Genomic DNA, 47,125 nt, shown 5'->3' on the forward strand with positions numbered 1-47,125 from the left:
TTTTGCGACAACAACATTCCTCAACGCCCCGCCCGACGGCGCCGTTGCTGGGGAGGCTCGGTCATGCTTCAGGGCTGGCAACACCCTCGCAGCCGCCCATCCGCCGTGCGGTACCGCGCCCTCAGCCACGGGGATGGTGGCGCGCGTGCAGTTGCTTGAGCCGCTCCCGGGCCACGTGGGTGTAGATCTGGGTGGTGGACAGGTCGCTGTGCCCGAGCAGCATCTGCACCACCCGCAGGTCCGCGCCATGGTTCAGCAGATGCGTCGCGAAGGCGTGGCGCAGTGTATGCGGCGACAGCGGCTTGACGATGCCGGCGGCGACGGCGTAGCGCTTGATCAACTGCCAGAAGGCCTGCCGGGTCATGCAGTCGCTGCGGGCGGTGGGGAACAGGTACTCACTGCGTCGCCCGCCCAGGATGGCGGCCCGACTGCCGCGCGCATACTCGGCGAGCCAGGCAGTGGCCTCCTCCCCCAGCGGCACCAGCCGCTCCTTGTCGCCCTTGCCGCTGATGCGCACCACGCCCTGGCTCAGATTCACCGCCTGCGGGCGCAGCTGAACCAGCTCGGTCACGCGCAGGCCCCCGGCGTAGAGCACCTCCAGCATGGTGCGGTCACGGTGGCCGCGGGGGTCCTCGGTGTCCGGCGCCGCGAGCAGGCGCTCCACCTCTGCCTCCGTCAGGGTCTTGGGCAGCGGCCGGCCGAGCCTGGGGGCGTCCACACGGGCGGACGGGTCCGCCTCGATGCGGCCCACCCGCAGCAGGTGGCCGTAGAACTGGCGCAGACAGGACAACAGCCGCGCCGTGGACCTGGGCTTGCGGCCCTGCTGGGAGAGGCATGCCAGATAATCGAGCAGGTCCACGCGCTCGGCCTCGCAGGGGCTGCGCCCGCGCTCGGCGGCGAGCCAGCGCAGGAAGGCGGTGAGGTCGGAGCGGTAGGCCGCCAGCGTGTTGTCGCTCAGGCCCCGCTCCAGCCACAGGGCGTCGGTGAAGCCCTCCACCAGCTCAAGCTCGATGGCGTCGCCCGCATTGTCGTGGCGCCTTGCGCTCATGGCGTGAGCCGCGGCCCCTGCCCTTCATGTGCCAGGAGCAGGCGCTTGATGGCGAGCAGGCGGCCGTCGAGATCGCCGGCGAAGCCGCCCAGCCCGTGCCGGGCCACCACCCGGTGGCAGGGCACCACCAACGGGCAGGGATTGGCGCGGCAGGCACCGCCCACGGCCCGGGCCGATGAGCCGAGCGCCGCGGCGAGCTCGCCGTAGGTGCGGGTGGCAGCGGGCGGGATGGCGGCGATGGCCTGCCACACCCGCTGCTGAAACGGCGTGCCCGCGAGCCGCACGGGCAGGTCGATGGCCTGGCCCGGATCCCGGAAATAGACAGCGAAGGCCGCCGCGAGCCACGGCGGCGCCATGGGGGCCTCCAGGTCGTCTGCGGCGAGCACGACGCGGGTCAGCGCGCCGGCGTCCCGGGCGCCGCGCCAGTGCAGCGCAAGGCGCCCGATGGGCGTATCCAGTGCAGTGACGGACAGGGCGGCCGCAGCGTCCGGCAGGGCCTGCGCGGGGTCGGCATCCAGGGGCATGGTGACCTCCATCGGCGGTGAGCGCAGCGCCCCGTTATACTGGCCCCGAGCCCGATGCGCCATACGCCGCCGCTGCGACACGCGAGACCCGCCGATGACTCGACCAACAGCAGACGCGACGCCCGCCCCAGCGGCCGCCGACACCCCGGACAGGGCGCCTTTCTGGAAGACCACGGCGCTTGCCGACATGTCCGCGGCGCAATGGGAGTCCCTGTGTGACGGCTGCGGCAAGTGTTGCCTGGAGAAGTACGAGGACGCGGACACGGGCGCCATCCACTACACCAATGTCGCCTGCCGGCTGCTGGACTGCCACGCCTGCCGTTGCACCGACTATGCGCACCGCGCCGCCCGGGTGTCGGACTGCATCACGCTGACGCCCGCGCACCTGCAAGACCCCGGCTGGCTGCCGGAGACCTGTGCCTACCGCCGCCTGGCCGAGGGCCGCCCGCTGCCCGCCTGGCACCACCTGCGCTCGGGCGACCCCGAGGCCGTGCACCGCGCCGGCGCCAGCGCCCGGGGCTGGATCGTCCCCGAGCACGAGGTCACGGACCCGCTGCTGCACCTCATCGACGGCGTGCGCTGAGCGCCGCCGCCCGAGCCCCCACCTGCACACCTGACCATGATCACGCCACAGCTCGTCCTTGCCTCCACCTCCCCCTTCCGCCGTGAGCTCCTGGCGCGGCTCGGGCTGCCGTTCGAGGCCGCCGCACCGGACGTGGACGAAACCCCGTTGCCCGGCGAGGACGCGGAGCGCCTCGTGGTGCGCCTGGCCGAGGCCAAGGCACGGGCCGTCGCCGCGCAGTATCCGCACGCGCTCATCATCGGCTCCGATCAGGTGGCGGGGCTCGACGGCGCGCCGGCGGATGAGATTCTGGGCAAGCCCGGCAGCCGTGCCCGGGCCATCGAGCAGCTCACCCGCGCCAGCGGGCGCAGGGTGGTGTTCCGCACCGGGCTCTGTCTGCTGCGGGCCGAAGACGGCATGACGCAGACCGCCTGTGAGCTGTTCCAGGTGCACTTCCGCCGCCTCACCGCCGCGCAGATCGCCGCCTATGTGGACCGCGAGCAGCCCTTCGGCTGCGCCGGCAGCTTCAAGTCCGAGGGGCTCGGCATCACGCTCTTCGAGCGTCTGACGGGCGCCGATCCCAACGCGCTCGTCGGCCTGCCGCTCATCCGGCTGGTGGACATGCTGGCGGCGGCGGGCGTGGACGTGCTGACCGCACCGCGTCACCTAGGCTGATTCAGAGCGCCCAGCTGCACTCCGCCCCGGAGCCCCAAGCTTCGCTCGGCCCCCTGGGGACGCCGAGTTCCACTCGGCGAGCGACGAACGCAGCCCCAGCCTGACTCACTCCCGGCCGTACGCCCAGCGCAGCGGTCCGACCAGCAAACCGCCCCGCATCGCCGCCCCGTCAGCGCAGCATCGGCAGCTGCTGCCATGCGCCGATCTCCACCAGGCCCCGCGCCAGCGACGCGCCGAAGCGCTCGGTGAGGCGCTCCAGCAGGGTGCGCTCGGTGCTGTACTTGACGATCTCCTCGACGCCGACCAGCTCCCGGGCGACATAGCTGCTGGAGCCGATGCCGTCGCTGAGGCCCAGCGCCACGCTCTCCTGCCCGGTCCAGAAGAGCCCGCTGAAGAGCTCGTCGCCACCCGTGAGGCGATCGCCGCGGCCCGTCTTCACGGCGTCGATGAACTGGACATGGATGTTGTCGAGCAGCCCCTGCAGGAAGGCCCGGTCCCGCTCCGGGAGCGGCGAGAAGGGATCGAGCATGGCCTTGCGGTCGCCGGCGGTGAGGAGCCGCCGCTGGATGCCCAGCTCCTCCATGGCCTGCTGGAAGCCGAAGCCGTCCAGGCGCACGCCAATGGAGCCCACCAGGGTCGCCTCGTCCACATAGATCTCGTCGGCGGCGGCGGCGATGTAGTAGGCGCCCGAGGCGCAGGCGTCCACGCCCACGGCGTAGACCTTCTTGTCCGGGTATTCCTCGCGCAGCCGGCGGATCTCGTCGAAGACATAGCCCGCCTGCACCGGGCTGCCGCCCGGGCTGTTGATGCGCAGGATCACCGCCTTGGCGTGGTCCGCCTCGAAGGCCTTGCGCAGCGCGGTGATGATGCGATCCGCGCTGGCGTCGGTCTCGGGCGCGATGAGGCCGTTCACCTCGATCAGCGCCGTGTGCTCCAAGCCGGCGCTCAGGGACTCGCCGAGGCCGTCGGCATAATAGGTGGCCACCAGCAGCAGCAGATAGGCCAGGATGCCCATGCGGAAGATCACGCCCCAGCGCCGGGTGCGGCGCTGCTCGCGCAGGAACTCCGCGGCCATGCGGTTGATGAGTGCCCGCTCCCACTCGGGATCATCCGGTGACGGCATATGCTCGTCCCGGCTCGGGTCGCGCGGTTTCCAGAACTTGAGAAAGTCGAGCTTCATGGGGTGTCGTCGTCTTGTGTGGCGGCGGCCGCGGCGAGCCAGCCGGGCAGTGCGTCGATGGCGGAGAGGCAGGCGAGCGGTGCGAGCGCCAGCAGCCGCTCCGGGGCATGGGCGCCGTAACAGACGGCGAGCGCCTCCACGCCCGCGTTCTTCGCGGTGAGCAGATCGTACTCGGTGTCGCCGATCATCAGCGCCCGGGAGGCATGGACGCCAAGCTCGTCCAGCAGTTCCAGCAGCATTTGCGGATGCGGCTTGGAGAAGGTCTCATCCGCCGAGCGGGTGGCGTGGAAGTGCGGCTCGAGGCCGCTCTCTGCCAGGGCCCGGTTGAGCCCGATGCGGCTCTTACCCGTGGCCACGGCCAGCAGATAGCCCGCCGACCGCAGCTCCGCCACCACCTCGGCGGCACCGGCGAAGAGCGGCGTGGGCGTATCGTCCAGCTCCAGGTAGTGCGCCCGGTAGTGCTCGATGAGCCGGGCGCGCAGGGCCTCGTCGGCATCCGGCGCCAGCTCCGCCACCGCGTGCGAGAGACCAAGGCCGATGACATTGCGCGCGGCGGCCGCGGGCGGCGGCACCAGGCCGAGCTCGCGAAAGGCTGCCTGCATGCTGGCGACGATGCGCGCCGCCGAGTCCATCAGGGTCCCGTCCCAGTCGAACACCAAGAGCTCATAACGCACGGCTCTGCTCCTCTGCACGTTGCATCACCGCGGCCAGGGCCTCCGGCAGCGGTGCGGTGACGGTGATGGGGGCCGCGTCCTCCCGCGCGCGGAAGCCGAGCTCCGCGGCGTGCAGGAACAGGCGCTCCAGGCCCAGCGCCCGCGCTTGTGCCCGATGCTCCGGGCGACCGTACTTGTCGTCGCCCGCCACGGGTGCACCGATGGCGGCGGCATGCACGCGGATCTGGTGCGTGCGCCCGGTGTGCAGGTCCACGTCCACCAGCGTCATGCCGCCGTAGGCTGCCACCCGGCGGAACACCGTGAGCGCCGGCTTGCCCGTGGCCGCGTCCACCCGGACCATGCGCTCTCCGCCCTGGAGCTGGTTCTTGGCGAGCGGCAGGTCCACCCGCTGCAGCGGACCCGCAAGCGGCCCCAGCAGCAGGGCCCGATAGCGCTTGGCGACGGCCCCCGCGCGCAGCTGTGCATGCAGGAAGCGCAGCGCGCTGCGCCGCTTGGCGACCATGAGACAACCGGAGGTCTCCCGGTCGAGCCGATGCACCAGCTCCAGCGTCAGCTCCGGGCGCCCCGCCCGCAGCGCCTCGATGACGCCGTGCGCCACACCGCTGCCGCCGTGCACGGCGACGCCGGCGGGCTTGTCCAGCACCAGCAGCCGCGAATCCTCGTACAGGATGCGCTCCGCCAGGGCTGCGGTGAGCCCGGCCGGCACTGGACGCTCGGCGTCTCGGGTGGGCGTGCGCACCGGCGGGATGCGCACGTCGTCACCCGCCTGAAGTCGCTGCTGCGGCTTCACGCGCCCCTTGTTGACGCGCACTTCGCCGCGGCGCAGCAGGCGGTAGACCAGCGCCCGCGGCACGCCCCTGAGCTCCGCCAGCAGGAAGTTGTCGACGCGCTGGCCCGCCGCCTCCGCCGAGACGCGCACATGACGGACGCCCTGTGCGCGCTCCTGTGGCTGTCGCTGCGCACGCCGGGCGCTCGGATCGGTCAATTGCTGACCCTCTGAAACCTTGCTAACCTTAGGAACTTATGCCAGCCCGTCCGGGGTGGGCAGTGTGGCCGCTTGTCGGCGCGCCTGAGCGATATTTCGATCCGATGCTGAGGCCTGCTACGTCGGCTCGATGCTTCGACCCGGCAGCCAGGGCCATGCGGCGGGTCCGTATGTGTGGCCCATGCCGGCACCGGACCCCGAGTACGAGGGCTCTCCTGAGGCTGCACCGGGCCTGAACCGGGCCTGAACCGGGCCTGAACCGGGCCTGAACCGGGACTGAACCGGGGACAGCATAGGGGAAGGCGGCCAACAGACGGCGCCCTTTCGGACCATCGGGCCGCCCATGGTACATCGGCGGCCCATTGCGGCCCACCTTGTGTTGCCTTGTGGGGCGCAGCTGTGGACGCCGGGCGCCGCCCGCGCTGCCGGCGAGCGGGCTGTAACGAACAACGATTTGCCGGGCACCGACGCCGTCGGTGCCCGAACCTGCGACCCGGCCCCTCCCAGCCGGGCGCACATTGAACACAGGCGCGTGCCCGACGCTTGCCTGCCGCCGACCACCGACGCACTGCGCGCTGCGGCGGCTGCATACTTCGGGCCCGTCGGCATGGGGAGCCGACTGCGAGCGGGTCACCGGCAGCCGGCCGTCGAGGCCGGCCCGGCCTACGGCATCACGCCGCGCGCCACGGCCAGAGTGCGCAGACAACATGAAGAGAATGCTGATCAACGCAACGCAGCCGGAAGAGCTGCGCGTTGCGATCGTGGACGGGCAGAAGCTATTCAACCTCGACATCGAAAGCCCCGGACGGGAACAGAAAAAAGCCAACATCTACAAGGGCACCATCACCCGCGTCGAGCCGAGTCTGGAGGCGGCCTTCGTCGACTACGGCTCGGAGCGCCACGGCTTCCTGCCGCTGAAGGAAATCTCCCGGGCCTACTTCGAGCAGGAGCTGAAGCCCGGCAGCAAGGCCAGCATCAAGGAGCTCATCAAAGAGGGCCGTGAGGTCGTCGTCCAGATCGACAAGGAGGAGCGCGGCAACAAGGGCGCCGCACTCACCACCTTCGTCTCGCTCGCCGGGCGCTACCTGGTGCTGATGCCGAACAACCCCCGCGCCGGCGGCGTCTCCCGGCGCATCGACGGCGCCGACCGCTCGGAGCTGCGCGAGGCCCTGAGCCAGCTCGAAATCCCCGAGGACATGGGGCTCATCGTGCGCACCGCGGGGGTCGGCAAGAACGCCGAAGAGCTGCAGTGGGATCTCGACTATCTGCTGCAGCTCTGGGACGCCATCAAGACCTCCAGCGAGAGTCGCAAGGCGCCCTTCCTGATCTATCAGGAAAGCGACATCATCATCCGCAGCATCCGCGACCACCTGCGCGCGGATATCGGCGAGATCGTCATCGACAGCCAGGCGATGTACCGCCGCGCGGAAGAGTTCATCCAGCAGGTGATGCCGCACAACGAAAAGAAGCTGCGCCTGTACCAGGACGAGGTGCCGCTGTTCACCCGCTACCAGATCGAGAGCCAGATCGAGTCCGCCTTCCAGCGCGAGGTGCGCCTGCCCTCCGGCGGTGCCCTGGTGATCGACCACACGGAGGCGCTGACCTCCATCGATATCAACTCGGCCCGCGCCACCAAGGGCGCCGACATCGAAGAGACGGCGCTCAACACCAACCTGGAGGCCGCCGACGAGATCGCCCGGCAGCTGCGCCTGCGCGACCTGGGCGGGCTCTTCGTCATCGACTTCATCGACATGACGCCCGCCAAGCACCAGCGCGAGGTGGAGAATCGCCTGCGCGAGGCGCTGAAGCAGGACCGCGCCCGGGTGCAGGTGGCGCGCATCTCCCGCTTCGGGCTGCTGGAGATGTCGCGCCAGCGCCTGCGGCCGTCGCTGGGCGAGTCGAGCCAGCACGTCTGCCCGCGCTGTAAGGGCCAAGGCACCATCCGCGGCGTCGAGTCCCTGGCCCTGTCGGTGCTGCGCATCATCGAAGAAGAGGCGATGAAGGACAGCACGGCGCGCATCCTCGCCCAGCTGCCGGTGGACGTCGCCGCCTTCCTGCTGAACGAGAAGCGGCGCAAGATCCTTGAGATCGAGCAACGCCATGACGTCGGCGTGGTCCTGATCCCGAACAAGCACCTGGACACGCCGGATTATTCCATCGAGCGCGTCCGCGTCCAGGACGCCGAGCGCCGCAGCGAGGACGAGCCCAGCTACACCCTGGCCAACGTCCCCGAGCAGGCGCTGCCGGCGTTCGCCGCCGTCCGTGGGGACGTGAAGCCGGAGGAGCCTGCGGTGAAGGGCGTCAAGCCGACGGCGCCGGTGCCGCAGCGCCCGCGCGCCGCGCAGCCGCCCGTACCTGAGCGCGCGGACGACCTGGAGGCGCAGCACCAGGAGAGCATGCTGAAGAAGATCTGGGGCATGCTCTTCGCGCCCCCCGGTGACGACGATGCGCGGGAGCCTCAAGCGGCGGCCGACACGGCGGCAGCGCCGGCGCCGCATGCAGCCCAAGCAGACGACAGGCGCGCGGAGCGCACGCAACGCCCGGGCGACGACGCCAGCGACGGCAAGCCGCCGCAGCGCAAGCCCCGCGGCCAGCGCCGCGACGACACCGGCCAGCAGCGCCGCAGCAAGCCGAAGGCGGATGCAAAGCCGGACGCCAGAGCCGATGTGGGGGCCACGGACCAGGGGGCGGAGGAGCCCGATCAGCAGCGCCAAAACCGCACCCGCCGCAGCCAGGGCGGAGCCCGCAGCGACGACGGCGAGCGTCAGCGCAGCTCGCGGCGCAGCAGCCGCGGCGGTCGCTCGCGCCGCGGTGGCGGCCAGCGCGAGCAAGGCGACGGCGCCAAGGCCGAGGCGCGGGACGACCAGTCGGCGGCGACTCCGGACGCCACCACAGATGCGGCGCCGGACACGGCTCAGGCCAAGCCACCAAGGCACGAGCAAGCGCAGCCGGACAAGCCACAGGCGCCCGGGCGACAGCTCATGACCCGCACCGATACCCTGCCCATGGCCATGCCGCAGCAGTCGGGGACCACCTCCGATGCCGACGGCGACGCCGATGCCGGGGGCCGAACGGACGCCGACGCTGTCAGCAGCCCGGACACCGGCACCACGGAGGCCGGCAAGAACGGGGAGGATGAGCAGACCGGCAGCCGCAGCCGCTCCAGCAGGCGGCGGCGCGGCGGGCGGCGCCGGCGCAGCAGCAGCGCCCGCGAGGGCGAGGCGGCAGCGGACGGCAGCGGCCAGCAGAGCGGCGCCGAGGCCGCCGACCAGGTGCCACCCGCCCAGGCGCCCGCCACGCCGCCAGCCCCGGCGGGCGACGCCGCGACCACGGGCAACGGCGGGGTGAGCGCCCACGGCGCAGTCGACCAGCCCCGGCACGACACCACCTCGCGTGCCGCTGAGCCCACAGCATCCGGGAGCGCGCAGGCTGCGAACAACGCCGCGGACGCGCCGCCACCCCGGGCGCAGGCGACAGCCCCCTTGGCAGCACCGAAACCCGAGCCGGCGGCGGAAGCTCCGGTCGCCGCAGGCCCCGCGGTTGACGGCGGCAAGAGCACGCCGGCAGCCCACGCATCGAGCGACTTGCCACCCGCCGCGGATGCCGCCCCACCGCAGCGCCCGCGCAAGGGCAACGGCGCGACGGCACCGGATGCTGCCCAAGCGCCGCCGGGTGGCTCGGCGCCGCCCCCTGCCGCCGGGGCGCCGGCGGCGGCAGCAGGCGGCGACGCGGTGGCTGACGGCAGCAGCCGCCCGAAGCCCAATGGCAGCACCCAGCCCACACCGCCATCGGCCGGGGCCCCCACCGGGTCTGCGGAGGCGGCCACGCAGGACAGCGGACCCACCACCCCGCCGCCGGCCGAGTCGCCAGCCCGCGAGGAGCCCGCGCCAGCCACCGGCGCGGCAGCCGAGGGTAAGCAGCCCGGGCCCGGCTGACCCCTCCACGTGCGGCGCCGATGGCGTGCCCGGCGCCGCACGGGCCATAACGACCAGCCGACGGCGGGACGACCCCGAGCAATTTCGGTTTGGACTGCGGCTGCGGTACCATGGCGGGCCGACGTGGGGGCGCCCGGCGCGCCGGCTGCTGTCAGCATCGCAAAGCCATCCCACAGGCCGGTTCCACCAGCCTACCGAAGCCCACCAGACAGGCCCGCCAAACGCGTAACCAGCAGATGCTCCGTCTGTTCCTCATCAGCACCCTGCGCTTCGCCGGCATCGCCGGCGGCGCGCTGTTGCGCTCGCCGGACGGCCTGAGCCCCGTGCGTCCGCGGCGGGTACTGGTGATGCTCGGCTTCCTGCCCGTCTTCGCCGTGGCGCAGGCCATTCACTGGCTCGGCTTTCTACTGGACGAGATCTTTTTCCGCGGCTATCGCCGGGTGGCCATCCGCGAGCCCCTGTTCGTGCTGGGCGTCCCGCGCAGCGGCACCACCAACCTGCACGCGGTGCTTGCGCAGGACCCGCAGCTCACCACCTTTTCCACTTGGGAGTGCCTGTTCGCCCCGTCGGTAACACAGCGCGTTTTCTGGCGGGCCCTCGGGCGGCTGGATGCCCGGCTCGGCGGCCCCCTGCGCCGCCTGCTGAGCCTGGTGGAGCGGCGCTTCTTCGCCGCCCTGGACGATGTCCACGCCATGAGCCTGGACACGCCGGAGGAGGACTACTTCGCGCTGCTGCCGGTGCTGAGCTGTTTCATCCTCGCCCTGCCGTTCCCGCACGCGGCGCACCTCTGGCGCATGGGCACCTTCGATCGCGACATGCCGGCGGCGGAGCGCGAGCGACTCCTCGCCTTCTACGCCGATGCACTGCGCCGCCACCTCTATGTGCACGGGCCGGACAAGCGCCTGCTCTCCAAGAACGCCGCCTTCGCGTCCCTGGCCGGCAGCCTGGCGGCGCAGTTCCCGGATGCCCGGTTCCTGGTCTGTCTGCGCGACCCGGTGCAGACGGTGCCCTCACAGCTGAGCTCCATCCGCGCCGGCCTCGCCTTCTTCGGCGTGCCCGAGGACAGTGCGCCCATCCGCGAGCGCTTCGTCGACCAGCTGGCCTTCTACTACGAAAACCTGAACGCGCTGGCCAGAACCGGCGCACCGACACGCACCGTCGTCAAAACGCTGCCGCAGCTGAAGCACGACCTGGCCGGCGCCGTACGCGACGCCTACAGCCGCCTCGGTCTGCCGCTGACGCCGGACTTCGCCACCGCCCTGGAGGCGGCCGCCGCACCCGCACGCGCCTACCGCAGCGGTCATCGCTATGCGCTTGCCGACTTCGGCCTGGACGCTGACAGCATCGTCCAGCGCTTCGCCGGCGCCTACACCGAGGCGGGTTCCGGCGACACCACGGCCGTCGCAGCACGGAACAGCCCCGGGCCCGGCGATGCGCAGACGGCATCGCCAGAGCCGGCCGGGGCGCCAGCCGGGGCCGCGGCATCCACGACCATGCACCTGCGCGGGCAGGCAGCCGGAGCCTCGCGATGCTGAACCCCTCGCCGGACAGCGACGCCGTCAAGTCCGCGGCCGATGCGAGCGCCGCCGGGCTGGACGGCAGCGGGCTGCGCATCGCCATCGTCTCGGACGCGGCCCCTGAGCGCAACGGCGTCGGCGCCTATTACCGGGACCTCGCCGAGCACCTGAAGGCGGTCGGCGCGCGGGTGGACCTGATCTCTCCGCGCTTCCGCGCCGGCCACTGGTACGGCGGCCTGCCGCTGCCCCTGCCGGGCGATCCCACCCAGCGCTTCGTGCTGCCGTCCGTGCCGCTGGTGATGCGGCGCATGGGCCGGCTGCGCCCGGATGTGGTGATCGTGCCCACGCCCGGGCCCTTCGGCATGCTCGGTCTGGTGCTGGCCAAACGCTGGCACGCGCGGCTGGTGGTGGGCTTCCACACCCATTTCGAGCGCCTGGCGGAGCTGAACGATGACTGGGTACTGCGCGGCAAGGTGGCACAGGCCTATCTGAACACCTGCAACCGTGCCCTGTTCCACGAGGGCTCGCTGGTGCTCGCCAACTCCGACGAGATGCTGGACATCGCCCGCGGCATCGGCGCCAAGCGTGTCGGACTCATGGGCACCCCTATTCCCAAGGCCTTCCTGGACACGCCGCCGCAGCCGCTGGGCGCCGGCGTACGCCGCGTGCTCTTCGCCGGCCGTCTCGCACCAGAGAAGAATCTCGGCGCCGTGGTGGACGCCGCCGCCGCGCTGCCGGACATGCAGTTCCAGGTCGCCGGCGACGGCCCGCTGCGGCAATGGCTGCTGGAGCAGGCGGAAGACCTGCCGAACCTGCACTACGTGGGCTGGGTGAAGCGCCAGCAGATCATGCCCCTCATCGACGGTGCCGATGCCCTGGTGCTGCCGTCCACGGTGGAGTCCTTCGGCACCATCGCCCTGGAGGCCATGGCGCGGGCGCGGCTGGTGGTGGTGTCCTCGCAGTGCGGCATCCTGAGCTGGGAGACGCTGAAGCGCGGACTCTTTCAGATCCACGCCAACGAGACCCTGGGCGACACCCTGGCACGGGTGCGGGCCCTGGACCACGCCATCCTGGAGCGCAAGGCGGACATCGCCCGCGAGGCCGCCCGCGAGCTGAACGACCGCAACCTGCGCCACTGGCTGCACGTCCTGCGCGACCCAGACCCCGCCGGCACGGACGATGTCTCCGTCTGAGCCCCTGCACAGGCACGCGGCGACCATGGCGCTGGTGTCGCTGCACGATCTGATGCCCGCCACCATGCCGGCGGTGCGCCGCACCCTGGACCTGCTGGAGCGCCACCAGGTGCACCCCGTGACCCTGCTGGTGGTCCCTGGCACTGGATGGGACGCCTCCGGGATCGAGGAGCTGCGGGCATTTCAGCGCGCGGGCCATGTGCTGGCGGGCCACGGCTGGCGGCACCAGGCAGAGCACATCCGCGGTCTCCGTCACCGCCTGCACAGCCTGTTCCTGTCGCGCAACGTGGCGGAGCATCTGGCGCTGGACGCGGATGGCATCCTGGCGCTCATGCATCGCTGCCGGGACTGGTTCGAGGCGCATGACCTGGCACCACCCAACCTCTATGTGCCGCCGGCCTGGGCGCTCGGCCCCATCAGCACGGCGGCCCTGCAGCACGCCCGGCTGTTCCGACAGGTGGAGGTCTTCTCGGGCGTGCTCGACACGGCAAGCGGACGGCTCGCCAAGGCACCGGTGCTGGGCTACGAGGCGGACGCGGCCCTGCGGGTCCCCGTGCTGCGCCTCTGGAATGCCCTGGGGCGACGGCGGGCGACGGCCGCGGGTGCCCTGCGCATCGGCATTCATCCCGGCGACATCGACCACCCACTGGGCGCGGACTTGGTTGCCGATCTCAAGCGCTATCGCCGCTTTGCGGACTACAGCGCGCTGCGGGACAGCAGCGCGGGCGGGTCGGAGGCAGCGCGCATCACCCCCTCAGCCGAGCACACACCCGAGCACACACCCTGAAGCCCGCCAGTGCACAGCCACACCGGCGCTGCATGCCACCCCCGCGGGCGCCCCAGTCAGAGATGGCGGTCAGAGATGGCGGCGGCGGATCGCGTCCAGCAGACCGGCGGCCGCCTCCTCCACCATATCGAACACCGCCTCGAAGCCGCCGGTGGCGCCGTAGTACGGGTCCGGCACCTCGCGCATGCGCGCCTGCGGGGCATAGTCCATCAACAAGGCCAGGCGCTTCTCCAGGCCCCGGCCAGGCGGACAGATGGCGGACAGCGCATGGTAGTTGTCCTGATCCATGGCGAGCACGTAGTCGTACAGCTCGAAGTCCTCAGCGGTGGCGCGCCGTGCACGCAGATCCGCAAGGTCGATGCCGCGGCGCAGGGCCGTCTCCCGCGCCCGCGCATCCGGCGGCTCGCCGACGTGGTAGGCGTGGGTGCCCGCGGAGTCGATCTCGATGTACTCCACCAGACCCGCCTCCTCCACCAACTTGCGGAATACCCCCTGGGCCGTCGGCGATCGGCAGATATTGCCCATGCAAACAAATAGCACTTTCACACGTTTCTGATCGTTCATAACTGTCTGTTCTGTATCGGTTTGCTGTGCATCCCTGTTCGCCTGTGTTTGTGTGTGTATACTCTAGTGAGGCACACAAAGACACACACAAACAGGGGCACACATGAACGAATCGGATGCTAGGGCGTTGCGGTGGGACGGTAAAGACCGGATGGTGTCTGCCGGCGACGGGCTGTTCCTCAACGTGCGCCGCCGGTCCAAGACTTGGATCACCCGGCGCCGCATCGGCGGCAAGATGCGGGTTCGGACCTTGGGCACCTACCCCGCCATGAAGGCCAAGGAAGCGCGCGCGCTGGCGTTGCAGGAAGCGGTACAGGCCGCCCCGAGCAACCGCACGGTGCGAGACCTCGCCGAAGATTGGTTCTCGCAGGTTGTCGCGGTGGAGCATAAGCGCCCCGAGCTTGCCCGCGGGTATCTCGACCGGGCCATTCTCCCGGACCTTGGCGCCCGTCGGGTTGCAGAGCTGACGCCCGCCGACATCGCCGCGAGCATCGGCGGATACCGGGCCAGAGGCCCGCGCTCGGCTGATTCCCTGCGATCCGTTTATGTCGGGCTCCTGACATATGCCGTCGAGACCGGCGTTCGCGCCGACAACCCCGCCAAGGCCCTGACGCGTCGTGTTGCAGGCTACCGCCCCGCCGCCCGCGAGCGCGTGTTGACCGATGACGAGCTGCGCCGCGCCTGGCACTGCGGCCACCACAACGCGCGCATGCTGCGGTTCCTGCTGTTGACCGGGTTGCGCATCAGCGAGGCGCAGAAAGGCCACCAGGACGGGCGCCGCTGGCACGTGCCCGCGCAGTTCTCCAAGAACGGCAAGCCGCATTGGGTCCACCTGTCCGACAGCGCCCTTGCACAACTGCCGCTGCCCGTCTCGACACCGACCAACATTCAAGCCTGGCTTCGGCGCTGGTGCGCTCGCGAGGGGATCGCGCCGCCCTTCACGCCCCACGACTGCCGCCGCACGGCCGCAACCAGGATGGCCGGCGCTGGCGTTGACCCGTTCATTGTCGAGCGCACCCTGAACCACACCCTGCAAGGCGTGATGGCCGTTTACAACCGCAACGAGTATGAAGCCGAGCGGATCGCGGCGGCTGATGCCTTGGAGCGGGCTTTGCTTTCGGTAAAGGAGGACTGACGAATGACTGGCCTTCCTGAACTTCCTCCCGGAATGCGTTGGGACGTGGTTTTGCATGATGACGACGGTAACTTTCCCGATCCTGATCTGAAACAGTACATGACGAGTCTCATTGATCGGTATCGCAACGGTGATAACTTTGCCCTCTTACAGGCTATCAGCCTGGCCTTGTCAAGGAACGCGGGATGCCTGCTCCCCGATGACATGCTCGGACAGTTTCGCTCGGGACTCGCCATGTACGACTGCGGGAACGCGCGAACGCTGGATGAAGCTTTCAACGTGGCTCGCCCGAAAGGATGGCATCAACAGACACACAAAGATTGGCAGCGGAGCCAACAGGTTTTCATTTGGGTACAACAAGCACGATTGGGCTCTAAGAGCATCAATGAAGCAATCTTGAAGGTTGCAAAGAGAATAGGGTTCTGCAAAACCAAGACAGAGGAGATGTACTACTCCTGGAAGAAGGTCGTCGATGCTGCTCGCCGTTCCCGGAAAAAAACAAAAATTACGGGAATACAGGATTAAGCGACCAAGCTAATCTGTAACCGTCGTTCACAACTGTCGGTTACAGCAGATGCCATCCAAACCCGCGACCCCCGAAACCGCCAACGCCCCCGACACGAGCGCGCCCGGCGGGATCGACCATCCCCCGGCTGAATTCCCCGCCCGCAAGGCATACCCCGTCGAGGAAGCCCGCGGGCTTCTCGGCGGCATCTCCCGGAAATCCATCTATGACCTGATCAATGCTGGTGAGCTGCGCTCGGTACTGATCGCAGGCCGCCGGTTGATCCCGGCAGACGCCATCGATGAGCTTATCCGTTCCGCTGGGCAACAGCCCCCGCGTGCGGCATAGGGAGGCGCACCGATGAACGACCTAGACCGCATCGACACCCTGCGCACCGTCGCCGACGAGGTGCGAGCCCTGGCTATGCTGCTGAGCAACAGCGGCACCCAAACACCATTGCCCCGGGGGCTCAGCAGCCTGTTGGACCGCATCGCCGACACCTGCGACGCCGCCGCCGAATCCGGGCCGCAGATCGAGCTTCGAGACGACACCGACCAGGCCGTCACCAGGACCGGCCCGTGACGGAACCGACACCGCTGCCGCCCGGCCCGAGCCGCATCGCGAAGCAGGCCGCCGCCCGCGATGCAGCCGAGCCGCCACCGGGGACCATCGTATGCACCCCGGGATACCTGGACGATGCAGTGCAGGCCGTCGGCCGTGCGCTCGCCGCGTCAGCGTCCGCGCTGGGTCTGTATCAGCATGGCGATACCCTGACCCGCGTTGCCGAAGCCGACGACACCGAGCGCCCCGGCATCAGTCGTGCGCCCGGTTCGCCCGTGCTGCGCCCCGTGGACAACGCATGCCTCGCCGTCTACATCAGCCGAGTGTGCGAGCTGGTGCGATGGGACGGGCGCAAGAACGATTACAGCGCGATCGACCCGCCCCGGCGCGTGGTGGATGGAGTCGCGTCCATCGCAGACCGCTTCGGGTTCCCCGACCTCCGGGGATTCATTTCCGCGCCCATCGTCACGCCTGACGGCCGCGTCATCGCCGCGCCTGGATACGATGAGGCGACCGGGCTCTATCTCGCCGCCGCGCTGCCGCTGCCGCCGACCCCCGACAGCCCCACGAAGTTGGACGCTTCGGCCGCGCTGGACTATCTCGCCGCCGACATACTCGGCACCTTCGCGCAGACATGGGCCACGCCCGCCGACGAGTCGGCCGCCGTCGCCGCCATCCTGACGGTGCTGTTGCGGCGCATCCTGCCGACCGCGCCCATCGTCGCTATCGACGCGACCACGCCCGGGAGCGGAAAGACGTTGCTGGCAGAAGTGTTCGCCACCATCGCCACGAACCGCCCGCCCGCGCTGGTGAGCTTGACCCGCGACGCCGCAGAAACCGAGAAGCGCATTGGCGCGGTGCTGATGGCCGGCGATGCCGTCATCAATCACGACAACCTGTCGTTTCCGCTGCGCTCAGACATCCATTGCCAGATGGCGACCGCCCCCGAGGTTGCGCTTCGCGTGCTGGGCGCATCGCGCGTGACGCGGGTCCCGACCAATGTCGCCACCCTGATCACCGGCAACAACCTGACGCTGCTCGGCGACCTCCCCCGGCGCGTGCTGCGCATCGGGCTTGATCCGCGGTGCGAGCATCCGGAGCGCCGCAGGTTCGACCGTGACGCGGTTGCGCACGCCCGGGCGCATCGCGCCGCAGCCGTCGCCGCCGCCCTGACCTTGGTCCGTGCATACCTGATCGCAGGCGCCCCCGACGTTGGCGTGACGCCCTACGGCAGTTTCGAGCTGTGGGACCGCATGGTCCGCCGCCCCGTTGTCTGGGCTGGATTCCCCGACCCCCTGGACGCGGCGGCTGACCTGTCGTCACAGGATCACGAGTTGACCGCCGTCGCTGACCTGTTGGCGGCATGGCATGACCAGTATGGGGACCGGCCGATGACTGCGCCGGAAGTCATCCGCGATGCCGAGGCGCAGTTGATGACGGGGCAGACGCGACACCAGGCCCTCGCAGATGCCATCCAAGAGGCCACCGGGCACCGACAGACCGACGCCCGCGCGCTCGGCAACCTGCTCCGAGGCTATGCCGGTCGCTGGCTGGACGGCCGCCGCGTCGTCAAGGGCAAGAAGTCAAGAGCCGGCATGAGCTGGGCCGTCGAAGTGAACCGAGTGTGACTGTGTGACTCTAGCGAACGTATTTCTCCCTACGCATAGAAAGTGTCAATGCAAAAAAATATAGGTAGTGGGGAACCGACTCGCGAGAGTCTACACAGTCACACGCCGCCGTGACTGCGGGTCCTTCCGACCCACCGACCATGCGATGCACCGAGTCGCGATTGTTTCCTAGCGTGAAACTGAATCTGAAACGTTAAGGCGAAAGAAAACGGGTCGCAGTCGTGACAGATACCGAGAACTATTCGCAACAAGAGCTGTTGCCCGATCCGGCCCGGAAGATCGGCACCAAGGCCGAGTACGCCCGGCACCGCGGCTGCGCCCCGTCGGCAGTGACCCGCGCGCTGAAGGAAGGACGTATCTCCACCGTCATCATCAACGGCCGCGAGATGGTGGACTTCGAGGCCAGCGACCGCCGATGGGCCACCCTGACCAGGCCCAAGGCCGACGCGCCGACCGGGCCGCAGCAGCGCCCCGACCGCAGCGAAGAAGAACCCGAAGGGGACAAGTACAAGGCCGCCAAGACGCGCGAGGCCGAAGCGTCGGCTGCGCTGCGGGAGCTGGAGCTTCAGCGCCGCCGTGGTGAGCTGGTGCCCCTGGCAGACGTGGTGCAGGACCTGACGACCGCCGTCGGCATCATCCTCAACGCCTGGCACGGACTGCCGGCTCGCATGGCCCCGGTTCTGGCGGATCAACCGCAGGACCGCATACATGCACTGCTCGCCGAAGCCGTCACCGACATTCAGGCCGCGACGCATGCCGCGCTGGAGAAGGCCGTTCGCGAGTCTCAGGCAGAGCCCCAAGCCGAATGACCGCGCGGCAGTGCACGCCCGATACCGAGCGCACCGCCCGGGAGCTTACCCAGGCAGTGCGGCAGGCGTTGGGGCTGCACCGCGAGCTCGCCGTGCTGGTGTCCATCGAGCTGTGGCGGACGATGGCAGGCCGGACAGTGCCACCGTTCGACCAGGCCGCCGCGATCCGGGCTGCGCTCGCCGCAGATGTGACGCCCGAGCGCGCCGCCGAACACTTCGGGCTGCCGGTCCCGGTATTGATGGCCATCGCGAAGCGCGCGCGCCAATGAGCCTCGAGCGCATCCACCAAGCCGCAGAGGCCCTCGCAGGCTCCGAGCTTGGCGAGTATCTCGCCGACGTTGCCGCGCGCCTGGACGCGGGCTTGGACCCCGCCATCGCCTTGGAGCTGAAAGGCCCTGCCGCCATGCGCCGCCGGGACCGGCTGTTGTCTCAAGCCGCGCACCTGGCAGCGCCGGATGAATCCCTGTGGCAGCGAGCCGCCGCCTTGGCCGCGTTGATCCGCCGCCGCGAGCGCCGCACAAGCCGGCCGCTGTCGGGCGCCGAGCGATTGATCGAGGCCGCCGCGCGATCCGGCACGCTGCCGCGGTCCCGCCGCCGCCTGTATGACCTGCTGTGTGCGCAGCACCAGGAAGCGCCCGCTGAAATCGAGCCTGCTGCGGTTGCAGCGCACGCCGCCTAGAGTACTCGCCACGATCAACCCACACAGCGCAGGACCCATGTCCACCATCGTTCCCGCCCCCGCCGACGCGTTGTCAGGCTGGATTCTCACGCCCGGCCGCGCCCCGGTCCCGACCGTTGCGGTTGCCTTCGAGATCGACGGCGGCAACGCGACCCCGATCTATTACCCGCCGCTGCCACGCGGCGCCAAGTTCGCGCGCGCCCTCCCCAATGGTGGCGTGGAGCTGGACGGGCAGACCTTCGTCAACATCGAAAGCTGCGCTGCTGCACAGCGGGAGGCCGCGTGATGTACCAAATCAACCGCCCTGCCCCCGGCGACGCGCCGCGCGCCCGCGATGTGCGAGACAGCATGGACGCCATGCGCCTTCCCGAGCCCGACCGACGCGAGATCGCGCGCGATGCCATCGTTGCAGGCGCAACGGGCCGCACCGCCGGGGCGCATCCCTTCGCGCAAGCGTTCAGCGACGCGGGCGCCGCGCGCCTGCTGGCCCTGCTGGAAGGCGTAGACCTGTCCCTCGCCGACGAGCCGACGCGCCGCGTCGAGGACCTGCCCGCACACGTTCGCAGCGACGCTGCCCCGCTGGTGGCAGAACTGAACCGCGCGCGCGATTCGGCGGTGAGCGTGAAGCGCCGCGCCTTCGGTTCCGCGCAGTTGATCGACGTGGTACAGGCCGCCGCACAGGCCATCGCGCAGGCCGACAACGCCCCGACCGGCGAACATGACGCATTCATGCGGACCTTCGAGCTTGCGGACTTCCGAGCCTCACGCGCGCCGCGGATCGAGCCCGGCGACCTCGCCGACGTGACCGGCTCCATGCGCGCAGTCCCGCAGTGGGAATTCGAGCTGGCCGGGGAAATGGTGTCGTTGCAGACCAGCGGCGCCACTGCCGCGTTCACCCGACAGGCCATCGTCAACGGCCAGTGGTTTGAGCTGGCCGCCATCGTCCGCGAGCTGGCCGCCGCTGCGCAACGCGCCGAGCGGGAGGGATTCATCCGGTTGCTGAACGACAACCCGCAACTGTTCGATGGGGCGCCGATGTTCGACGCGAGCCGCAACAACGTCGTCACCGCTGGTGCGAGCTTCGCCGCAACCCTGCAGGCTGCCGCACAGGCCCTGCGGGACCTCAAGAGCGCAGTCGGCGCCGCGCTGCAACCGGCACCGCGCGCCCTCGCACTGCCCGCGACCCATGAGCTTGACGGCAGCGTCCGCGAGATCGCAGACCGCGCCAAGCTGGCCTTGCTGTTCGACTCACGGTTGACCGCCGGGTATCTGTTCCCCGACCCCGAGCGCCGGCCCGTTGTCGGGCTCGGACTGCTTGACGGCGAGCGCCGGTATGAAGTGCGCATCAAGCCCGACTTTCACGCCGACGCCTGGCAGACGCGCATCCTCCACCACCACAAGGTTTGCCCGCTGTCGCCGCACGCGGTGCGCTTCGAGCTGCCGTGATGCTTCCCGCGGTCATGTCGGCATGGACCGCCGGCATGCGTGATGCCGGCGCCCCACGGTCCGCAACGGGGCTTGCCCGCGCTGGCTTCGGCTGCCGCGGGCTTTCTGATTGATGGAGCCCCCCATGCTAGCCGCCCGGCAATCTCTGAACCTGCTTGCCCGCGCCAACCTTCGCGCCAAGCGCGCCGCCGCCATCGGCGCCCACCAGGCGAGACGCTACCGCCGCCGACTGCCGCCGCCGGAAGGCCCGCGACCCGCAGACGAAGCAGGCCCGCCCGCCCGGCACAACTGAGCGCCGCGCGCGCCGCCGTCCGGCGCTGCCCTCCCGATGGAGTTTCCCCGCTGGCCAGCGCCCCAGGGAGCGCCCCGAGCGCCGACACCGGCCCGGAGCTGGTGCACCGGCTCGGCACCGCCCCGAGCGGCACCCCGTCGGCACCGTCGAGGCCCTCGCCATGCGCCCCCGCGCCCGGGAGCCGGTACCAGGCCCGGGCACCGTGCCCCAGGGCACCCGGCACCACCTGAGCGAGCCGCACGCGCCGCCGCCCGGCGCTGCCCTCGCGATGGACCTTCCCCGCTGGCCAGCGCCCCAGGGAGCGCCCCGAGCGCCGACACCGGCCCGGGGCTGGTGCGCCGGCTCGGCACCGGCGAGCCGGCGACCTCGCACCCGGTCGGGAAGGTCCCGAGGGGCACCCGGTCGGCACCGTCGAGGCCCTCGCCATGCGCCGCGGCGCCCGGGAGCCGGCACCAGGCCCGGGCACCGTGCCCCAGGGCACCCGGCGCCGCCTGAGCGAGCCGCACGCGCCGCCGCCCGGCGCTGCCCTCCCGATGGACCTTCCCCGCTGGCCAGCGCCCCAGGGAGCGCCCCGAGCGCCGACACCGGCCCGGAGCTGGCGCACCGGCTCCGCACCGGCTCGGCATCAGCGAGCGGGCGCCCTCGCACCCGGTCGGCACCGCCCCGAGCGGCACCCCGTCGGCAAGGTGGCGACCGGCACCCCGTCGGCACCGTCGAGGCCCTCGCCACGCGCCGCAGCGCCCGGGAGTCGGCACTAGGCCCGGGCACTGTGCCCAGGGCATCCGGTACCGTCTGAGCGGGCCGCACGCGCCGCCGATGGTGCTGTGTGCCTGTCTGTGTGCCTGCGGTTATGCCGAATCTATGCGGCACACAGAACGGCACACAAGGCAAATAAAACGCTTTACAATCAGTGCCTTATGACGATTCGGCAATATTGCCCATGCAGACGAACAGGACTTTGACCTTGGCGGTTTGCGTCATGCCTACTCTCTTCGTCGATACCGGATGGCAGCCTTCCGCGAATTTTAGCACCGGGCCGGACCTGCCACCCTCAATGGCGGCGTGGCCGGGCCCTCAGGGCTCGCGCAGCCGCCCGAAGGGCTGGCGCTCCTGGCGCATGCGCCGTTGCAGGCGCTGGCGCTCCAGCGCCCGGTGACTCGGCATACCGGCCTCGCGCCGCGGCATGGTCGGCGGCCGTGTGACGCCCGGGTGGTCCGCTGCCGGGTCGAGGCCCCGCTCCCGGTGCTCGTCCAGGCGCCGGTCCAGGCGCTGGGCACGATCCAGGCGCTGATCCAGCACACGCAGGTCGTTGCGCTGGCGCCGCTCCACGGCAGAGAGCTCACGGGATTCGCGCAGGTCGAGGGGGCCGGCCCGCTCGCGGTAGGTCCGCTGGTCCCGCTCCAGCTGGAGCCAGCCCGCGGCGCCGGTGCGCTCGTCGGCCACCGCCGCCCTGGGCAGAGCCGCTGCCAGGCAAAGCGCCAGGCCACAGCTGAGCCCGAGCACCAGGCGCAAATCGCCTCCCTGCGCGGACCATCGGCGCCGGGGCGCACCCATTCGGTGCAAAACCGAGCCCGCAGGGTAAGTATTCGACCATCCGGGCCCGGCCCGGGCCGCCGTCAACCGCGCCATCAGCGCATCATCGAGTGCTGATACGTGCAGCGGCGCGGTTTTGCAAAAGTTGGCATCACACATGCTTGTTAAGGGCCAGAGGCGGAAATTCCCTCTCTGCCGTTTCCGTCCTCTGACCTCCTCAGTGGTGAATTGGCCCCGCGACCCCGCGGGGCTTTTTTTTGGCAAGTCGTCCACTGCGCACGCGGCCGACCCACCCAGGCTCAGTTCCTGCCGGTGGCAGCCACCTCTAAGCCCGGCGCCGCCCCAAGTTGGCGCTTGACCGCGCAGAGCGCCATGGCCCGGACGATGCCGTCGCGATATTGCTCGGGGAAACCGTCCGGCAGGCGCAGCTGCAGCCTTGCCATCGAGCGCTCCGGGGGCTTGCCGTCGCCGTCCCACTCCATGGACAGCCCGAGCCCGGTGGTATCGATGTTCCGGAACTGGCAAAAGTTCAACGCAAACGCAGGAGACAGGGCATCCGGCCGGCGTGCTGCGACAGGGTGCCAAAGGCGGCGAGCCGCCCTCATCTTGTGGTCACTGCAACAGACTTGGCCCAACCATGCAAACCAGCCATGCAAACCAGCCATGAGCTCCTGACCCAACTGCGCACCCATCTGGGGCGTCGCTGCCTGCACGCGGGCCGTCACTGGCGGCTCGTGGAGGTCTTGGCGGCGGACGGCCGCCTGGTGCTGGAAAGCCAAGAGGCGGAGCCGCCCATTCAGCCGGATCAGTACGGCAACGCCGCCTTTCGAGCCCCGGAGCACATCGAGCTGCCGCTGTTCACGGCAGAGGGCGAGCCGACCACGGAGCTCACAGGTCTGCTCCGGAGCCTGGACGGCGGCGGCTGAAGCCGATCTCATCCGCAGCTCACTCGACGCGGCAACGGGCAGGTCCGCGCACAAACGCTCAGCCGGCCGCAGCCCCGAGCCAACGCAGCGCAGCCTGCACGTCATCGGCCGTGTCCACGCCCGGGCCCGGCACGGTGCGCGCCTCCACCACCTGCACGCGCTCGCCGTGCCAGAGCACGCGCAACTGCTCCAGGGACTCGGCGATCTCCAGCGGCGACGGCGCCCAGCCCACGATGCGCCCGAGGAAGGCGGCGCGGTAGGCATAGAGGCCGATGTGACGCAGGAAGGTCGTATGCCTGGGCAGATGCGCCCGAGTGCCCAGGAACTCGTCCCGATGCCAGGGCACCGGCGCCCGGGAGAAGTAGAGCGCAGCCCCATCGGCGGCGGTGACCACCTTCACCACGTGCGGGTCGAACAGCTCCGCCGCCTCGGTGATGGGGGTCGCCAGGGTTGCCATCGGCACGTCTCCAGCCGCGGCCAAGGCCGCCGCCACCTGGTCGATGTCCTCGGGCGGCATGCAGGGCTCGTCGCCCTGGAGGTTGACGACGATGCTGTCCGCCGCCCAGCCGCGGGTGGCGACGACCTCTGCGATGCGCTCCGTGCCGCTCTGGTGGGCGCCCGCCGTGAGCTCGGCGTCGGCGCCGATCTCGCGACAGTGTGCGAGCACCCGCTCGTCGTCGGTGGCGACGACGACCTCGGTGGCGGCGCTGGCCCGGGCCTGCTCCCAGACGCGGGCCAGCAGGGTCTTGCCACCGATGTCCAGGAGCGGCTTGCCCGGCAGGCGACGGGCGCCGTAGCGGGCGGGAATAACGACGCGAAAGCTGTTCTGCATGGCATTGGCTCCGTGGCAGATGTCTGCCCTGGGTTGTGTTCGCACGCCCGCCGGGCGCTGGTGCGGCCCGCTTGCGGGCAGGTTTCAGGCTGGTGCGGCCAGGATGCCGCGCGCCGCGAGCAGGCGGTCCAGGTCGGCGACGAAGACCGGCGCCGGGATGGCCGACACCGGCACCGCCCAGAGCTCGGGCCGACGGGCGCCGCCCGAGACGGACAGCCGGCGGCACTTCACCGCATCCTTCTCGGTCATCAGCACCGGACCCAAGCCCCAGTCCGCGACGTCGGCCGGCGTGAACCGATGGTGGTCCGGATAGGGCCGGGCGTCCACCGAGAGTCCCACGGCTTCGAGCATCCGGAAGAACCGCCCGGGGTTACCGATGCCGGCCACGGCCACCAGCCGCGCCCCGGCGAAGGCGGCCAGGGGACGCGTGCGGGCCGGCTGCGTCAGGCTCACGGCAGCGGCGGGTGCGAGCGTCAGGGCCGCAACCCCGGGCCGTCCGCCGCCGGTGGCGATGGCGAGGTCCGTGCGCGCGGCACGGCGTACCGGCTCGCGCAGGGGCCCGGCCGGCAGGCAGCGGCGGTTGCCGTGACCGCGCTCGCCGTCCACCACCAGGATCTCGCAGCACCGGCGCAGGCGATAGTGCTGCAGCCCGTCGTCGGTGATCACCAGGTCGCAGCCGTGCTGCACCAGCGCGCGGCATGCAGCCACCCGGTCGCGGCCTACGACCACCGGGACCCGGGCGTCCGCGGCGAGCAGCACCGGCTCATCGCCGTAGACGGCCGGATCCGCATCCGGGGGAACGAGATGTGCCGGCCCGGACCGCGCAGATACATCGGCGCCGTAGCCGCGGGCGGCGATGCCGGGGCGCAGCCCGCGCTCGAGCAGATGACCCGCCAGCCAGCGCACCAGCGGCGTCTTGCCGGTGCCACCAACGCTCAGATTGCCGACGACGATCACCGGCACGCCGGCGTCGAAGCTCGCGAGCCAGCCGCGCGCATAGGCCGCCGCGCGCAGCTCGGACACGGCGCAGTAGAGCCAGCCGAGCGGCGCCAGGAGCGCCGACAGGCCGCGGGCGGCAGGCCCGCGGCCGTACCAGATGGCGGTGGGGCTCAGACTTTGACTCAAGGGCTGCGGGGGCGCCGGCCCGCTCAGGCGCCGGGCCCTTCAGCGGCGGGCGCGTCAGCGACGGACGCATCGGTTGGCGCTGCGTGCAGCTGAGCCCGCTGGAGGCGCGCGTAATGCCCACCGGCCGCGAGCAGCTGCCGATGACTGCCCTGCTCCAGGATGCGCCCCTGCTCCAGCACCACCACCCGGTCCACGTGCTCGATGGTGGACAGGCGATGGGCGATCACCAGCGTGGTGCGGTTCGCCATCAGCGCCGCCAGGGCCTGCTGAATGTGGCGCTCCGCCTCGGTGTCCAGGGCCGAGGTGGCCTCGTCGAGGATCAGGATGGGCGCGTCCTTGAGCATGGCCCGGGCGATGGCCAGGCGCTGGCGCTGGCCGCCCGAGAGCAGCACGCCGCGGTCCCCCACCAGGGTGTCGAAGCCCTCGGGCAGCGCCCGAATGAACTCGAGCGCATGGGCGGCCTCGGCGGCGCGCTCGATGTGCGCCCGGCCGGCACCGGCGGTGGTGCCGTAGGCGATGTTGTCGGCGATGCTTGCGTTGAAGAGCACGATGTCCTGGGTCACCAGTGAGATCTGCGCCCGCAGGCTCGCCAGAGTCACGGCGCGGTGGTCGATGCCATCCACCAGGATCTGCCCTTCGCTGGGGTCGTAGAAGCGCGGCAGCAGGCTCACCAGCGTGGACTTGCCGCTGCCGGAGCGGCCCACCAGGGCCACGCTCTCGCCGGCGGCGATGTGCAGATCGAGGCCGTGCAGCACCGGGCCCTTGGTGGCGTCATACACATGGGTCACGCCGCGGAACGCGATCTCGCCCCGCACCCGGTCCAGCACCTGCTTGCCGGTGTCGTGCTCGGTCTCGCTGTCGAGCAGCTCGAACAGGCTGTCGGCGGCGACGATGCCGCGCTGGAGCTGGGAGTTCACCGCGGTGAGGCGCTTCACGGGCGGCAGCATCAGCCCCATGGCCACCACGAAGGACATGAAGGTGCCCACGGTGATGTCCTCGCGCAGGCCCTGCAGCGTGGACAGGTAGACGATGACGCCGATGGCCACCGCGGAGAGCAGCTGCACCACGGGCACGCTGACGGACTCCACGGCGATGATCTTCATCTGCAGGGAGCGGGTCTTCTCGTTGATGGCGGAGAAGGTCTCGGACTCCCGCCGCTCGCCGCCGAAGGCCTTCACCACCCGGTGCCCGTCGATGGCCTCCTGCGCCACGTGCGTGAGCGAGCCCACCCGGTCCTGGATGCGCGAGCCGTACTGACGAAAGCGCCGGGTGGCGTACTTCATGGAGAAGGCCATCACCGGCCCGATGAGCAGGAAGATGGCGGACAGCGCCGCATCCAGGTAGAGCATGTAGGCCAGGAGCGCCAGCGCCGTGAAGCCGTCCCGCACCAGCGTGGTGATGGCGGAGGTCGCCGCGGTGGCGACGTTTTCCACGTTGTAGGTAAGCTTGGCCAGCAGCTGGCCCGTGCCGTGGGCGTCGTAATAGCGCGTCGGTGCCCGCAGCAGGTGGTCAAACATCTCCTGGCGCAGGTCCGCCACCACCCGCCGGCCCACCCACTTGAGGCAATAATTGTTGACGAAGCCCGCGATGCCGCGCACCAGGAACACGGCCACCAGCAGGATGGGCATGAGCCGCACCACGTTCGGGTCCCGCTCCACGAAGCTGCCGTCCAGCAGCGGCTTGATCATGGCCGCGAACACGGGCTCCGTCGCCGCGAACACCAGCATGCCGGCGATGGAGAGCACGAACATGCGCCAATAGGGCTTCACATAGCCCAGCAGACGCTGGTAGACGGCCCGCCCCGAGCCCGTGCCCTCGGCGAGGCTGCCGGCGTCGCTCACGGCCCCGTGTCCGGGCGGCTCGCTGCAAAGGCCACCCGGTGCATCCCGAGCTGCCCCAGGGCGTCCAGCGCCGTCATGACGGCCTGGTGGGGCGTGTTGGCATCGGCCCGAATGAGCACGGGCCTGAGCCCTGGCTGGGCCTCGGATCCGGCCCCATCACCCGCCTCGCCGTCCTCCTCCGCACGCTCCGCCGTGGCCTCCGCCGTCGCCTCCACAAGCGCCCGGCGCAGCGTCTCGGCATCGGTGCCGAGCACCTCCCGCCCGTCCACGTAGAAGCGCCCGGACACATCCACCACCAACTCCAGCAGGTCGATCTCCGCCGCCTGCACCGGCTCACCGTCGGCCTGCGGCAATGTCAGGCGCAGCCGGGCGTCGTCGTTGAAGGTGGTGGACACCATGAAGAAGATGAGCAGCAGAAAGACGACGTCGATGAGCGGCGTCAGGTTGATGTCCGGGGGCTCCCGGCGCCTGGGCCTCAGGTTCACGGCTCACCCCCGTCGCCGGCGGCCTCGCGGGCGCCCTGCATGACCTCGATGAGCCGCAGCGCCTGCTCTTCCATGGCGACGATGAGCTTGTCGACCCGGTTGTCGAAATAGCGGTAGAACATGAGCGTGGGAATCGCCACGGACAGGCCCGAAGCCGTGGTGATGAGCGCCTGGGAGATGCCACCGGCGAGCACGCCCGGATTGCCGACACCCGCCTCCATGATGACGCCGAAGACCTCGATCATGCCGAGCACGGTGCCGAGCAGGCCCAACAACGGCGTCACCGCGGCGATGGTGCCCAGGGTATTGAGATAGCGCTCCAGATCGGCCACCACCTGGCGGCCCGTGTCCTGGATGGCCTCCTTCATGACCTCCCGGGAGTGGAAGCGGTTGACCAGCCCGGCGGCGAGCATCCGCCCCAGCGCCGAGCCCTCGCGGATCTCGGCGATGCGGTCGTCGTTCAGCAGCTGCCGGCGGTGCAGCTGCCAGATGCGGCTCACCAGATCGTCCGGCATGATGGCCGTGCGGCGCAGAGCCCAGAAGCGCTCCAGGACGATGGCCATCGCGACAATGGAGCAGAGCAGGATCGGCCACATCAGCCAACCGCCCGCCTCCAGCAGCTCGAAGACCTGCACACTCAGTTCCACGTTCTCGCACCGCCCCTGCGCCGGCCCCAAAACCCCGGAATCATAGCAGTTCCTCCCAACGCCGGCTCAGGGCGGCAGCGACGTTGGGCGGTGTCGCCAGAGCCGAGGCTCCACCTGGCGGGCACGGCTCGGAGACAGAGGGCCCGGCGTCACCGGCAGCCGCAGCGTGACGGCGCCGTCCACGGCGGTGTCGGCGGTAGCGGCGCCGAGGGTGCGCACGCGCGCCACGACCGCCTCTTTCGGAAAGCCCCAGCGGTTGCCCCAGCCCGCGGAGAACCAGACCCAGCGCGGGGCCACCGCCCGCAGAAACGGCATGGTGCTGGAGCTGTCGCTGCCGTGATGAGCGGCCACCAGCACGTCCGCCCGCAGGCGCTCACCGAGGGTCGCCACCAGCCCGGCCTCGACGCCGGCCTCGATGTCGCCCGTGAGCAGCACGCCGGCACCGCCGGTGGCCACATACAGCACGCAGGACGCATCATTGCCCGACTCGCCCGGACCCGGCGGGTGCAGGATGCGGAAGGTCACCCCGTCCCAGTGCCACTCATCACCGGCGCGGCACGGCTCGGCGCTGACGCCGTTGGGAAGACTGAGCTCCGAAGGCTCACCGCTCAGCACACGGGTCACGTCCAGGTCTGCCAACAGCCCGGCGAGCCCGCCGGCGTGGTCCTGATCGGCATGGCTTACCACCAGCGTGTCGACGCCGCTGATGCCCCGGTGGCGCAGATAGGGCGCCACCACCGCGGACCCGGTGTTGAACCCGCTCGGCCAGCCGGCCCCCAGATCGTAGACCAGCGTCCGCCCAGCGGTGCGCACCACCACGGCGAGCCCCTGCCCCACGTCCAGCATGGTCAGCTCGGCCTCACCCGGCGCCGGTGCCGGCGGCCGTGCCGCCACCAGCGGCACACAGAACACCATACCGAGCCAGCGGGCCGGAATGCCGCGTGGGGCCAGCAGCAGCAGCACGCCGGCAGCGGCGGCGAGCCAGACCCAGGCCGCGCGCCCGCCGAGGGTCATGCCGGCGAGGTCCCAGCCGGCGATCAGGGCCAGCAGCGCATAGCCCGCATCCAGCATTGCGGCAATGGGCCACAGCGCCCAAGCCCAGCCCCCCACAAGGGCCACCACGACAGACACCAGCACCGCCGGCAGCACCAGCCCGAACAGGGGCACCAGCACCAGGTTCACCGGCGGCGCCACCAGCGACGCACGACCGAAGAAGAACAGCAGCAGCGGCAGGAGACCCAGGGCCACCGCCCATTGCGCCCGCCCCCAGCGCACCACCACAAAGGGCGGCGCCAGGCGCTGGCCCAATGCGTACAGCAGCATGGCCACGGCGCCGAAGGACAGCCAGAAGCCGTAGGACAGCACGCTGGAGGGGTCCAGCAGCACAACCGCCAGCAGCGCCACCGCAAGCCCGGAGAGCGGTCGCAGGGTACGCCCCGCCATGGTGGCCACCAGCACCACGGCGAGCATCGCCAGCGCGCGCTGGGTCGATATGGAGAAGCCGGCCAGCGCCGCATAGCCCGCGGCGGCCGCCAGCGCAGCACCGGCCGCCGCCCGCGGCGCCGCGAGCCGCCGGGCGAGGCCCGGCGTCCACGCCCACACCCAGCGTACGCCGAGAAAAACGACGCCGGCCACCAGCCCCACGTGCAGGCCGGAGATGGCGATGAGATGGCTGGTGCCGGTGCGCGAGAAGACCTCCCACTGCGCCGGCGTGAGCCCGCCGCGGTCCCCGAGCACCAGCGCCGGCACCAGGGCCGCCGCGGGGCCGTCCGGCAGCAGGGCCGCCAGCCGGTCGCGCAGCCATTGACGACCGCGCGCGAGTCGGTAGCCGCCCGCGCCGGCGTCAAGCCGGACGGCGGCCGCCGGATCGCGCACATGCCCCGTGGCGCTGATGCCGCGCTGGAAAAGCCAGCGCTCGTAGTCGAACCCACCGGCGTTCACGAAGCCGTGGGGCGGCTTCAGGCGCACCACCAAGCGCCAGCGCTCGCCCGCCGGAAGCGCCGGGCGCTCGTCGTACCAGGAGAGCCGCACCAAGCCGCGGAAGCCTGCCGGCTCGCCGTCGTGGCGCAGGTGCTCGATGCGAAACAGAAAGCGGTGGGCGTAGCCGCGGTCCTCCGGCAGGGAGGCGATGCGGCCCTCGGCCACCAGGGTCTGGCCGGCCAGCCGCTCCGGGAAGGGTGCACAGAGCAGACGGCAGGCATCCGCATAGGCCCAGAGTGCCCCGGCTGCGGTGACTGCCAGCAGCACCAGGGCAGCGCGCAGCCGCGGGCCGCTCGGCACCGCCGCCACCAGGGAGACCAGAGCAGCCGCCGCCAGCAGCCAGGGAAGCCACGCTTCCGGCATACGCGGCAGGAGAAAGAAGCCGCCGCAACCGGCGGCGAATGCGACGGCCATGCGGCTCGGCGTGAGCCTGCGATCAAGGGCCGGCGCAGCGCCTCGTACCTGCTCCAGCATGCCGCCCGCGCCGCGCATGGTGCTGTCTCAGCCCTTGCGGGCGGGCGCGGGCGGGACCAAGTTCAACAGAGCGGTCGGGGCGACGGCGGGGTCTGATCCCGACAGCCGGCAGACGCCGGCCGCCTGCTTCCGGCGCGCCGGCGCTGGCGTATACTCCCCGCGGCGCCGCCCATACACAGGCCCCCGACCCGACACCGTGAGACGCTGGCTCAAGGGTATCCTGCCAGACCCGCACGTGATCCTGGAAAGCCGCTGGATCCGTGTGTTCGGCAGCCTGCTGCAGGACCCGAATCTGTGGCACCTGAATCGCCGCTCGGCCTCCGGGGCGGTGGCCGTCGGCCTGTTCATGATGTACATGCCGCCCTTCGGGCAGGTGTTCATGGCCGCGGCGGCCGCCATCAAGCTGCGCGTCAACCTGCCCATTGCGGCATCCCTGGTGTGGCTCAGCAATCCGCTGACCATCCCCCCCATGTTCTATCTGGCCTATGTCATCGGCGCCCTGCTCACGGGCCAGCCGGTGCGCACCTTCGAGCCGGAATTCTGGCTCGACTGGCACAACTGGCTCGGCGTGCTCGGGCCGCTGATGCTCGGCTGCATCATCTGCGCCTGCTGCGTGGCCGCCATCGGCTATTTCACGGTGCAGTGGCTCTGGCGGCGGAGCCTGCTGCGCGAGATCCGGCGCCGCCGGGAGCGCTACGCCGCGGCCCGGGACAGCACACCGTCGTCCAGCCGCCGGATCTGATCCGCCCGCGCGGCGAGGTCCAGGTCGTGCGTGACGATGACGAAGCTGGTGCCCACCTCTGCGTTCAGCTCCAGCATCAGCTCATAGACGTCGGCCGCCGTGTGCCGGTCCAGGTTGCCGGTGGGCTCGTCCGCCAGCACGCAGTCCGGGCGCGTCACCAGCGCCCGGGCCAGTGCGGCGCGCTGGCGCTCACCGCCGGAGAGCTCCGCCGGCTTGTGTGTGAGCCGGTGATCGAGCCCGACCCGCGCCAGCAGGGCCGCCGCCCGCTCCTGCGCCTCGGCCGGTGGCAGGTGACGGATAAGCAGCGGCATGGCCACGTTCTCGAGCGCCGTGAACTCGGGCAGCAGGTGATGGAACTGGTAGACGAAGCCGAGCCGGCGGTTGCGCAGCAGGCCGCGGTGGCGCTCGGACAGCCGCATGGGGTCCTGCCCGGACCAGAGCACCCGGCCGGTGGAGGGCCGCTCCAGCCCGCCCAGACAATGCAGCAGCGTGCTCTTGCCGGAGCCGGAGGCGCCGACGATGGCGATACGCTCGCCGCGGTGGACGACCAGGTCCACCGCGCGCAGCACCACCACCTCCTGCGGGCCCTGGCGGAAGGTCTTGCCGACACCGCGGGCCTCCAGCACAGGATCGGCGGGCGCAGCCGCCGCCTCCGGGCCGGGTACCGCGCCGGGGGCGAGGTCATTCATACCGCAGCGCCTCCGCCGGGTCCGTGCGTGCGGCGCGCCAGGCCGGATACAGGGTGGCGAGCACCGACATCAGGAAGGCACCGCCGCCGACGCGCAGCACGTCGCCGGCCCGCACGTCCGAGGGCAGCGCGCTGATGTAGTAGATGCTCGGGTCGAGAAAGTGCACGCCGAAGGCGCGCTCGATGCTCGCGACGATGGGCTCCACGTTCCAACCGAGCAGCACGCCGCCGACGACGCCCAACAGGGTGCCGGCGACGCCGATGGTGGTGCCCTGCACCATGAAGATGGCCATCACCCGCCCCGGCGAGGCGCCCAGGGTGCGCAGCACGGCGATGTCCGCGCGCTTGTCCGTCACCACCATCACCAGGGTGGAGACGATGTTGAAGGCCGCCACGGCGACGATGAGGAACAGGATGATGGTCATCATGCGCTTCTCGGTGCGCAGCGCCGCGAAGAAGTTGCGGTGCACCTGGGTCCAGTCCGTGACGCGATAGGCGACGGCGGCGCCCGGCTCGCCGGACTCGGTCTGCCCGGCGGTTGCCTGGGCATTCAGCGCGTAGGCGACCTCGCGGGACACCAGCGGCGCATCGAACATGTCCGCGAGCTTGAGCCGCACGCCCTCGGCGGCCTCCCCGAGCCGCATCAGGAGCGCGGCATCGGCCATATGCATGAAGCCGGCACCGCGGTCGTAATCGGACATGCCCACCTCGAACAGCCCCACCACGCTGAACGCCTTGAGCCTGGGCATGACGCCGACGGGGGTCGCGTTCAGCTGCGGTGTCACCACCGTCACCTTGTCGCCGACGCCGACCCCCAGGACCGCCGCCAGCTCGACACCGAGCACGATGTTGAAGCCGCCGGGCACCAGGTCGTCCACGCTGCCGATGACCATGTCGCGGCGCAGATCGGAGACCGCGTCCTCGCGGTCCGGCACGATGCCCCGCAGCAGCGCCGCATTGGTCCGGCCGGCGTGCATGAGCATGGATTCCAGCTCCACATAGGGCGCCGCGCCCACCACGTCCGGATACGCCTGCACCCGCGCCACCAGCGCCTCCCAGTCTGTGATACCACCGTCCGGGACGCTCAGCGTCGCATGGGAGGCCATGCCGAGGATGCGCTCCTGGATCTCTTTGTGGAAGCCGTTCATCACCGACAACACCACGATGAGCGCCACGATACCGAGCGTGATGCCCAGCATGGAGATGAGGGAGATGAAAGAAATAAAGTGGTTGCGCCGCTTTGCCCGCGTGTAGCGCAGGCCGACGAACAGGGGCAGGGGTCGGAACATGGGCGGGGATTACAGCATGTTCCGCGCACACGGAACAGAGACGGCGACACCGCGCCGGGAAGGTGTGTAGGCGGATGCCGGTTGCGGACGGCGCCCGAGCCCGGTCTCGATGGACCAACAGCCCGCGGCGGCTCACGCCGCCGCCGCGGGCGGATCATCGGCGAATCACCGGCGCCGCTGCGCCGGTTCCGCCTTCAGACTCAGGATCTACTGAGCCTCAGGCCTACTGGCCCGCAGCGGGCGGCGCCGGCACCCGGCCCGGCGCATAACCCGGGTACATGGGCATGGGCGGCGCCCCCCTGGGCATGGGCGGGCGATTGTTGTAGTACTGCTGCCAGCGCTTCTGCGCCTCCTCCATGGCCTGCTTGCGCATGGCATCGTACTGCTCCAGCAGCTCCGCCCGCCGCGCCTGGGCGGCCTGAGCGGCTGCCGCCGCCGACTGGCGAGCCGGCGGCGTCGGCCGCTGCGGCATGGCCATCGCCGGCGGGGTCGTGCCGCGGGACGGGGCGGACCCCGCCGGTGCTGGCGCAGGCGCCTGGGGTGCGGCAGGCTGGGCCTGGGGCTGGGGCTGTGCTGGGCTCGCAATCGTTGGGCTGCTGGGCGCCGGGCTGGTGGGCGCCGGGCTGGTGGGCGCCGGGCTGATGGGCGCCGGGCTGATTGGCTGGGGGGTCGGCGCTGCAGCCTGCTGCTTCTGGGCCGGCTGCTTCGGGGCGGATTGGGCCGGTGCCGCGGCGGGCTCGGTCGCGGCTGTGGACTCGGCCTCGCCCTCCGGGCTTCTCGACTCCTCGCGCATGACCGCCTGGGCGAAGGCCTCGGCCTCGGCCTTGCTCACCTTCTCCGCCTCTGCGTCGCCCTCGGGGGCCGACGCCGTGGCTTCAGCGGGCTCTGGTGCCGCCGCCGTCTCAGGCGCGGCCGGCTCGGGTGCCGGGGGCTGGGCAGGCGTCGGCTCGGGTTGGGGTCTGCTGGGTTGGGAGGGCTGGTGGGAGGGCTGGGCTGCAACCGCCTGCGGCTCCTCCGGCGCGGCCTTCGGCTCGGCGGGCGCCGCCGGTGCAGGCTTGGGCGTCGACGCGGCCGCTGGCGCGCTGTCGGCGGGCGCCTGCGCGGCACTGGCCGCCGTTGCGGTCTCGGTGCCGGCGGCGTCGGATGCCGCGGCCGGCTCCGCCGCCTCTTCCGCCGGCGCCGCAGCCATCGGCGCCTGCGTCATCTGCTCGCTGCGCTCGACGGCGCCGAGGTAGAGGTAGCCGAACAGCAGCACCAAGCCCCAGAGCAGGAGCTTGGGCAGGAAACTGAGCCGGCTGTTGGAAGCTTGTTCGCCTGATTCGGCCATGTCGATCACCTCGTGCTTCGAAATTCAGACGCCCATAATAACCCTTGGCGGACCATGGCGCCCGCCCGGCTCAGAAGGGCGTGCCGCCCGCGGCCGGTCGCGTAGGTGCCCGCGGCGGGGCGCAGCGTCACGGCACCCCGGCGCCCGGGAGCGCTGCCGGGGTCAGGCGACGGTCATCAGCCATCCGTCGCAACCGCCAGCAGGAGCCGCCGGACGGCGTCGCCGCAACGGGCCAGGTTCGACTCGATCTCGGCCATGCCCACCTCGCCGGCCGCCTTGCCCGCGGCCCAGTTGACCACGAAGGCCAGCAGCGCATAATCGAGCCCGCGCTCGCGCGCCAGGGCGGCCTCGGGCATGGCCGTCATGCCCACCAGATCGCAGCCGTCGCGCTCCAGACGGCGAATCTCCGCCGCGGTCTCCAGCCGGGGCCCCTGGGTGACGCCGTAGGTACCACCCGCGCGCAGGTCCAGCGCGAGGTGAGCGCCCGCTGACAACAGGGTCTCCCGCAGCGCTGGCGTAAAGGGCGCCGTGAAGTCCACGTGCACCACGTCGCCGTCGGTGCCGTCGTGGAAGGTACCGAGCCGGCCCCAGGTGTAGTCGATGAGCTGATCCGGCACACAGAGCCGCAGCGGACCGCAATCCGGCGCAATGCCGCCGACGGCGCCCAGGGCGATGAGCCGGGTGACGCCGCGGTCGGCGAGGGCCTGGATGTTGGCCCGGTAGTTGATGGCATGCGGCGGGATGCTGTGGCCGGCACCATGGCGCGGCAGGAAGCAGAACTGCCGGCCCTGGTGTGACAGCGTGAGCAGCTCCGCCGACGGGGCACCGTAGGCCGTCTGCACCCATTCGCGGTGGATGACCTCCACCTCCGGCAGGGTGCTGAAGCCGGATCCGCCGATGATGCCGAGCAGGCCCATGCAGGTGCTCCGTGGGCGTTTGGACGCTCGCCTGCGGTGCGTTGCAGCCGGCGCCCGGGTCGTGGGCGACAAAACGCGCGCAGTCTACGCGCCGGCGGCGACTGCGGCAAACCGGCGGGGATTTTCGCCTACGCAGAACATGACAAGGCCGGTGCCCGAGGGCACCGGCCGTGGCGGTGGCAGTCTGCGCCGGCGTGTCGGCGCGGCTTTGGGATTGGAGACCAGAGCGCGGCCGCCGTGCCCTGCGCGGCGCCCCGTCCGAGGCGCTGAGGACGACCTCAGGCGCGCTGCTCGGCGTAGGACGCGAACATGCCGATCTCCACCAGCTTGGGGAACAGCACCTGCTCCTCGCGATCGATGCGGTAAGTCAGCATGTCGAAGATTTCATGGGACTCTTCGAGGAATTCCTCCGTGAAATTGAAATCGCAGTCCTTGAGCCATTTCTTGTAGTACTCGTCGAAGGTGCGCCGCAGCGGCTTCTCACCGCTGATGAAGCCCCAGGCGATGGACTTGACCTTCGGATCTTCGTGGATCAGCAGATTGGGGTACAACTGCCGGTCTTCTTCGGCGAGGTGCGCCTTGACCTTTTTGGCCAGGTCGCACATGAGCTCGTAAGCGGTCTTGGCGTTTGGCCGGATCTTGAGCTGGTCGACGCTCATGATGGAGCGCAGATCGTCGATCATCTGGCGCAGCTCGGCGTGGCTATTGCGATAGCCATCGAGTGATTGCATGACCCATCCTCCTCGTTCGCTGCGGTGAGCCGTCGATGTTGTCACCGCCCGGGGCACCTGGACTTGCGGCACCCGGCGGGCCGGTGTTGCGGTGAAGGCACCGGCAAGACGGCTGCATCGGCCCCGGCGGGTGCCCCGGTGTCGGCCCAGTGTGTCGCGCACCGGAATACCCCCGCATGCGAGCCGTATGTCTGCCATGGTTTAACCCATGGCGTCTGCAATGTCAAAAAGCCCTTCATTATATTAGCGTTTTGCCGAGTGATGGGCCTCTGCTCGGGGCGTCAGATATCTTCATCCGCCGCGGCGTAAATACCCGGCAGATTGCGGAAATAGCGCTTGTAGTCGAGCCCATAGCCCATGACGTAGCGGTTCGGCAGTCGCAGCCCGATGACATCGGGCCGATAAGTGGTCTCTGCCGCGCCTTCCTTCAGCGCGAGCACGGCCGTGGTGACGCTCCGCGCCCCATCCTCGCGGCAGGCAGCGGCAATGGCCTCCATGGTGTGGCCCTGGTCGAATATGTCATCCACCACCAGCACGTGCTCATCGCGCACCGCTTCCACCGGCCGGTGCTGCCAGTGCAGGTCAGCGCCACTGAGTGCCCCGCGGTAACGCGTGGCGTGCGCATAGTCGAGCCGCAGCGGGAACTGCAGGCGCGGCAGCAGCAGACCTGCGACGACGATGCCGCCGGTGACCACTGACAGCACCAGCGGGTCCTTGTCGCCGAGGCGTGCGGCAATGTCCGCGGCCATGGCATCCAGCGCGGCATCGACGCCGGATTGGTCCACCAGGCATTCGGCGCGCGAGAGCACGGCGGCGTAATGATCCGCGGACATCTTCGGCATGGGACGACTCCTAGGGTGTTAGGACGAGCGGGGAGAATGAGCGGGCAGGACGGGCGGCAGGCCCGGGCGCAACTGACAGGGCGGGCTGCGCCGGTAAGTCGGCTCCGGCAGCGGGCTCCGGCAGCGGGCTCCGGCAACGCGCGCAATGCCGGCAGTGCTCAGCGCGAGCGGACATCCAGGCGATCGCGCAGTCGGTCGCCGAGCAGATTGACCGCCAGCACCACGAGCATCAGCGCGGCACCGGGCGCCGCCACCAGGTGCGGCGCCGTCAGCATGTGCGAGACTCCATCGCGAATCATGCTGCCCCAGGACGCGGCCGGCGGCTGCACACCGAGCCCCAGGAAGGATAACCCAGCCTCGGCGACCACGGCACCGGCGATGCCGAAAGTCGCCTCGACGATCAGCGGGGCCGCGGCGAGCGGCAGCAGGTGCCGCAGCAGGATTCGCCCCGGGCCGGCACCCAGGGCACGCGCGGCGAGCACATGGTCGCGACTGCGCAGCGAAAGCACCTGCGCACGCGCCAGGCGCGCGTACCCCACCCAGCTCACCACGGCGAGGGCCATCACCACGTTGCCGAGCCCGGGGCCGAGGATACCCGCCAGCGCAATGGCCAGCAGGATGCCCGGGAAGGCCAGAAAGATGTCGATGATGCGCACCACCACCAAGTCCAGCCAGCCGCCGACGAACCCCGCAACGCCACCCACCAGGGCGCCGACGCCGGCGGAGAGCAGGACGACGCCGAAGCCCACCGCCATGGACGTCCCCGCCCCCGCCGCGAGCCGCGCCAGCACCGGCCGGCCCAGGTCGTCCGCGCCAAGCGCGAGCCCCGGTGCCGGCGGCGCCAGAATCCGCGGCAGATCCACGGTGTTCGCCGCCGTGCCCAGGAACGGACCCGCCAGCGCGGCGATCAGCCACGCCAGCAGCACCAGCCACGGGAACATCCACAGGAGCCGGCGCAGCGGTGCCCGGGCCACGGGCAATCCGGCCCTGGGCTGAGCGGGCGGCTCAGGCGGTGCCGATGCGCGGATCGATCCAGGCATAGGCCAGGTCCGTCAAGGTGTTGACCAGCACGTAGGCGAGGCTGATCAGCAGCACGCAGCCCTGCACCACCGGAAAGTCGCGGGCCTTGATGGCGTCCACCAACAGGCTGCCGATGCCGGGCCAGGCGAACACGGTCTCGGTGATCACGGCGCCGGCGAGCAGTCCGCCGAGCTGCAGGCCGATGACGGTCAGCACGGGCAGCCAGGCATTGCGCAGGGCGTGCCGCCAGAGCACCGCCGTCTCACCGAGGCCCTTGGCCCGGGCGGTGCGCACATAGTCCTCGCCGAGCACCTCCAGCATACTCGCCCGCACCATGCGCGCGAGGATGGCAGCGAGTGCGGTGCCCAGGGTGATCGCCGGCAGCACGATGGACGTCGGGGCCTCGTCACCGCTCACCGGTGTCCAGCCGAGCCACAGCGAGAACACCAGGATCAGCAGCGGGCCGAGCCAGAAGTTCGGCACCGAGATGCCCACCAGCGACAGCGACATGGCCGCCGAGTCCACCGCCGTGCCGCGCCAGCGCGCCGCCAGCACCCCGAGCGGCAACGCGATGACGACGGCGATACCCAGCGCCGCCAGCGCAAGGCGCAGAGTCGCCGGCAGGCGCTCGCCGAGGATGGTCACTACCGGCCGCTGATCCAGGAACGACACACCGAGGTCCAGATGCAGGAGCCCCACGAGATAGCGTTGGTACTGCTCCCACAGGGGCAGATCCAGGCCCAGCGCGGCGCGCAGCGCAGCCCGGTCCGCCGCCTGGGCGCGCTCCCCGAGCATGGCCTCCACCGGGTCCCCGGGCACCAGATGGATCAGCAGGAACACCAAGGTGCAGACGCCCAGCACCACCACGAGGGCGCTCGCGAGACGGGTCAGGATCGCCGCAGGCACGCTGTCCGCAACCGGGCCCCGCGCACCCGTATCAGCCGATGTCCACCGCCGTCCCCACCGGGACGGCGTCGAACAGCTCGGTGAGGTCGACGTCGCGCATGCGGATACAGCCGTGGGAGCGCGGCACGCCCATGGGCTCGGTGGGCGGACAGCCGTGGATGTAGATGAAGCGCCGCAGGCTGTCGACGCTGCCGCCTCGGTTGCGCCCGGATTCGGTGCCCGTGAGCCAGAGGATGCGGGTCAGGATCCAATCCCGACCGGGCTGTCGGGCGGCCAGCGCGGGGCTGAACACCTCGCCGGTCCAGCGCCGGCCGCGGAACACGGCGCCCACCGGGCAACCGGCCCCGATCTTGAGCCGTACCCGATGCCGTCCCCGCGGCGTGCAGCCGCTTCCCTGCGCCTCACCCGGGCCGTTGGCGCCCGTGGAGATGGGGTAGACGCGCACACCGTCAGGGCCGAGCAGGGTCAGCCGTTGTCGCCCGAGGTCGATGCGGATCTCCGGCTGCATTTGCTGGGGCATAGGCTGTGGGGCGCGCGCCATGCACCTGTGCAGTACGCCCGCGGCAGCAGCCCGACCCAGGGCAACACGCGGTCGAGCGCCGGTGGGATGCCTGGGTGCGGCTGCGCGGCGGGTCGTGTCAGGCAGACTCCCGGCACGCTTTGCAGACACCGTAGATAATGAGTGAGTGATCCTCGATCTCGAAGCCGTGCTCGGCGGCGATGGCACGCTGGCGCTCTTCGATGATCTCCGAGACGAACTCCACCACCTTGCCGCACTTGACGCAGACCAGGTGGTCGTGGTGGCCGCCGCGATTGAGCTCGAACACCGACTGGCCGCCCTCGAAGTGGTGGCGGCAGACCAGGCCCGCCCCCTCGAACTGGGTCAGCACACGGTAGATGGTGGCTAGGCCGATCTCCTCGCCGGCGGCGAGGAGCTCCTTGTAGACATCCTCAGCGCTCAGGTGGCGCAGCTCGCTCGTCTCGAGAACATTCAGGATCTTGACCCTGGGCAGGGTCACCTTGAGCCCCGCCTGCTTGATCTGTTGGTTCTCCATCATCGCCTCATCCCCCGAGCCGCAAGCACCTCGAACCGCAAGCATGGGCGCCGCCCCGCACCGGCGAATGATGCATCGCGCCGGCTGGGTTAGACTTGGCCCCCATCCGCACGCCGGCTGCGCACCGGCAGCGCCCTGAGGCGCCCGAGGGGCCTGATGGGCCTGATGGGCTGGCGCGGCGATTCCGCGACGCGCCTGCGCGCCACCATGACCCGGTAGCCGCGGCCGCCGCAACAGATGCAGTGGACCCGATGCGAAAGATTGTCATTCTCCTGATCATCCTGACTATTGCCGCACAATTCGGATGTGCGCGCAACAAGAAGCCCGATGAGTATCACGAGGACGCCATGCTCTCCAGGCTGCCCTTCGTGTACAAGATGCCGGTGCAGCAGGGCAACATTGTCAGCAAGGACATGCTCGATCAGCTGCAGCTCGGCATGAACCGGGCGCAGGTGCGCTATCTGCTCGGCACCCCGCTGCTGACGGACATGTTCCACAGCAACCGCTGGGACTATACGTACACCATGCAGCGCGGCCACCAGCCCATGGAGAAGAAGCCCCTGACGCTATTCTTCGAGGACGATGCGCTGGTGCGCATTGAGGGGTTCGTCCCGCCGGACCCGGACCAGGGCATTCCGGGTGAGGACAACCCGGAGATCATCGTCAAGGTGCCGGACTACGAGGACCGCCCCGGCATCATCGGCCGTACCCTGGACGCGGTTGGGCTGGACCGCGACTAGCGACCCCGCCATCCCTCCTGCCCGCGCGGCGCCGGGCGGTCGGGCGGCTTGCCTGCGAGTCTGAGCCGAGGCCGCCCGCTGCACAACGGTCAGGTCTGCGCCCGCAGCGCAAGGCGATGCCGCGTGAGCAGCCCGCCTGGCCCGTGAGCTCCTGCCGGCATCGGGACCAAGCTCTTGGGCTCAGTCCGCCTTCGCGCCCGCCGGCGTGCTCGCCGTCTCCGCAGCCCGCGCCTTGCGCGCCTGCTTGGGATCGGCGATGAGCGGCGGGTAGATCTCCACCCGGTCGCCGTCGGCAAGGGCCGTGTCGAGCTTGGCCACCTTGCCGAAGACGCCCACCTTGTTGGCGGCCAGATCGATCTCCGGGAAGCGCTGCAGGATGCCCGAGCGCTCGATGGCCTCGGCGATGGTCAGTCCCCGGGGCCCCTGCACCGGCAGCAGGGCCTGCGCCTGCTCGCGGGCATAGGCCACCTCCACGCGAATGGTCTCGTCAGTCACCGTATACCTCGTCGGCGCGTTTGCAGAAGGCATCCACCAGGGAGTTGGCGATGGTGCCGAAGACCCCGCCGAAGGCCTTGTCGATGAGGCGGCCGGAGAACTCGAAGTCCAGCTCCAGCTCCACCTTGCAGGCATCCTCCCGCAGGCGCCTGAAGGTCCAAAGCCCCGTCAGCTTGCGGAAGGGACCGTCGATGAGATCGATGTACATGCGCTCCGGCGGCTCGATGCGGTTACAGGTGGAAAAGGTCTGCCGCACGCCCATGCGCGCCACCTCGATGCGCCCGCAGATCTCCTCGTCCGTGGCCGACAGCAGCTTGGCGGAATTGCACCAGGGCAGGAACTGAGGGTAGCCCTCCACGTCGGCGACGAGCTTGAACATCTGCTCCGCCGAATGCCGCACCAGTGCGCTCTTCTTGATGACAGGCACGTCAGAACAGCCCGATGGCATGCAGGAAGACCAGCACCACGCAGACCGGCGCCACGAAGCGCACCAGCAGCCACCAGGCGCGGTAGGCGAAGCCGTCGCCGTGCAGGCCGAGCTCGTCCTCAGTGGACGCCCGGCGCATAATCCAGCCGGCGAAGATTGCAATGAAGACGCCGCCCAAGGGCAACAGGACGTTGGCGGTGATGTAGTCGAAGAGATCCAGGAAGCCCTTGCCGAACAGCGTGACCTCGGACCAGATGTTCAGCGACAGCAGGCAGGCGATGCCGAGCAGCCAGACGACGGTGCCGCCGAGCGCCGCCGCACGCGCCCGGCTGAAGCCCCGATTCTCCACCAGCCAGGCGGTCATGGGCTCGAGCAGCGAGATGGCGGAGGTCCAGGCCGCGAACACCAGCAGCACGAAGAATACGGTGCCGAACAGCACACCGCCCGGCATCTGGCCAAAGGCGATGGGCAGCGTCTGGAAGATCAGCCCGGGTCCGCTGCCCGGCTCCAGGCCGTTGGACAGCACAATGGGGAAGATGGCCATGCCCGCCAGCAGCGCCACCAAGGTGTCCATCGCGGCAATGATGATGGCGTTCTGGCCGATGGAGGCGCGGCTGTTGAGGTAGGAACCGTAGATCATGATCGCACCCATGCCGAGGCTCAGCGAAAAAAAGGCCTGCCCCATGGCGCTCAGTATGGCTTCGCCCGGGTGGGCGCCCAGCTCCGCGAAGTCCGGATAGAACATGTACTCGAGCCCGGCGGCGAAGTCTCCGGCCTGTGCCGCATAGAACACCATCACCACCAGGAGCAGGAAGAGCGCGGGCATGAGCCAGCGCACGGCCCGCTCCAGGCCGCTCGCGACACCGCGTGCCACCACCAGCACGGTCATGACCATGAAGATGGTATGCCAGGCGAGGAGCCGCTCCGGGTCCGCCACCAGGGCGGCGAACATGGCCTCGGCGGCGGCCGCATCCGCCCCGCCGAAACTGCCGCTGCCGGCGCGGAACACATAGGCCAGCGTCCAGCCGGCGATGACGCTGTAGAAGGACAGGATCAGAAAGCCCGCGAGAATCCCCATCCAGCCCAGCAGCTGCCAGAGCGGACTCACGCCCTCCTCCCGGGCCAGCGCCCGCATGGTGTTGATGGGGCTTTGCCGGCCGCGGCGGCCGAGCATGATCTCCGCCATCATGATGGGGAGGCCGATGGCGGCGACGCACAACAGGTAGACGAGCACGAAGGCGCCGCCACCGTACTCGCCGGCGGTGTAGGGGAAGCGCCAGATGTTGCCGAGCCCCACGGCCGAGCCCGTGGCGGCCAGGATGAACGCCAGCCGCGAGGACCACATGCCATGGATGGAGGTCGTCGATGACATGGAATGCTCCTGTTCGGAAAGACTCCGCGCCCTCGCCGCAGCGCTCGCACCGGCACGGACGCACTGCACCGGCGCTGCATTGTGCTCAAGATGCCCGCGGCGGGGCGACTCCGCGGCAACGCTCAGGCGCCGATCTCTGCACGCACCGTCTCTGCCAGCTGCTCCGCGATGCCCTGCACCTGCTGCGGGTCCATGCCCTCCACCATCACGCGCACGACGGGCTCGGTGCCGGACGGGCGCAGCAGTACCCGCCCCTGCCCCGCCAGCTCCGCCTCCGCCCCCTGCACCGCCGCCTGTACGGCGGGCAGCGTCGTCGGGTCCATGCGGCGCTCAAGGCGCACGTTCACCAGCACCTGCGGGTAGTGCTCCACCTCTGCGGCGGCCTCGGCGAGCGTACAGCCCTGCTCGGTGAGTGCTGCCAGGACCTGCAGCGCGGCGACGATGCCGTCGCCGGTGGAGGTACGGTCGCGGCAGATGATGTGTCCGGACGGCTCGCCGCCGAGCACGCCGTCGCTGACCTTGAGGTGCTCCATGATGTAGCGGTCGCCGACGTTGGTCCGGTCGAAGGCCACGTCAAGGCGGCGCAGCGCCAGCTCCAGGCCCAGGTTGCTCATCAGGGTACCGACCACGGGGCCGTGCAGGCAGCCGGCGGCCAGCCGCGACTTGGCGATGATGTAGATCAGCGCATCGCCGTCGATGACGGCGCCGCCGGCATCCACCATCATCAGCCGGTCGCCGTCGCCGTCGAAGGCGATGCCCAGCGCCGCCTGCTCCTCCAGGACCCGGGCCGCCAGCGTCTCCGGCTTGGTGGAGCCCACCTCACGGTTGATGTTGAGCCCGTCCGGCGCCGCGCCGATGGTGACCACCTGCGCGCCCAGCTCCTCGAACACATAGGGGGCGATGTTGTACGTAGCGCCGTGGGCACAGTCGATGACGATCTTGAGCCCCTTGAGCGAGAGCGCCTGCGGGAAGCTGCTCTTGCAGAACTCGATGTAGCGACCCGCGGCATCGTCCACCCGCTTGACCTTACCCAGCTCGGCGGCGGGGACGGTCACCAGCGGACGATCGATCTCCGCCTCGACGGCGAACTCCACGGCGTCCGGCAGTTTGTCCCCCGCAGCGGAGAAGAACTTGATGCCGTTGTCGTCGTAGGGGTTGTGAGACGCGGTGATGACGATGCCGGCGGCGGCCCGGAAGGTGCGGGTAAGGTAGGCCACGCCGGGGGTGGGCATCGGGCCCAGCAGGCGGATATCGACCCCGGCCGCCACCAGCCCGGCCTCAAGCGCAGACTCAAACATGTAGCCCGAGATGCGCGTGTCCTTGCCGATGAGCACCGTCCCCGCGCCCGTGCCGCCCAAGACGCGACCGGCGGCCCAGCCGAGCTTGACGACGAAATCAGGACTGATGGTGGGCTCGCCGACGCGCCCGCGGATGCCATCGGTGCCGAAGTACTTTCGCTTCAACCAGGTTCCCCTTGCTCGGCAGGAGCTTGTGCCGTGGCAGCGGCAACCGCCGCCACCACCTTGAGCGCATCCACGGTCGGGGCGACATCGTGCACCCGCAGGATGCGCGCGCCGCTCCGGGCGGCAAGCACGGCTGCCGCCAGCCCGGCGGGCAAGCGCTCCGCCACCGGCCGGCCCGTGATGGCCCCGAGCATGGACTTGCGTGAGATGCCCACCAGCAAGGGCGGTCCGATCTCTGCCAGCTCCGGGAGCCGCGCCAAAAGTGCGAGATTATGCGCCAAGCGCTTGCCGAAGCCAAAGCCCGGATCGAGCAGCAGACGCTCCCCTGGCAGACCAGCGGCGAGGCAGGCGGCGATGCGGGCTTTGAGGAAGTTCCCCACCTCGGCCACGACATCGCCATAGGTGGGGCTTTCCTGCATGGTGCGAGGCTCCCCCTGCATGTGCATCAGGCAGACCGGCAGGCCCAGGGAGACCGCCGCCGCGAGGGCGCCCGGCGCACGCAGCGCTCGCACGTCGTTGATGAGACTCGCCCCGGCGTCGGCCGCCGCCCGCATCACCTCGGGCTTGGAGGTATCCACGGACACAGGCACGGGAAGACGCCGCGCCAACGCTTCGATTACCGGCACGACGCGGCGACGCTCATCCTGCATGGACACGGCGTCGGCCCCCGGGCGGGTGGACTCGCCGCCCACGTCGATGATGTCAGCCCCCTCGGCGACCATCTGCTCGGCGCGGCGAAGAGCCGTATCGCGCGCAAAAAAATCACCCCCGTCCGAGAAGGAATCGGGGGTGACGTTGAGCACCCCCATGACGCGGGGGGTGCTCAGGTCTACGCGGCGATCACCGCAGTGGAGAACAGGGCCTTTCAGGTCAGGAGCCGACGGCCGATCCGACGCCGGGCCGCCGGCTGCATCGCTGTCGATCAATGCTCACCCGCAGGGCCACCGATGGGGCCGCCCGAGGGACGCGGGTCGGTGTCCGGCTTGCCGCCGGGCTGGGCCGAAGCCGGCGCATCGGCGCTGCCGCTCGGGGGCTGCGAGGCATCATCGGACCACTGCTTGGGCGGACGCGGCACCCGACCTTCCATGATGTCGGTGATCTGGTCGGCGTCGATGGTCTCGTACTTGATCAGCGCCTGAGCCATCGTATGGAGCTTCTCCATGTTCTCTTCCAGCAGCGACTTCGCCCGCTCGTAGTTGCGGTCGATGAAGTTGCGGATCTCCTTGTCGATCAGGTGCGAGGTCTCGTCGGAGACGTTCTTGTGCTGCGTCACCGAGTGGCCGAGGAAGACCTCCTGCTCATCCTCGCTGTAGGTGAGCGGGCCGAGCTTATCCGACAGTCCCCACTTGGTGACCATGTTGCGGGCAAGCTCCGTGGCGCGCTGGATGTCGTTGGAGGCACCCGTGGTGACCATCTCCGGGCCGAAGATCAGCTCCTCCGCCAGGCGCCCGCCGAACAGCGAGGAGATCTGGCTCTCCAGCCGCTGCTTGCTGTAGCTGAAGCGGTCGTCCTCCGGCAGGAAGAGCGTGACGCCGAGCGCCCGGCCGCGCGGGATGATGCTGACCTTGTGCACCGGATCATGCTCCGGCACCAGGCGGCCGACGATGGCATGACCGGACTCGTGGTAGGCCGTGAGCTTTTTCTCGTCGTCCGACATGACCATGGACCGGCGCTCGGCGCCCATCATGATCTTGTCCTTCGCCTTTTCCATGTCCTCCATGTCCACGAGGCGCTTGTTGGCGCGGGCGGCGAACAGCGCGGCCTCGTTGACCAGGTTCGCAAGGTCTGCACCCGAGAACCCGGGCGTGCCCCGCGCGATCACGGACGGCACCACGTCGTCTGCGCTCGGCACCTTGCGCATGTGCACCTTAAGGATCTGCTCGCGACCGCGCACATCCGGCAGCGGCACCACCACCTGGCGGTCGAAGCGCCCGGGGCGCAGCAGCGCCGGGTCGAGCACGTCGGGCCGGTTGGTGGCGGCGATGACGATGACGCCCTCGTTGCCCTCGAAGCCGTCCATCTCCACCAGCAGCTGGTTCAGCGTCTGCTCGCGCTCGTCGTGGCCGCCGCCAAGGCCGGCACCGCGGTGGCGGCCGACGGCGTCAATCTCATCGATGAAGATGATGCAGGGGGCGTGCTTCTTCGCCTGCTCGAACATGTCGCGCACGCGGGAGGCGCCGACGCCGACGAACATCTCCACGAAGTCGGAGCCGGAGATGGTGAAGAAGGGCACCTTGGCCTCTCCGGCGATGGCACGGGCGAGCAGCGTCTTACCGGTGCCCGGCGGGCCCACCATGAGCACGCCCTTCGGGATCTTGCCGCCGAGCTTCTGGAACTTGGACGGGTCCTTCAGGAAGTCCACGACCTCGACGACCTCTTCCTTAGCCTCCTCGGCGCCGGCCATGTCGGCGAAGGTGACCTTGACCTGGTCCTCGCTCAGCATGCGCGCCTTGCTCTTGGCGAAGGACATGGCACCGCGGCCGCCGGCGCCACCCTGCATCTGCCGCATGAAGAAGATCCACAGGCCGATCAGGATGAACAGCGGGAACCAGTTGATCAGGATCTGCAT

50 protein-coding genes are annotated in these 47,125 nt (G+C 70.3%); 20 read left to right on the forward strand and 30 right to left on the reverse strand.

Features of this window, described 5'->3' with window-relative positions; all coding sequences use genetic code 11:
• Positions 1-121: 121 nt before the first annotated feature.
• Together xerD and QZ607_RS20795 are read right to left on the reverse strand one after the other, a co-directional pair.
• Positions 122-1,048 carry a site-specific tyrosine recombinase XerD gene (xerD, locus tag QZ607_RS20790; RefSeq protein ID WP_295886652.1) on the reverse strand — a complete coding sequence of 309 codons (927 nt, stop codon included), beginning with the start codon at positions 1,046-1,048 and terminating at the stop codon, positions 122-124.
• On the reverse strand, positions 1,045-1,572 hold the full coding sequence (locus tag QZ607_RS20795; protein ID WP_295886653.1) for a methylated-DNA--[protein]-cysteine S-methyltransferase: 528 nt from the start codon (positions 1,570-1,572) through the stop codon (positions 1,045-1,047). The genes xerD and QZ607_RS20795 overlap by 4 nt, the downstream gene beginning before the upstream one ends.
• Positions 1,573-1,666: 94 nt before the next feature.
• Here QZ607_RS20795 and QZ607_RS20800 point away from each other — a divergent pair, with 94 nt between their 5' ends.
• The gene (locus QZ607_RS20800) at positions 1,667-2,155 is read left to right on the forward strand and encodes a YcgN family cysteine cluster protein (protein ID WP_295886656.1); all 489 of its coding nucleotides are present in this window, start codon (positions 1,667-1,669) and stop codon (positions 2,153-2,155) included.
• A gap of 36 nt (positions 2,156-2,191) precedes the next feature.
• The gene (locus tag QZ607_RS20805; RefSeq protein WP_295886659.1) at positions 2,192-2,809 is read left to right on the forward strand and encodes a nucleoside triphosphate pyrophosphatase; all 618 of its coding nucleotides are present in this window, start codon (positions 2,192-2,194) and stop codon (positions 2,807-2,809) included.
• Between the two features lie 169 nt (positions 2,810-2,978).
• Here QZ607_RS20805 and QZ607_RS20810 read toward each other — a convergent pair whose 3' ends face one another.
• The 3 genes from QZ607_RS20810 to QZ607_RS20820 are packed head-to-tail and all read right to left on the reverse strand — an operon-like array spanning position 2,979 to position 5,582.
• Positions 2,979-3,989 (reverse strand): S49 family peptidase, encoded by a 1,011-nt coding sequence (locus QZ607_RS20810; protein WP_295886661.1) that lies wholly within the window; start codon positions 3,987-3,989, stop codon positions 2,979-2,981.
• Positions 3,986-4,663 carry an HAD-IA family hydrolase gene (locus tag QZ607_RS20815; protein ID WP_295886664.1) on the reverse strand — a complete coding sequence of 226 codons (678 nt, stop codon included), beginning with the start codon at positions 4,661-4,663 and terminating at the stop codon, positions 3,986-3,988. The genes QZ607_RS20810 and QZ607_RS20815 overlap by 4 nt, the downstream gene beginning before the upstream one ends.
• Positions 4,653-5,582 carry an RluA family pseudouridine synthase gene (locus tag QZ607_RS20820; RefSeq protein WP_295886771.1) on the reverse strand — a complete coding sequence of 310 codons (930 nt, stop codon included), beginning with the start codon at positions 5,580-5,582 and terminating at the stop codon, positions 4,653-4,655. The genes QZ607_RS20815 and QZ607_RS20820 overlap by 11 nt, the downstream gene beginning before the upstream one ends.
• Positions 5,583-6,355: 773 nt before the next feature.
• On the opposite strand from QZ607_RS20820, the gene rne reads away from it, so the two are divergent.
• The 4 genes from rne to QZ607_RS20840 all read left to right on the forward strand — a co-directional run bounded on the left by rne (position 6,356) and on the right by QZ607_RS20840 (position 13,080).
• Positions 6,356-9,583, forward strand: coding sequence for a ribonuclease E (rne, locus tag QZ607_RS20825; RefSeq protein WP_295886666.1), 3,228 nt, complete (start codon positions 6,356-6,358; stop codon positions 9,581-9,583).
• Positions 9,584-9,819: 236 nt separating this feature from the next.
• The gene (locus tag QZ607_RS20830) at positions 9,820-11,118 is read left to right on the forward strand and encodes a sulfotransferase (protein ID WP_295886669.1); all 1,299 of its coding nucleotides are present in this window, start codon (positions 9,820-9,822) and stop codon (positions 11,116-11,118) included.
• Positions 11,112-12,293, forward strand: coding sequence for a glycosyltransferase (locus QZ607_RS20835; protein ID WP_295886671.1), 1,182 nt, complete (start codon positions 11,112-11,114; stop codon positions 12,291-12,293). Before QZ607_RS20830 ends, QZ607_RS20835 begins: the two co-directional genes overlap by 7 nt.
• Positions 12,280-13,080 (forward strand): polysaccharide deacetylase family protein, encoded by an 801-nt coding sequence (locus QZ607_RS20840; RefSeq protein ID WP_295886674.1) that lies wholly within the window; start codon positions 12,280-12,282, stop codon positions 13,078-13,080. Before QZ607_RS20835 ends, QZ607_RS20840 begins: the two co-directional genes overlap by 14 nt.
• A gap of 69 nt (positions 13,081-13,149) precedes the next feature.
• Here QZ607_RS20840 and QZ607_RS20845 read toward each other — a convergent pair whose 3' ends face one another.
• Entirely contained in the window at positions 13,150-13,644 is a 495-nt protein-coding gene (locus QZ607_RS20845) for a low molecular weight protein-tyrosine-phosphatase (protein ID WP_295886677.1), read from the reverse strand.
• Between the two features lie 103 nt (positions 13,645-13,747).
• On the opposite strand from QZ607_RS20845, the gene QZ607_RS20850 reads away from it, so the two are divergent.
• From QZ607_RS20850 to QZ607_RS20900, 11 genes are all read left to right on the forward strand, one after another.
• Positions 13,748-14,779, forward strand: a complete 1,032-nt coding sequence (locus tag QZ607_RS20850; protein ID WP_295886681.1) for a tyrosine-type recombinase/integrase — start codon at positions 13,748-13,750, stop codon at positions 14,777-14,779.
• Between the two features lie 3 nt (positions 14,780-14,782).
• Positions 14,783-15,304 (forward strand): hypothetical protein, encoded by a 522-nt coding sequence (locus QZ607_RS20855; RefSeq protein WP_295886686.1) that lies wholly within the window; start codon positions 14,783-14,785, stop codon positions 15,302-15,304.
• Positions 15,305-15,353: 49 nt separating this feature from the next.
• Entirely contained in the window at positions 15,354-15,632 is a 279-nt protein-coding gene (locus tag QZ607_RS20860; protein WP_295886688.1) for a helix-turn-helix domain-containing protein, read from the forward strand.
• Between the two features lie 12 nt (positions 15,633-15,644).
• Positions 15,645-15,866, forward strand: coding sequence for a hypothetical protein (locus QZ607_RS20865; RefSeq protein ID WP_295886691.1), 222 nt, complete (start codon positions 15,645-15,647; stop codon positions 15,864-15,866).
• Complete coding sequence (locus QZ607_RS20870) at positions 15,863-17,473, forward strand: hypothetical protein (protein WP_295886692.1); 1,611 nt, start codon at positions 15,863-15,865, stop codon at positions 17,471-17,473. Before QZ607_RS20865 ends, QZ607_RS20870 begins: the two co-directional genes overlap by 4 nt.
• Positions 17,474-17,694: 221 nt before the next feature.
• On the forward strand, positions 17,695-18,282 hold the full coding sequence (locus tag QZ607_RS20875) for a hypothetical protein (RefSeq protein WP_295886694.1): 588 nt from the start codon (positions 17,695-17,697) through the stop codon (positions 18,280-18,282).
• On the forward strand, positions 18,279-18,551 hold the full coding sequence (locus QZ607_RS20880) for a hypothetical protein (RefSeq protein ID WP_295886697.1): 273 nt from the start codon (positions 18,279-18,281) through the stop codon (positions 18,549-18,551). The genes QZ607_RS20875 and QZ607_RS20880 overlap by 4 nt, the downstream gene beginning before the upstream one ends.
• Positions 18,548-18,961: a hypothetical protein gene (locus QZ607_RS20885; protein ID WP_295886700.1), complete on the forward strand. Its 414-nt coding sequence runs from the start codon at positions 18,548-18,550 to the stop codon at positions 18,959-18,961. Before QZ607_RS20880 ends, QZ607_RS20885 begins: the two co-directional genes overlap by 4 nt.
• Positions 18,962-18,998: 37 nt before the next feature.
• Positions 18,999-19,247 (forward strand): hypothetical protein, encoded by a 249-nt coding sequence (locus tag QZ607_RS20890; protein ID WP_295886703.1) that lies wholly within the window; start codon positions 18,999-19,001, stop codon positions 19,245-19,247.
• Positions 19,247-20,407 (forward strand): hypothetical protein, encoded by a 1,161-nt coding sequence (locus QZ607_RS20895; protein ID WP_295886705.1) that lies wholly within the window; start codon positions 19,247-19,249, stop codon positions 20,405-20,407. The genes QZ607_RS20890 and QZ607_RS20895 overlap by 1 nt, the downstream gene beginning before the upstream one ends.
• A 124-nt stretch (positions 20,408-20,531) precedes the next feature.
• Positions 20,532-20,699, forward strand: a complete 168-nt coding sequence (locus QZ607_RS20900; RefSeq protein ID WP_295886707.1) for a hypothetical protein — start codon at positions 20,532-20,534, stop codon at positions 20,697-20,699.
• A 1,074-nt stretch (positions 20,700-21,773) separates the two neighbouring features.
• Here QZ607_RS20900 and QZ607_RS20905 read toward each other — a convergent pair.
• Both QZ607_RS20905 and QZ607_RS20910 read right to left on the reverse strand, forming a co-directional pair.
• Positions 21,774-22,211, reverse strand: a complete 438-nt coding sequence (locus tag QZ607_RS20905) for a hypothetical protein (protein WP_295886710.1) — start codon at positions 22,209-22,211, stop codon at positions 21,774-21,776.
• A gap of 320 nt (positions 22,212-22,531) precedes the next feature.
• Complete coding sequence (locus QZ607_RS20910) at positions 22,532-22,765, reverse strand: hypothetical protein (protein WP_295886712.1); 234 nt, start codon at positions 22,763-22,765, stop codon at positions 22,532-22,534.
• Between the two features lie 117 nt (positions 22,766-22,882).
• On the opposite strand from QZ607_RS20910, the gene QZ607_RS20915 reads away from it, so the two are divergent.
• Positions 22,883-23,158: a hypothetical protein gene (locus QZ607_RS20915; protein WP_295886715.1), complete on the forward strand. Its 276-nt coding sequence runs from the start codon at positions 22,883-22,885 to the stop codon at positions 23,156-23,158.
• 58 nt (positions 23,159-23,216) lie between these two features.
• On the opposite strand, the gene kdsB is transcribed toward QZ607_RS20915, so the two are convergent.
• From kdsB to QZ607_RS20945, 6 genes are all read right to left on the reverse strand, one after another.
• Positions 23,217-23,990, reverse strand: coding sequence for a 3-deoxy-manno-octulosonate cytidylyltransferase (gene kdsB / locus QZ607_RS20920; RefSeq protein ID WP_295886719.1), 774 nt, complete (start codon positions 23,988-23,990; stop codon positions 23,217-23,219).
• 84 nt (positions 23,991-24,074) lie between these two features.
• A complete protein-coding gene (lpxK, locus tag QZ607_RS20925; protein ID WP_295886721.1) occupies positions 24,075-25,115 on the reverse strand; it encodes a tetraacyldisaccharide 4'-kinase in 1,041 nt (346 codons plus the stop codon).
• A 23-nt stretch (positions 25,116-25,138) separates the two neighbouring features.
• Complete coding sequence (msbA, locus tag QZ607_RS20930) at positions 25,139-26,956, reverse strand: lipid A export permease/ATP-binding protein MsbA (RefSeq protein ID WP_295886724.1); 1,818 nt, start codon at positions 26,954-26,956, stop codon at positions 25,139-25,141.
• Complete coding sequence (locus tag QZ607_RS20935) at positions 26,953-27,441, reverse strand: biopolymer transporter ExbD (RefSeq protein WP_295886728.1); 489 nt, start codon at positions 27,439-27,441, stop codon at positions 26,953-26,955. The genes msbA and QZ607_RS20935 overlap by 4 nt, the downstream gene beginning before the upstream one ends.
• On the reverse strand, positions 27,438-28,037 hold the full coding sequence (locus QZ607_RS20940; protein WP_295886774.1) for a MotA/TolQ/ExbB proton channel family protein: 600 nt from the start codon (positions 28,035-28,037) through the stop codon (positions 27,438-27,440). The genes QZ607_RS20935 and QZ607_RS20940 overlap by 4 nt, the downstream gene beginning before the upstream one ends.
• A gap of 117 nt (positions 28,038-28,154) precedes the next feature.
• Positions 28,155-30,560, reverse strand: coding sequence for a DNA internalization-related competence protein ComEC/Rec2 (locus tag QZ607_RS20945; RefSeq protein ID WP_295886731.1), 2,406 nt, complete (start codon positions 30,558-30,560; stop codon positions 28,155-28,157).
• A 178-nt stretch (positions 30,561-30,738) separates the two neighbouring features.
• Here QZ607_RS20945 and QZ607_RS20950 point away from each other — a divergent pair, with 178 nt between their 5' ends.
• On the forward strand, positions 30,739-31,284 hold the full coding sequence (locus QZ607_RS20950; protein WP_295886733.1) for a DUF2062 domain-containing protein: 546 nt from the start codon (positions 30,739-30,741) through the stop codon (positions 31,282-31,284).
• On the opposite strand, the gene lolD is transcribed toward QZ607_RS20950, so the two are convergent.
• The 10 genes from lolD to fur form a co-directional block, all read right to left on the reverse strand.
• The gene (lolD, locus tag QZ607_RS20955) at positions 31,236-31,973 is read right to left on the reverse strand and encodes a lipoprotein-releasing ABC transporter ATP-binding protein LolD (protein WP_295886735.1); all 738 of its coding nucleotides are present in this window, start codon (positions 31,971-31,973) and stop codon (positions 31,236-31,238) included. The genes QZ607_RS20950 and lolD overlap by 49 nt on opposite strands.
• Positions 31,966-33,261, reverse strand: coding sequence for a lipoprotein-releasing ABC transporter permease subunit (locus QZ607_RS20960; protein ID WP_295886737.1), 1,296 nt, complete (start codon positions 33,259-33,261; stop codon positions 31,966-31,968). Before QZ607_RS20960 ends, lolD begins: the two co-directional genes overlap by 8 nt.
• A gap of 223 nt (positions 33,262-33,484) precedes the next feature.
• The gene (locus QZ607_RS20965) at positions 33,485-34,588 is read right to left on the reverse strand and encodes a hypothetical protein (RefSeq protein WP_295886739.1); all 1,104 of its coding nucleotides are present in this window, start codon (positions 34,586-34,588) and stop codon (positions 33,485-33,487) included.
• A gap of 176 nt (positions 34,589-34,764) precedes the next feature.
• Positions 34,765-35,505 (reverse strand): S-methyl-5'-thioinosine phosphorylase, encoded by a 741-nt coding sequence (locus QZ607_RS20970; RefSeq protein WP_295886741.1) that lies wholly within the window; start codon positions 35,503-35,505, stop codon positions 34,765-34,767.
• A 278-nt stretch (positions 35,506-35,783) separates the two neighbouring features.
• The gene (locus QZ607_RS20975; protein WP_295886744.1) at positions 35,784-36,236 is read right to left on the reverse strand and encodes a hemerythrin domain-containing protein; all 453 of its coding nucleotides are present in this window, start codon (positions 36,234-36,236) and stop codon (positions 35,784-35,786) included.
• A gap of 281 nt (positions 36,237-36,517) precedes the next feature.
• Positions 36,518-37,078: a hypoxanthine-guanine phosphoribosyltransferase gene (locus QZ607_RS20980; RefSeq protein WP_295886746.1), complete on the reverse strand. Its 561-nt coding sequence runs from the start codon at positions 37,076-37,078 to the stop codon at positions 36,518-36,520.
• 158 nt (positions 37,079-37,236) lie between these two features.
• Positions 37,237-38,019: an ABC transporter permease gene (locus QZ607_RS20985; protein ID WP_295886777.1), complete on the reverse strand. Its 783-nt coding sequence runs from the start codon at positions 38,017-38,019 to the stop codon at positions 37,237-37,239.
• A gap of 64 nt (positions 38,020-38,083) precedes the next feature.
• Positions 38,084-39,004, reverse strand: coding sequence for a nickel ABC transporter permease (gene nikB / locus QZ607_RS20990; RefSeq protein ID WP_295886747.1), 921 nt, complete (start codon positions 39,002-39,004; stop codon positions 38,084-38,086).
• A 31-nt stretch (positions 39,005-39,035) separates the two neighbouring features.
• Positions 39,036-39,524 (reverse strand): L,D-transpeptidase, encoded by a 489-nt coding sequence (locus tag QZ607_RS20995; protein WP_295886751.1) that lies wholly within the window; start codon positions 39,522-39,524, stop codon positions 39,036-39,038.
• A 118-nt stretch (positions 39,525-39,642) separates the two neighbouring features.
• A complete protein-coding gene (gene fur, locus QZ607_RS21000) occupies positions 39,643-40,059 on the reverse strand; it encodes a ferric iron uptake transcriptional regulator (protein WP_295886754.1) in 417 nt (138 codons plus the stop codon).
• 251 nt (positions 40,060-40,310) lie between these two features.
• Between fur and QZ607_RS21005 the strand changes: the two genes are divergently transcribed.
• The gene (locus QZ607_RS21005; RefSeq protein WP_295886756.1) at positions 40,311-40,799 is read left to right on the forward strand and encodes an outer membrane protein assembly factor BamE; all 489 of its coding nucleotides are present in this window, start codon (positions 40,311-40,313) and stop codon (positions 40,797-40,799) included.
• Positions 40,800-40,979: 180 nt separating this feature from the next.
• Here the strand turns inward: QZ607_RS21005 and QZ607_RS21010 are convergent, their stop codons facing one another.
• The 6 genes from QZ607_RS21010 to ftsH all read right to left on the reverse strand — a co-directional run.
• Complete coding sequence (locus QZ607_RS21010) at positions 40,980-41,294, reverse strand: RnfH family protein (RefSeq protein WP_295886759.1); 315 nt, start codon at positions 41,292-41,294, stop codon at positions 40,980-40,982.
• A complete protein-coding gene (locus QZ607_RS21015) occupies positions 41,287-41,721 on the reverse strand; it encodes a type II toxin-antitoxin system RatA family toxin (RefSeq protein WP_295886760.1) in 435 nt (144 codons plus the stop codon). Before QZ607_RS21015 ends, QZ607_RS21010 begins: the two co-directional genes overlap by 8 nt.
• Position 41,722: 1 nt before the next feature.
• Positions 41,723-43,093, reverse strand: a complete 1,371-nt coding sequence (locus QZ607_RS21020) for a sodium-dependent transporter (protein WP_295886762.1) — start codon at positions 43,091-43,093, stop codon at positions 41,723-41,725.
• A 122-nt stretch (positions 43,094-43,215) separates the two neighbouring features.
• Positions 43,216-44,556 (reverse strand): phosphoglucosamine mutase, encoded by a 1,341-nt coding sequence (glmM, locus tag QZ607_RS21025; RefSeq protein ID WP_295886765.1) that lies wholly within the window; start codon positions 44,554-44,556, stop codon positions 43,216-43,218.
• Positions 44,553-45,365 carry a dihydropteroate synthase gene (gene folP / locus QZ607_RS21030; protein ID WP_295886767.1) on the reverse strand — a complete coding sequence of 271 codons (813 nt, stop codon included), beginning with the start codon at positions 45,363-45,365 and terminating at the stop codon, positions 44,553-44,555. Before folP ends, glmM begins: the two co-directional genes overlap by 4 nt.
• Before the next feature lie 113 nt (positions 45,366-45,478).
• The coding region (ftsH, locus tag QZ607_RS21035) for an ATP-dependent zinc metalloprotease FtsH (RefSeq protein ID WP_295886769.1) at positions 45,479-47,125 on the reverse strand (1,647 nt) is incomplete at its 5' end.

The organism is uncultured Thiohalocapsa sp. (assembly GCF_913063425.1).
Classification (GTDB): Bacteria; Pseudomonadota; Gammaproteobacteria; order Chromatiales; family Chromatiaceae; genus Thiohalocapsa.

Excerpts from the sequence above, each read along its gene's own strand:
- xerD (WP_295886652.1), bottom strand. The coding sequence starts at position 1,048 with ATGAGCGCAAGGCGCCACGACAATGCGGGCGACGCCATCGAGCTTGAG.
- QZ607_RS20795 (WP_295886653.1), bottom strand. The coding sequence starts at position 1,572 with ATGCCCCTGGATGCCGACCCCGCGCAGGCCCTGCCGGACGCTGCGGCC.
- QZ607_RS20800 (WP_295886656.1), top strand. The coding sequence starts at position 1,667 with ATGACTCGACCAACAGCAGACGCGACGCCCGCCCCAGCGGCCGCCGAC.
- QZ607_RS20805 (WP_295886659.1), top strand. The coding sequence starts at position 2,192 with ATGATCACGCCACAGCTCGTCCTTGCCTCCACCTCCCCCTTCCGCCGT.
- QZ607_RS20810 (WP_295886661.1), bottom strand. The coding sequence starts at position 3,989 with ATGAAGCTCGACTTTCTCAAGTTCTGGAAACCGCGCGACCCGAGCCGG.
- rne (WP_295886666.1), top strand. The coding sequence starts at position 6,356 with ATGAAGAGAATGCTGATCAACGCAACGCAGCCGGAAGAGCTGCGCGTT.
- QZ607_RS20830 (WP_295886669.1), top strand. The coding sequence starts at position 9,820 with ATGCTCCGTCTGTTCCTCATCAGCACCCTGCGCTTCGCCGGCATCGCC.
- QZ607_RS20835 (WP_295886671.1), top strand. The coding sequence starts at position 11,112 with ATGCTGAACCCCTCGCCGGACAGCGACGCCGTCAAGTCCGCGGCCGAT.
- QZ607_RS20840 (WP_295886674.1), top strand. The coding sequence starts at position 12,280 with ATGTCTCCGTCTGAGCCCCTGCACAGGCACGCGGCGACCATGGCGCTG.
- QZ607_RS20845 (WP_295886677.1), bottom strand. The coding sequence starts at position 13,644 with ATGAACGATCAGAAACGTGTGAAAGTGCTATTTGTTTGCATGGGCAAT.
- QZ607_RS20850 (WP_295886681.1), top strand. The coding sequence starts at position 13,748 with ATGAACGAATCGGATGCTAGGGCGTTGCGGTGGGACGGTAAAGACCGG.
- QZ607_RS20855 (WP_295886686.1), top strand. The coding sequence starts at position 14,783 with ATGACTGGCCTTCCTGAACTTCCTCCCGGAATGCGTTGGGACGTGGTT.
- QZ607_RS20860 (WP_295886688.1), top strand. The coding sequence starts at position 15,354 with ATGCCATCCAAACCCGCGACCCCCGAAACCGCCAACGCCCCCGACACG.
- QZ607_RS20865 (WP_295886691.1), top strand. The coding sequence starts at position 15,645 with ATGAACGACCTAGACCGCATCGACACCCTGCGCACCGTCGCCGACGAG.
- QZ607_RS20880 (WP_295886697.1), top strand. The coding sequence starts at position 18,279 with ATGACCGCGCGGCAGTGCACGCCCGATACCGAGCGCACCGCCCGGGAG.
- QZ607_RS20885 (WP_295886700.1), top strand. The coding sequence starts at position 18,548 with ATGAGCCTCGAGCGCATCCACCAAGCCGCAGAGGCCCTCGCAGGCTCC.
- QZ607_RS20890 (WP_295886703.1), top strand. The coding sequence starts at position 18,999 with ATGTCCACCATCGTTCCCGCCCCCGCCGACGCGTTGTCAGGCTGGATT.
- QZ607_RS20895 (WP_295886705.1), top strand. The coding sequence starts at position 19,247 with ATGTACCAAATCAACCGCCCTGCCCCCGGCGACGCGCCGCGCGCCCGC.
- QZ607_RS20900 (WP_295886707.1), top strand. The coding sequence starts at position 20,532 with ATGCTAGCCGCCCGGCAATCTCTGAACCTGCTTGCCCGCGCCAACCTT.
- QZ607_RS20915 (WP_295886715.1), top strand. The coding sequence starts at position 22,883 with ATGCAAACCAGCCATGAGCTCCTGACCCAACTGCGCACCCATCTGGGG.
- kdsB (WP_295886719.1), bottom strand. The coding sequence starts at position 23,990 with ATGCAGAACAGCTTTCGCGTCGTTATTCCCGCCCGCTACGGCGCCCGT.
- QZ607_RS20940 (WP_295886774.1), bottom strand. The coding sequence starts at position 28,037 with ATGTGGCCGATCCTGCTCTGCTCCATTGTCGCGATGGCCATCGTCCTG.
- QZ607_RS20945 (WP_295886731.1), bottom strand. The coding sequence starts at position 30,560 with ATGCGCGGCGCGGGCGGCATGCTGGAGCAGGTACGAGGCGCTGCGCCG.
- lolD (WP_295886735.1), bottom strand. The coding sequence starts at position 31,973 with ATGAATGACCTCGCCCCCGGCGCGGTACCCGGCCCGGAGGCGGCGGCT.
- QZ607_RS20960 (WP_295886737.1), bottom strand. The coding sequence starts at position 33,261 with ATGTTCCGACCCCTGCCCCTGTTCGTCGGCCTGCGCTACACGCGGGCA.
- QZ607_RS20965 (WP_295886739.1), bottom strand. The coding sequence starts at position 34,588 with ATGGCCGAATCAGGCGAACAAGCTTCCAACAGCCGGCTCAGTTTCCTG.
- QZ607_RS20970 (WP_295886741.1), bottom strand. The coding sequence starts at position 35,505 with ATGGGCCTGCTCGGCATCATCGGCGGATCCGGCTTCAGCACCCTGCCG.
- QZ607_RS20975 (WP_295886744.1), bottom strand. The coding sequence starts at position 36,236 with ATGCAATCACTCGATGGCTATCGCAATAGCCACGCCGAGCTGCGCCAG.
- QZ607_RS20980 (WP_295886746.1), bottom strand. The coding sequence starts at position 37,078 with ATGCCGAAGATGTCCGCGGATCATTACGCCGCCGTGCTCTCGCGCGCC.
- QZ607_RS20985 (WP_295886777.1), bottom strand. The coding sequence starts at position 38,019 with ATGTTCCCGTGGCTGGTGCTGCTGGCGTGGCTGATCGCCGCGCTGGCG.
- QZ607_RS20995 (WP_295886751.1), bottom strand. The coding sequence starts at position 39,524 with ATGCCCCAGCAAATGCAGCCGGAGATCCGCATCGACCTCGGGCGACAA.
- fur (WP_295886754.1), bottom strand. The coding sequence starts at position 40,059 with ATGGAGAACCAACAGATCAAGCAGGCGGGGCTCAAGGTGACCCTGCCC.
- QZ607_RS21005 (WP_295886756.1), top strand. The coding sequence starts at position 40,311 with ATGCGAAAGATTGTCATTCTCCTGATCATCCTGACTATTGCCGCACAA.
- QZ607_RS21020 (WP_295886762.1), bottom strand. The coding sequence starts at position 43,093 with ATGTCATCGACGACCTCCATCCATGGCATGTGGTCCTCGCGGCTGGCG.
- folP (WP_295886767.1), bottom strand. The coding sequence starts at position 45,365 with ATGGGGGTGCTCAACGTCACCCCCGATTCCTTCTCGGACGGGGGTGAT.